The organism is Actinoplanes sp. CA-030573, from assembly GCF_050951115.1.
GTDB lineage: Bacteria > Actinomycetota > Actinomycetes > Mycobacteriales > Micromonosporaceae > Actinoplanes.
In genome coordinates this window covers 2,749,427-2,805,184 of the sequence record NZ_CP192038.1, presented here as the reverse complement: position 1 = coordinate 2,805,184, position 55,758 = coordinate 2,749,427, and the positions used below count along the sequence as shown (strand labels likewise).

General features: G+C 73.2%; 54 protein-coding genes (2 of these 54 only partly in view). 33 read left to right on the top strand and 21 right to left on the bottom strand.

What is annotated here, in order from left to right; all coding sequences use genetic code 11:
• Both ACQP2F_RS12995 and ACQP2F_RS12990 read left to right on the top strand, forming a co-directional pair.
• A protein-coding gene (locus ACQP2F_RS12995; RefSeq protein ID WP_433303779.1) for an AfsR/SARP family transcriptional regulator crosses the window boundary here: on the top strand, positions 1-877 show its end. 896 nt of this gene lie to the left of the window's left edge; 877 of the gene's 1,773 nt are visible here — the last part of the coding sequence; its start codon lies off the left edge, out of view; the stop codon is at positions 875-877.
• A 96-nt stretch (positions 878-973) separates the two neighbouring features.
• Positions 974-2,041 carry a cellulose binding domain-containing protein gene (locus tag ACQP2F_RS12990; protein ID WP_433303777.1) on the top strand — a complete coding sequence of 356 codons (1,068 nt, stop codon included), beginning with the start codon at positions 974-976 and terminating at the stop codon, positions 2,039-2,041.
• 14 nt (positions 2,042-2,055) lie between these two features.
• Here ACQP2F_RS12990 and ACQP2F_RS12985 read toward each other — a convergent pair whose 3' ends face one another.
• Positions 2,056-2,424, bottom strand: a complete 369-nt coding sequence (locus ACQP2F_RS12985) for a YciI family protein (RefSeq protein WP_433303775.1) — start codon at positions 2,422-2,424, stop codon at positions 2,056-2,058.
• Between the two features lie 111 nt (positions 2,425-2,535).
• A complete protein-coding gene (locus tag ACQP2F_RS12980; RefSeq protein ID WP_433303773.1) occupies positions 2,536-2,694 on the bottom strand; it encodes a hypothetical protein in 159 nt (52 codons plus the stop codon).
• 133 nt (positions 2,695-2,827) lie between these two features.
• Between ACQP2F_RS12980 and ACQP2F_RS12975 the strand changes: the two genes are divergently transcribed.
• A complete protein-coding gene (locus ACQP2F_RS12975) occupies positions 2,828-4,042 on the top strand; it encodes an epoxide hydrolase family protein (protein ID WP_433303771.1) in 1,215 nt (404 codons plus the stop codon).
• 1 nt (position 4,043) lies between these two features.
• On the opposite strand, the gene ACQP2F_RS12970 is transcribed toward ACQP2F_RS12975, so the two are convergent.
• Positions 4,044-5,024 carry an NADPH:quinone oxidoreductase family protein gene (locus ACQP2F_RS12970; protein ID WP_433303769.1) on the bottom strand — a complete coding sequence of 327 codons (981 nt, stop codon included), beginning with the start codon at positions 5,022-5,024 and terminating at the stop codon, positions 4,044-4,046.
• 107 nt (positions 5,025-5,131) lie between these two features.
• On the opposite strand from ACQP2F_RS12970, the gene ACQP2F_RS12965 reads away from it, so the two are divergent.
• Positions 5,132-5,764 (top strand): TetR/AcrR family transcriptional regulator, encoded by a 633-nt coding sequence (locus ACQP2F_RS12965; RefSeq protein WP_433303767.1) that lies wholly within the window; start codon positions 5,132-5,134, stop codon positions 5,762-5,764.
• Here ACQP2F_RS12965 and ACQP2F_RS12960 read toward each other — a convergent pair.
• From ACQP2F_RS12960 to ACQP2F_RS12940, 5 genes are all read right to left on the bottom strand, one after another.
• Complete coding sequence (locus tag ACQP2F_RS12960; RefSeq protein ID WP_433303765.1) at positions 5,746-6,192, bottom strand: hypothetical protein; 447 nt, start codon at positions 6,190-6,192, stop codon at positions 5,746-5,748. The two genes, ACQP2F_RS12965 and ACQP2F_RS12960, sit on opposite strands and share 19 nt — an antisense overlap.
• Before the next feature lie 58 nt (positions 6,193-6,250).
• On the bottom strand, positions 6,251-7,294 hold the full coding sequence (locus ACQP2F_RS12955) for an NAD(P)-dependent alcohol dehydrogenase (protein ID WP_433307469.1): 1,044 nt from the start codon (positions 7,292-7,294) through the stop codon (positions 6,251-6,253).
• Between the two features lie 133 nt (positions 7,295-7,427).
• On the bottom strand, positions 7,428-8,636 hold the full coding sequence (locus ACQP2F_RS12950) for a hypothetical protein (protein WP_433303763.1): 1,209 nt from the start codon (positions 8,634-8,636) through the stop codon (positions 7,428-7,430).
• Positions 8,637-8,664: 28 nt separating this feature from the next.
• Positions 8,665-9,795 (bottom strand): hypothetical protein, encoded by a 1,131-nt coding sequence (locus ACQP2F_RS12945; RefSeq protein WP_433303761.1) that lies wholly within the window; start codon positions 9,793-9,795, stop codon positions 8,665-8,667.
• A 71-nt stretch (positions 9,796-9,866) separates the two neighbouring features.
• Positions 9,867-11,261, bottom strand: a complete 1,395-nt coding sequence (locus ACQP2F_RS12940; protein WP_433303759.1) for a polysaccharide deacetylase family protein — start codon at positions 11,259-11,261, stop codon at positions 9,867-9,869.
• Positions 11,262-11,372: 111 nt separating this feature from the next.
• Between ACQP2F_RS12940 and ACQP2F_RS12935 the strand changes: the two genes are divergently transcribed.
• The gene (locus ACQP2F_RS12935; protein ID WP_433303758.1) at positions 11,373-12,257 is read left to right on the top strand and encodes an arginase family protein; all 885 of its coding nucleotides are present in this window, start codon (positions 11,373-11,375) and stop codon (positions 12,255-12,257) included.
• A 14-nt stretch (positions 12,258-12,271) separates the two neighbouring features.
• Here the strand turns inward: ACQP2F_RS12935 and ligA are convergent, their stop codons facing one another.
• Positions 12,272-14,311 carry an NAD-dependent DNA ligase LigA gene (ligA, locus tag ACQP2F_RS12930; RefSeq protein WP_433303756.1) on the bottom strand — a complete coding sequence of 680 codons (2,040 nt, stop codon included), beginning with the start codon at positions 14,309-14,311 and terminating at the stop codon, positions 12,272-12,274.
• 88 nt (positions 14,312-14,399) lie between these two features.
• On the opposite strand from ligA, the gene ACQP2F_RS12925 reads away from it, so the two are divergent.
• Complete coding sequence (locus ACQP2F_RS12925; protein ID WP_433303754.1) at positions 14,400-15,308, top strand: PIG-L family deacetylase; 909 nt, start codon at positions 14,400-14,402, stop codon at positions 15,306-15,308.
• A gap of 95 nt (positions 15,309-15,403) precedes the next feature.
• On the opposite strand, the gene ACQP2F_RS12920 is transcribed toward ACQP2F_RS12925, so the two are convergent.
• The 3 genes from ACQP2F_RS12920 to ACQP2F_RS12910 form a co-directional block, all read right to left on the bottom strand.
• The gene (locus tag ACQP2F_RS12920; RefSeq protein ID WP_433303753.1) at positions 15,404-15,967 is read right to left on the bottom strand and encodes a hypothetical protein; all 564 of its coding nucleotides are present in this window, start codon (positions 15,965-15,967) and stop codon (positions 15,404-15,406) included.
• 98 nt (positions 15,968-16,065) lie between these two features.
• Entirely contained in the window at positions 16,066-16,674 is a 609-nt protein-coding gene (locus ACQP2F_RS12915; RefSeq protein ID WP_433303751.1) for a LuxR C-terminal-related transcriptional regulator, read from the bottom strand.
• 315 nt (positions 16,675-16,989) lie between these two features.
• Complete coding sequence (locus tag ACQP2F_RS12910) at positions 16,990-17,151, bottom strand: pentapeptide repeat-containing protein (protein WP_433307468.1); 162 nt, start codon at positions 17,149-17,151, stop codon at positions 16,990-16,992.
• Between the two features lie 404 nt (positions 17,152-17,555).
• On the opposite strand from ACQP2F_RS12910, the gene ACQP2F_RS12905 reads away from it, so the two are divergent.
• The 11 genes from ACQP2F_RS12905 to ACQP2F_RS12855 all read left to right on the top strand — a co-directional run bounded on the left by ACQP2F_RS12905 (position 17,556) and on the right by ACQP2F_RS12855 (position 29,842).
• Positions 17,556-18,005 carry a hypothetical protein gene (locus tag ACQP2F_RS12905; RefSeq protein ID WP_433303749.1) on the top strand — a complete coding sequence of 150 codons (450 nt, stop codon included), beginning with the start codon at positions 17,556-17,558 and terminating at the stop codon, positions 18,003-18,005.
• 93 nt (positions 18,006-18,098) lie between these two features.
• Positions 18,099-19,592 carry a diguanylate cyclase gene (locus ACQP2F_RS12900; RefSeq protein ID WP_433303747.1) on the top strand — a complete coding sequence of 498 codons (1,494 nt, stop codon included), beginning with the start codon at positions 18,099-18,101 and terminating at the stop codon, positions 19,590-19,592.
• Between the two features lie 49 nt (positions 19,593-19,641).
• On the top strand, positions 19,642-20,319 hold the full coding sequence (locus ACQP2F_RS12895) for a SprT-like domain-containing protein (protein ID WP_433303746.1): 678 nt from the start codon (positions 19,642-19,644) through the stop codon (positions 20,317-20,319).
• Positions 20,320-20,505: 186 nt separating this feature from the next.
• Positions 20,506-24,384: a Pls/PosA family non-ribosomal peptide synthetase gene (locus tag ACQP2F_RS12890; RefSeq protein WP_433307466.1), complete on the top strand. Its 3,879-nt coding sequence runs from the start codon at positions 20,506-20,508 to the stop codon at positions 24,382-24,384.
• On the top strand, positions 24,381-25,727 hold the full coding sequence (locus tag ACQP2F_RS12885; protein WP_433303744.1) for a M1 family metallopeptidase: 1,347 nt from the start codon (positions 24,381-24,383) through the stop codon (positions 25,725-25,727). Before ACQP2F_RS12890 ends, ACQP2F_RS12885 begins: the two co-directional genes overlap by 4 nt.
• A 140-nt stretch (positions 25,728-25,867) precedes the next feature.
• Positions 25,868-26,602 carry an ATP-binding protein gene (locus ACQP2F_RS12880; protein ID WP_433303742.1) on the top strand — a complete coding sequence of 245 codons (735 nt, stop codon included), beginning with the start codon at positions 25,868-25,870 and terminating at the stop codon, positions 26,600-26,602.
• Positions 26,603-26,617: 15 nt separating this feature from the next.
• Positions 26,618-26,944 (top strand): hypothetical protein, encoded by a 327-nt coding sequence (locus tag ACQP2F_RS12875; RefSeq protein ID WP_433303740.1) that lies wholly within the window; start codon positions 26,618-26,620, stop codon positions 26,942-26,944.
• Positions 26,851-27,471 (top strand): MetQ/NlpA family ABC transporter substrate-binding protein, encoded by a 621-nt coding sequence (locus tag ACQP2F_RS12870; protein ID WP_433307464.1) that lies wholly within the window; start codon positions 26,851-26,853, stop codon positions 27,469-27,471. Before ACQP2F_RS12875 ends, ACQP2F_RS12870 begins: the two co-directional genes overlap by 94 nt.
• Positions 27,468-28,502, top strand: a complete 1,035-nt coding sequence (locus ACQP2F_RS12865; protein WP_433303738.1) for a methionine ABC transporter ATP-binding protein — start codon at positions 27,468-27,470, stop codon at positions 28,500-28,502. The genes ACQP2F_RS12870 and ACQP2F_RS12865 overlap by 4 nt, the downstream gene beginning before the upstream one ends.
• A 1-nt stretch (position 28,503) precedes the next feature.
• Entirely contained in the window at positions 28,504-29,160 is a 657-nt protein-coding gene (locus ACQP2F_RS12860; RefSeq protein WP_433303736.1) for an ABC transporter permease subunit, read from the top strand.
• A 79-nt stretch (positions 29,161-29,239) separates the two neighbouring features.
• Positions 29,240-29,842, top strand: coding sequence for a dihydrofolate reductase family protein (locus tag ACQP2F_RS12855; protein WP_433303734.1), 603 nt, complete (start codon positions 29,240-29,242; stop codon positions 29,840-29,842).
• On the opposite strand, the gene ACQP2F_RS12850 is transcribed toward ACQP2F_RS12855, so the two are convergent.
• A complete protein-coding gene (locus ACQP2F_RS12850; protein ID WP_433303732.1) occupies positions 29,821-30,243 on the bottom strand; it encodes a VOC family protein in 423 nt (140 codons plus the stop codon). The two genes, ACQP2F_RS12855 and ACQP2F_RS12850, sit on opposite strands and share 22 nt — an antisense overlap.
• A 104-nt stretch (positions 30,244-30,347) precedes the next feature.
• On the opposite strand from ACQP2F_RS12850, the gene ACQP2F_RS12845 reads away from it, so the two are divergent.
• The gene (locus tag ACQP2F_RS12845) at positions 30,348-30,725 is read left to right on the top strand and encodes a hypothetical protein (RefSeq protein ID WP_433303730.1); all 378 of its coding nucleotides are present in this window, start codon (positions 30,348-30,350) and stop codon (positions 30,723-30,725) included.
• 171 nt (positions 30,726-30,896) lie between these two features.
• On the opposite strand, the gene ACQP2F_RS12840 is transcribed toward ACQP2F_RS12845, so the two are convergent.
• Positions 30,897-32,177, bottom strand: coding sequence for a PKD domain containing protein (locus ACQP2F_RS12840; RefSeq protein ID WP_433303728.1), 1,281 nt, complete (start codon positions 32,175-32,177; stop codon positions 30,897-30,899).
• Between the two features lie 147 nt (positions 32,178-32,324).
• Here ACQP2F_RS12840 and ACQP2F_RS12835 point away from each other — a divergent pair, with 147 nt between their 5' ends.
• The gene (locus ACQP2F_RS12835; protein WP_433303727.1) at positions 32,325-32,570 is read left to right on the top strand and encodes a hypothetical protein; all 246 of its coding nucleotides are present in this window, start codon (positions 32,325-32,327) and stop codon (positions 32,568-32,570) included.
• Positions 32,571-32,587: 17 nt separating this feature from the next.
• On the opposite strand, the gene ACQP2F_RS12830 is transcribed toward ACQP2F_RS12835, so the two are convergent.
• Entirely contained in the window at positions 32,588-33,781 is a 1,194-nt protein-coding gene (locus ACQP2F_RS12830) for an NAD(P)-binding domain-containing protein (RefSeq protein ID WP_433307462.1), read from the bottom strand.
• A gap of 58 nt (positions 33,782-33,839) precedes the next feature.
• Positions 33,840-34,388: an OsmC family protein gene (locus ACQP2F_RS12825; protein WP_433303725.1), complete on the bottom strand. Its 549-nt coding sequence runs from the start codon at positions 34,386-34,388 to the stop codon at positions 33,840-33,842.
• Positions 34,389-34,487: 99 nt separating this feature from the next.
• Here ACQP2F_RS12825 and metX point away from each other — a divergent pair, with 99 nt between their 5' ends.
• The 4 genes from metX to ACQP2F_RS12805 are packed head-to-tail and all read left to right on the top strand — an operon-like array spanning position 34,488 to position 37,928.
• Positions 34,488-35,702: a homoserine O-acetyltransferase MetX gene (gene metX / locus ACQP2F_RS12820; protein WP_433303723.1), complete on the top strand. Its 1,215-nt coding sequence runs from the start codon at positions 34,488-34,490 to the stop codon at positions 35,700-35,702.
• Positions 35,699-36,994: an O-acetylhomoserine aminocarboxypropyltransferase/cysteine synthase family protein gene (locus tag ACQP2F_RS12815; RefSeq protein WP_433303722.1), complete on the top strand. Its 1,296-nt coding sequence runs from the start codon at positions 35,699-35,701 to the stop codon at positions 36,992-36,994. The genes metX and ACQP2F_RS12815 overlap by 4 nt, the downstream gene beginning before the upstream one ends.
• Positions 36,991-37,473 (top strand): CoA-binding protein, encoded by a 483-nt coding sequence (locus ACQP2F_RS12810; RefSeq protein WP_433303721.1) that lies wholly within the window; start codon positions 36,991-36,993, stop codon positions 37,471-37,473. Before ACQP2F_RS12815 ends, ACQP2F_RS12810 begins: the two co-directional genes overlap by 4 nt.
• A gap of 8 nt (positions 37,474-37,481) precedes the next feature.
• Entirely contained in the window at positions 37,482-37,928 is a 447-nt protein-coding gene (locus tag ACQP2F_RS12805; protein WP_433303719.1) for a cupin domain-containing protein, read from the top strand.
• Here the strand turns inward: ACQP2F_RS12805 and ACQP2F_RS12800 are convergent.
• Both ACQP2F_RS12800 and ACQP2F_RS12795 read right to left on the bottom strand, forming a co-directional pair.
• Complete coding sequence (locus ACQP2F_RS12800) at positions 37,915-39,018, bottom strand: RuBisCO large subunit C-terminal-like domain-containing protein (RefSeq protein ID WP_433303717.1); 1,104 nt, start codon at positions 39,016-39,018, stop codon at positions 37,915-37,917. The genes ACQP2F_RS12805 and ACQP2F_RS12800 overlap by 14 nt on opposite strands.
• Positions 39,019-39,051: 33 nt before the next feature.
• The gene (locus tag ACQP2F_RS12795; RefSeq protein WP_433303715.1) at positions 39,052-39,606 is read right to left on the bottom strand and encodes a TetR/AcrR family transcriptional regulator; all 555 of its coding nucleotides are present in this window, start codon (positions 39,604-39,606) and stop codon (positions 39,052-39,054) included.
• A gap of 106 nt (positions 39,607-39,712) precedes the next feature.
• Here ACQP2F_RS12795 and ACQP2F_RS12790 point away from each other — a divergent pair, with 106 nt between their 5' ends.
• The 3 genes from ACQP2F_RS12790 to ACQP2F_RS12780 all read left to right on the top strand — a co-directional run bounded on the left by ACQP2F_RS12790 (position 39,713) and on the right by ACQP2F_RS12780 (position 41,539).
• Positions 39,713-40,252 carry a hypothetical protein gene (locus ACQP2F_RS12790; protein WP_433303713.1) on the top strand — a complete coding sequence of 180 codons (540 nt, stop codon included), beginning with the start codon at positions 39,713-39,715 and terminating at the stop codon, positions 40,250-40,252.
• Between the two features lie 68 nt (positions 40,253-40,320).
• Entirely contained in the window at positions 40,321-41,079 is a 759-nt protein-coding gene (locus tag ACQP2F_RS12785) for a hypothetical protein (RefSeq protein WP_433303711.1), read from the top strand.
• Between the two features lie 67 nt (positions 41,080-41,146).
• Positions 41,147-41,539 (top strand): hypothetical protein, encoded by a 393-nt coding sequence (locus tag ACQP2F_RS12780; protein ID WP_433303710.1) that lies wholly within the window; start codon positions 41,147-41,149, stop codon positions 41,537-41,539.
• Here ACQP2F_RS12780 and ACQP2F_RS12775 read toward each other — a convergent pair whose 3' ends face one another.
• A complete protein-coding gene (locus tag ACQP2F_RS12775) occupies positions 41,540-41,992 on the bottom strand; it encodes a hypothetical protein (protein WP_433303708.1) in 453 nt (150 codons plus the stop codon).
• Between ACQP2F_RS12775 and ACQP2F_RS12770 the strand changes: the two genes are divergently transcribed.
• From ACQP2F_RS12770 to ACQP2F_RS12755, 4 genes are all read left to right on the top strand, one after another.
• Entirely contained in the window at positions 41,991-42,896 is a 906-nt protein-coding gene (locus ACQP2F_RS12770; RefSeq protein WP_433303706.1) for a CPBP family intramembrane glutamic endopeptidase, read from the top strand. The genes ACQP2F_RS12775 and ACQP2F_RS12770 overlap by 2 nt on opposite strands.
• Before the next feature lie 45 nt (positions 42,897-42,941).
• Complete coding sequence (locus ACQP2F_RS12765; protein WP_433307461.1) at positions 42,942-46,436, top strand: BTAD domain-containing putative transcriptional regulator; 3,495 nt, start codon at positions 42,942-42,944, stop codon at positions 46,434-46,436.
• Between the two features lie 172 nt (positions 46,437-46,608).
• Positions 46,609-48,492, top strand: a complete 1,884-nt coding sequence (locus ACQP2F_RS12760) for a sialidase family protein (protein ID WP_433303704.1) — start codon at positions 46,609-46,611, stop codon at positions 48,490-48,492.
• Positions 48,493-48,503: 11 nt separating this feature from the next.
• Entirely contained in the window at positions 48,504-49,940 is a 1,437-nt protein-coding gene (locus tag ACQP2F_RS12755) for a sialidase family protein (RefSeq protein ID WP_433303702.1), read from the top strand.
• A 57-nt stretch (positions 49,941-49,997) separates the two neighbouring features.
• On the opposite strand, the gene ACQP2F_RS12750 is transcribed toward ACQP2F_RS12755, so the two are convergent.
• Positions 49,998-51,962 (bottom strand): cellulase family glycosylhydrolase, encoded by a 1,965-nt coding sequence (locus tag ACQP2F_RS12750; RefSeq protein WP_433303701.1) that lies wholly within the window; start codon positions 51,960-51,962, stop codon positions 49,998-50,000.
• A 79-nt stretch (positions 51,963-52,041) separates the two neighbouring features.
• Between ACQP2F_RS12750 and ACQP2F_RS12745 the strand changes: the two genes are divergently transcribed.
• Positions 52,042-54,492: a GH36-type glycosyl hydrolase domain-containing protein gene (locus ACQP2F_RS12745; protein WP_433303699.1), complete on the top strand. Its 2,451-nt coding sequence runs from the start codon at positions 52,042-52,044 to the stop codon at positions 54,490-54,492.
• Here ACQP2F_RS12745 and ACQP2F_RS12740 read toward each other — a convergent pair.
• Positions 54,479-54,910 (bottom strand): ATP-binding protein, encoded by a 432-nt coding sequence (locus tag ACQP2F_RS12740; RefSeq protein ID WP_433303697.1) that lies wholly within the window; start codon positions 54,908-54,910, stop codon positions 54,479-54,481. The genes ACQP2F_RS12745 and ACQP2F_RS12740 overlap by 14 nt on opposite strands.
• 115 nt (positions 54,911-55,025) lie before the next feature.
• On the opposite strand from ACQP2F_RS12740, the gene ACQP2F_RS12735 reads away from it, so the two are divergent.
• Together ACQP2F_RS12735 and ACQP2F_RS12730 are read left to right on the top strand one after the other, a co-directional pair.
• Positions 55,026-55,352, top strand: a complete 327-nt coding sequence (locus ACQP2F_RS12735) for an STAS domain-containing protein (RefSeq protein ID WP_433303696.1) — start codon at positions 55,026-55,028, stop codon at positions 55,350-55,352.
• A 91-nt stretch (positions 55,353-55,443) separates the two neighbouring features.
• Positions 55,444-55,758: the 5' portion of a DUF2243 domain-containing protein gene (locus tag ACQP2F_RS12730; protein ID WP_433303694.1), read on the top strand. Its footprint extends 150 nt past the window's final position; the window shows 315 of its 465 coding nt (coding positions 1-315); its start codon is at positions 55,444-55,446; its stop codon lies beyond the right edge, outside the window.

Genomic DNA, 55,758 nt, shown 5'->3' with positions numbered 1-55,758 from the left:
CTGGGTGCGGCGCCTGCCCTGGGGCCAGCGCCTGCGTCACCGGCGGCGCCTGCCCCGGCCGGTTCCGTCGTCGCCGCCCGCCTGTCGTCCGCCGCCGCCGGCCGCGCCGCCGGACGACCGGGGCCTGGTGGTGAATCTGCTGGGCGCCTTCGAGGTACGCATCGCCGGTCGTCCGGTCGACCACTGGCGCGGCCGCAAGGGCACGCTGCTGTTCGCCTACCTGATGCTGCACCGGCACGACCCGCCGATCTCCCGCGACGAGCTCGCCGTGGCGCTGTGGCCGGAGGCGCCGGCGCCCGCGGCGCGCAACCGGCTGCACGTGACCGTTCACGCCCTGCGCGGCGACCTGCAGGCCGTGTCGCCGATCCCGGTGGTCGAGTTCGACGGCGGCTACCGGGTCGTGCCCGGCCTGGAAGTCCGGCTCGACACCGAGCAGTTCCAGCTGGCGGCGGCGCGGGCGGCGGCCGCCGGCGTGCTCGGCGACGCCGAGGCGGCGCTGCGGGCCTGCCGCGACGCCGCCGCCCTCTACCGGGGCGACCTGATGGAACAGCACTCCGGGGAGGACTGGCTGCTGCTGCCGCGCGAGCAGTTACGCGTACGCCATCTGGAATTGCTCTCGCTCTCGGCGCAGGCCGCGTTCGACACCGGCCGTTACGCCGAGGCTCTCGACACCGGCCGGCGGTTGCTGGCCCTGGATTTCTGCCGGGAGGATGTGCACCGGCTGCTGATGCGCGGCCACACCCGGCTCGGCCGGCCGCAGCAGGCGATCCGCCAGTACGAGGCGTGCGCCGCGGAGTTGCGCCGCGAGCTGGGCATGACGCCGGCCGCCGAGACCGTGGAGCTGTACGAGCGCATTCGCGCGCGGTCCCCGGTGTAGCGGCGACGCGGGATGGCATTGACGTCCATCCATACGCGTGAGATGTTCGCTGCACGGAGAAGGGCCTGCACCGGGGGAAGGCGCATCGTCATGGCGTTGTCCAGGCAATCGATCGTGTCCTTGAGCGCGATGCTCGGCGGGACGGCCGTGCTCGCCGCTCTCGTGATGTCGCCGCCCGCCGCCGGCAGCGTGCCGGTGGTGACGCCGGCGGCAACCGGGTGCACCGCCACCGCGCGGATCGAGTCGCAGTGGGGCAGCGGGACCAGCGGCGGCCAGATCGTCAGCGTCCAGGTCGTCAACATCTCGCGGGCGACCACGACCAAGTGGACCGCGGTCACGACCCTCGGCGACGGCCGGCGGGTCGCCTCGGCCTGGAACGCCGTCGTGCGCACCTCGGGCGGCACGACGACCGCGACGAACACCTCGTACAACGGGACCCTGGCGCCGGGCGCGTCGGCCAGCTTCGGCATGCAGCTGGCCGGCGTCGGCCCGGTCCCCGTATTCACCTGCGACAACGGCGCTTCGGCACCGACCAGCTCGCCGCCGCCCGGCGGTGCGGACGTCACCGTCACCGAGGCCGACAGCCAGAAGACCGTCACCCTGATCGCCGGGCAGACGCTCGGCGTGTCCCTGGGCGCCGAGTACCTGCCGCCGACGACCAGCGGCGCCGCCCTCACGGCGCTGTCGGCGAGCGGCGGCTACCCGACCGGGCAACCGCTCGCCGCCCTCTACCGCGCGACCACGCCCGGCACGGCCGACGTCACCACGCGTTCCGACTACGCCTGCTTGCACACCACGCCCCCGTGCACCGTGCCGGTCAGGCTGTGGACCGTGCACGTCACCGTCGTCGCCGCCGACGGGCAGACCGTCACCGTGACGGCCGCCGACAACCAGCGCACGGTGAGCCTGCACGTGGGCGACGTGCTCGTGGTCAGCCTGGCCAGCAACTACGTGCCGCCGAAGCTATCCGCGACGGGCGTGCTGGTGCCCCGCGACAGCACCGGCGGATACCCCACCGACCAGCCGCTGGTGGCCCGTTACGCGGCCGCGGCGGCCGGCTCGGTCACGGTCTCGACGGTGACCGACGCCGCGTGCAACCACGCGCCCACGCCGTGCCCCTCACCGCAGGTTCCCTGGTCGGTGACGGTCTCCGTCACCGCCTGAGTCCCGGATCGGGATCACCGGCCGGCGCGGCGCAGCATCGCGTCGGTCTCCGGGTCGGGCATGAGCTCGCGCACCTCCTGCGCGCAGCGGCAGGCGACGGCGGTCTTGGCCGCCCACTCCAGCGCCTCCTCGCGGGTGGCCACGTCGACGATCGTGAACCCGCCGATGACCTCCTTGGTCTCCGGGAACCGGCCATCGGTGACCATCCCGTCGGTGGCGACGACGCTCGCCCGCTGGCGCTGGAGGCCGGCGCCGAGCACGAACACGCCGGCGTCGACGGCCTCCTGCACGACCGCGTGCGCGGCCTTGCCCACCTCGGCGAAGTCCTCGTCGGGGATGTGGTCCATCGCGCCGTCGTCGAACGAGATCAAGTATCGCGTCATCCCGGACTCCCTGTGTCCCGGCGGCCCGCGCGGCCGCCTCTCACCCGTTCTACGAGCGGGATACCCCGGATCGGACACCTCCGGGACGGATTTCCGCCGGCGGCAGCGGCGTCATCGCCCGCCGATGCCCCGGGCGGCGGCGATGCGGTCCACCGCCTGCTTGGCGAGCTGCAGGGCCGTGCCGCGCCGCTCCTGCACCCAGGCGCCGGCCGCGGCCGCGACCGACCCGATCGTGGCGATGACGAGCAGGATTGCTTCCCACGAATCCATCACCCCATCCAAGCAGCCGCGGGCAAGGCCCCGGGGTGACGACCAGGGGGTCTCACGGGCGCGAGCCGCGGCCGGCCCCGGCCAGGCTGGGGGTGTCCTGGAAGCCCGGTTCGCCAGAGAGGCAGAGCCCGACATGACCACGCTCGATCAGCAGGCCGGCAGCGGCATCCGGCCGTTCACGGTGGAGATCCCCAAGGACGCGCTCGACGATCTGCGGCGCCGGCTGGCGGCCACCCGCTGGCCGACCCGGGAGATCGTCGGCGACCGTTCGCAAGGGGTGCAGCTGGCCACGTTACGGGCGCTGCACCAATACTGGGCGACCGAGTACGACGGGCAGCGGGTCGCCACCCGGCTCAACGCGCTGCCGCAGTTCACCACCGAGATCGACGGCGTGGACATCCACTTCGTGCACGTGCGGTCGGCGCACGAGGACGCGCTGCCGCTGATCATGACGCACGGCTGGCCGGGCTCGGTCATCGAGATGCTCGACGCGGTCGGCCCGCTCACCGACCCCACCGCGCACGGCGGCTCGGCCGGGGACGCGTTCCACCTGGTGCTGCCCTCGCTGCCCGGCTACGGCTTCTCGGGCGAGCCGGCCGAGACCGGGTGGGATCTGGTGCGTACCGCCAAGGCGTGGGCCGAGCTGATGCGCCGCCTGGGATATGACCGCTATGTCGCCCAGGGCGGCGACGTCGGCGCCGGCGTCACCGACGCGATCGGGCGGCTGGGCCCGGACGGGCTCGCCGGCATCCACACCAACCTGCTGGTGCCGGCGCTCAACGACCCGGCGGCGCTGCCGGCCGGCGGTGACGGCGAACGGGCCGCGCTGGCCGCGATCAAGACCTTCCAGACCAGCGGGAACGGCTACTTCGTCGAGATGGCGACGCGGCCGCAGACCATCGGGTACGCGTTGCTGGACTCCCCGGTCGCGCTGGCCGCCTGGATGATCGATCACGACACCGACGCGTACTACAAGATCGCCCGTGCGTTCGTCGACGGCGAGCCCTCGGGCAACCTCACCCGGGACCACATCCTCGACAACATCACCGCCTACTGGCTGACCGGCACCGGCACGTCGGCGGCCCGCTCGTACTGGGAGGCGTACGGGCCGGACGCGCCCACCGCCGGCGGCAAGCCGCTCCCCGATCCGCGGGTGCCGGTCGGGTTCAGCGCGTTCCCTGGCGAGATCTGGCGGACGCCGCGCAGCTGGGCCGAGCGGGCCTATCCCACGCTGACCTACTTCGGCGAGGCGGAGCGGGGCGGTCACTTCGCGGCGTGGGAGGAGCCGGAGCTGTTCGCCGCCGAGCTGCGGGCCGCCTTCCGTCCCCTGCAGCAGTCACCGGCCTGAATCACGGCAGCAGCGCCAGCCGGCCCACCGTGGTCCGCGACTCCAGCGCGGCGAGCGCCTTCGGCCCGTCGGCGAGCTCGTGCCGGACGGGCTCGCCGGGGCCGATCACGCCCGCCCCGATCAGGCCGAGAAGCTCGCCCGTAACCGCGCCGAAGAGCTGCGGCGCGGCCTGGATCAGGATGCCGATGTTCAGGCCGATGACGTGCACCTGGTGCCGGTAGACCAGATCCGCGTTGGTGATCGCCGCCTCGCCGCCGGACAGACCGAAGACGACCACCCGGCCGGTGACCCGCTTGGCCGCCGCCAGGCTCGCGCCGAGGGTGCCGCCGCCGGCCGACTCGAGGACGAGGTCGACGCCGGCGCCACCGGTCAGCCGCCGGACGCCCTCGGCCAGATCGGCCCGGCGCGAGTCGAGGACGTGGTCGGCGCCCAGCGCGCGTACCACCTCGTGCTTCTCCGACGAGGCGGCGGCGATCACGGTCGCGCCGTAGTGCTTGGCCATCCGCACCGCGACCTGCCCGGTTCCGCCGGCCGCGGCGTGGATGAGCACCGTCTGCCCGGCGGCGAGACCGCCCAGCGTCCGCAGCGCGGCGAGCGCCGTCGGCCAGCTCACGACGAGGCCGAGCGCCTGTTCGTCGGCCCAGCCCGCCGGAACCGGGACGGCGGCGGCCGCCGGGAGCACCATGCGCTCGGCGAACGCGCCGCCGCCGATCGCGGCCCCGATGACGTGGGCGCCGGGCCGGATGCCCGTCACTCCCTCGCCCACGGCGACGACCTCGCCCGCGCCCTCGATGCCGGCGAGGTACGGCGGTTGCGGCCCGCCTGTGAACGTGCCCCGCGACTGCGAGATGTCGACGAAGTTGACGCCGGCCGCGGTGACCCGGATCAGGACCTCGCCCGGTCCGGCGGCCGGTTCCGGCGCGTCGGTGATCAGGCGCAGGCCGGCCGGGCCGTCGAACGAGGTCTGCCGCAGGGCGCGCATGGGGTCTCCTCTGTTTGTTTGTCGATCGACCAACAAACCGTGGCACGGCAGGTACGGCCGGTCAAGGTAAACTTGAACGATCGACCAACAAATACGGAGACCACCCGATGGCTACTCGCGGCCGGCCGCGCACGTTCGACCCCGGCGTGGCACTGCGCACCGCACTCGACCTGTTCTGGGAGCGCGGCTACGAGGGGACGTCGCTCAACGACCTGGCCCAGGCCACGGGCATCGCCTCGGCCAGCATCTACGCCTGCTTCGGCAGCAAGGAGAACCTCTTCCGGCAGGTCATGGCCCTCTACGGGACGACCTCGGGCGAGCCGCCCCGCCGCGCCCTGCGCGAGCAGCCGACGGCCCGGGCCGCGATCCACGCCATGCTGCGCGCCACCGCCGACGAGATCACCCGACCGGACACGCCGCACTACTGCATGCTGATCCTGGCTGCGCCGACCGGGGCGGTGGAGAACCACGCGGTCCGGGAGTTCCTCGCCGATCGCCGCCGCGACCAGTACGCGAGCATCCGGGAGCGCATCGCGCGGGGCGTGGCCGACGGTGACCTGACCCTGCCGCCGGCCGGCGTGGAGCCGGTCGCCCGCTACTACACGACCGTGATGCAGGGGCTCTCGATCCAGGCCCGCGACGGCGCCTCCCGCGACGACCTCGAGGCGGTCATCTCGTGCGCGATGGCGGCCTGGGAGGCGCTGACGGCGACCACCGCCGCCTACCGCGGGGCGGAGTGACCGCGCAGCTCGGCCGCGAGCGCCTCGGCGCTGCTCCGGTCGATGCGCGGGAACGTCAGCGAGACGCCGCCGCCGGGCCCGAAGGCCAGCCGCAGCACGCTGACCGCGCCGAACTTCGCCTCGGCCAGCGACACCAGCTCGCGCCGGACGCTGCCGAGCAGCCGGTCGCCGGCGCCACCCCAGAAGGTCTGCGACAGGAACAGCACGCGCCGGTCGGTGACCACGACGACCTGCTTGCCGGTGGTGGCGAGGACCACGTCGGCGACGGCCCCGGAGACGCCGGGCACGACGCCGCGGGTCACGGCGGTGCCGAGCCGGCCGGCGTCGAGCGCCCCGGCCATCGCGCGGGCCGCCACCCGCGGTGCCTCACCGGGCGACAGATGCGCGGCCGCCACCGCGAACGCCTTCTCCTGGAACTTCCGGCTCACCGGTTCATCATCGTCGATGCCGCGCGAGGCCCGGGTGCGGGCCCCGCGCGGCCGGACGTCAGCGCAGGCTGTCGATGTCGATCACGAACCGGTACCGCACGTCGGAGCTGAGCACGCGCTCGTACGCGTCGTTCACCGCGGCGGCGTCGATGACCTCCACCTCGGGCGCGATGCCGCGCTCGGCGCAGAAGTCGAGCATCTCCTGGGTCTCGGCGATGCCGCCGATGCTGGACCCGGCGAACGAGCGGCGGTTGCCGAACAGGGCGAACACCGGCACCGGCAGGGGCTGCGGCGGCGCGCCGACGCTGACCAGGGTGCCGTCCAGGCGCAGCAGGCGCAGGTAGGCGGCCATGTCGATGGGGGCGCTGACCGTGTTGATGATCAGGTCGAAGGCGTTCGCCAGGGTCTCGAACGTCGCCGGGTCGCTGGTGGCGTAGTAGTGCTCGGCGCCGAAGGCGAGACCGTCGTCCTTCTTGCCGAGGGTCTGCGAGAGCACGGTGACCTCAGCGCCCATCGCGGCGGCGATCTTGACGGCCATGTGGCCGAGACCGCCCAGGCCGACGACGGCGACCTTCTTGCCCGGTCCGGCATTCCAATGCGAGAGCGGCGAGTACGTGGTGATGCCCGCGCACAGCAGAGGCGCGGCCGACGCGTACGGGATCGTCTCCGGAACCCGCAGCACGAAGTCCTCGTCGACGACGACGTGGGTCGAGTAGCCACCCTGCGTGATGGTGCCGTCGCGGTCGACCGAGGCGTAGGTGCCGGTGTTGCCCCCGAGGCAGTACTGCTCCTGCCCGGACCGGCAGTTCTCGCACTCGCGGCACGAGTTGACCATGCAGCCGACGCCGACCCGGTCGCCGACCGCGTGCTTGCCGACCTCGGCGCCCACCTCGGCGACCCGGCCGACGATCTCGTGCCCGACGGTCAGCGGGTAGGGCACCGTGCCCCACTCGCCGCGCACGGTGTGGATGTCGGAGTGACAGATGCCGGCGTAGCGGATCTCGATGAGAACATCGCGCGGGCCCAGGTCGCGCCGCTCGATCGTGGTGCGTACGAGCGGGTCGGTGGCCGAGGTCGCGGCGATGGCGTTGACGGTAAGGATGATGCCCTCCGGAAGCTGGGGATGACGTGCTCCTCCAGGACATCACATGCGTCCGGCCCCGGGGCCGGGAGTCGGCCGGGTGCGGTCCGGCTCACCCCGGGGGAGGTGGGCCGGACCGCGGTGACGGTGCCGGTCAGGAGCGATGCATCGCGAACGCTCGGTTGTTCCCGTCGGCGCCGACGCTGTTGCCGACCGCCCAGACCTCGGTGGCCGACCCGGGCACGGCCGCGATGCCGCGCAGCGTGGTCGAGCCGGCCGGGCCGGTCGGCACGGTGGTGTCCTGCGCCCACGCCGTGCCGTTCCAGTGCAGCACGGTCCCGGGGTCACCGGGGCCGCCGGCCGCCCAGACGCTCGTCGACGAGTTGGCGGTGACCGACGCGATCCCGCCGTTGCCGATGTCCGGCAGCGTCGTCACCGACCAGCGGGTGCCGTTCCAGTGCATCGCGATCGGCCGGGCCGGCTGAAAGCCGGCGATGTCGCTGGTGCCGCCGACCGCCCACGCGTCGCCGGCGGAGATCGACACCACGCTGCTGAGCACCTGCGTGGTCCCGGCCGGGGTCGGAACCGCCGGGTTCGGGCTGGGCACGACCGACCACGCCGAGCCGTTGTAGTGCATGGTCAGCGTGAACTTGTTGGAGTTCGTGCCCTGCGCGCCCTGGGTGTAGCCGACCGCCCAGATGTCGTTCGCGGACCGCGCCGAGATCCCGTTCAGCGTGGTGCCGACGAACGTGTTGCCGGACGGCACGGCCGGCACCGGCGCCGGGACGATCGTCCAGGCCGACCCGTTCCAGTGCTCGATCAGGGCCCGGTTGGCCTCGCTGCGGCCGACCGCCCAGACGTTGCCGCCGCCGAGGTTGGCGACGCCGAAGAGGATCGACTTCGACCCGCCGGTGGTGGCCGGCACCGGCACCAGGCTCCACGCCTGGCCGTCGTAGTGGGCCGAGATCGGGTCGGTGTGCGCGAAGCCCGGCATGTTGCCGGAACCGACCGCCCAGACATCGTTGGCGGCCGACGCGGACACGGCCCGGAGCACTTCGTTGAACCGGAAGATGTTGGGCGTGGGCAGCGCTGTCCACGCCTTGCCGTCCCAGTGCTCGGCCAGGATGGCCGAGCCGTCGTCGTCGTTGGCCCGCTCGAAGGCGCCGACCGCCCAGGCGTCGGTGCTGGTCCGGGCGGTGACGGCGTTGAACACGTTGTTGAACGGGACACCGTCCGGCACCTGGTCCGGCGTCGGTGTCGAGACCCAGGCCGGCGCGGCGAGAGCGCTGCCGGCCGACAGGACGAGGGCGGCGCCGATCGCCGGAAGCACCACGCCGAGGCGCCGCCCGATGGATGTTTTCATGATCTTGTTCTCCCTCATGCCTCGGACCTCAGCCCACGACGCGGAAGGCGATCGCGGACGACTGCCCGGTGGTGCCGTCCCACTGGCTGCCCACCGCCCATTCGGTGGTGGCGTCGGCGGTCGTGATCGCGCCGAGCGTGGGAATGCCGACGCCGCCGGTCACGGCCACCGGGGTGACGGTCCATGCGGACCCGTTCCAGTGGGCGAGCGCGGGCTTGTTCGCGTCGTCGGCGGCGGCCCCGGTCACCCAGACGTCGGTGGCCGACCGGGCGGTCACGCCACCGAGGTTCACCAGCGGCGGGGCCGCGACGGTGTGCCACGAGGTGCCGTTCCACCGTACGACGAGGGCTGACCCGCCGGTGCCGACGCCGACCGCCCACGCGTCCGTCGCCGAGAGCGCCGCCACGTCGTACAGGAAGGTGCTGCCGTTGTTGGGGCTGGCGACCTGGGTCCACGCCGTGCCGTCCCAGTGCAGGATCTGCGACTGCCGGATCTTGTTGCCGTACGGCAGGTTCAGCGAGTACCCGACGGCCCAGACGTCCCGGGTCGAGACGCCGTCGACCGCGGTCAGGAAGTTGGTGCGGGTGCCCGCGCTCGGGGTCGGGACGGCGCTCCAGGACGTGCCGTTGTAGTGCATCGCCAGCGTCTTGCGGAAGGTCGACCCGGTGGCGGCCGTCTGTCCGACCGCCCAGGCGTCGGCCGGCGAGAACGCCTTGACCGCGGAGAGCTCGGTGTCGGTTCCGGCCGGCGTCGGCACCGGCTGTCGGCTCCAGGCCGTGCCGTTCCAGCGCAGGGCGACGGCCGCCTTGCCCCCACCACCGGCCGCCGTCGTGTTGCCGACGGCCACCGCCGACCCGGCCGACGTCGCGTCGACGCCGCTCAGGTCGGCCCAGCTGTTCGCGCCGCCGCCGAGCAGGTCGGGGCTCGCGAACACGTTCCATCTCGTACCGTTGAAGCGCTGGATCATCCCGTTGCCGTCGCCGCCGACGGCCCACCCGTCGGACGGCGAGACGGCGTCCACGCCGAGGAACCCGCCGAAGAAGCCGGTCGACGTCACCGGTAGCTGGGTCGCGGTGGCCGCCCATGCCGGACCGCCGGTCGCGAACACCACGCCGAGGGCCACCGCCGAGCCGGCGGTGGCCATGAGTGCCTTTCTCACGCTTCCCCCTCAGTTCGATGGCCGGACGATGCCATCGAGCTCTGAAAGGGGTCTGATGCGGCGCTGAAACGCTATGTGCCGGACCGCAGCGCGTCAGCCAGGGTCATGACCCGGACGCCCGCTTTGCCGGCCACGTAGTCGACGAGTGCGCCGTGGCTGGCGATCGAGAACTGGGTGGAGGTGGCCGGGCTCGTGACGATGTCGTGGCAGCAGAAGACGAGCAGGCCACCGTGGTTGGCGACGCCGTCGACCCGGGCCTGCAGGGTGGACAGGGCGCTGGTGTTGTCCAAGGTGTAACAGCGGATCGCGTACGGGTCGGCCGGCGGCATCGTCTCGGCGCTGGTGGCCGTGCTGGTCATCGCGCGGGCGTAGGCCAGCCCGGCGCGCGCCATCTGCCGCTGCACCGCCGTGTTGTAGCGCCCCTGCGGATAGCAGTGCCCCAGGAAGCCGTCGGCCAGGTCGTTGCCGATCAGCCACCGCACGGTGTCGGCGATGTCGGTGTCCAGCTCGGCCGGCGAAAGGGGATTGCTGCCGTACGCGACGCCGGTCGCGGCGTTGGTGGCGGCCGCGAACCCCCGGTTGTGCGCGGTGGCCGTCATCGCGTGCGGGCCGATCTCCCAGCCCGACCACCGCCGCATCTGCTGCAGCTGGGCCGTGGTCAGGTAGGTGGCGTTGCCGCCGTCGCCGGCCTGCACGTTGGAGACGATCGTGTACGCGGTGGCCGGCCAGCCGTACCGGTCGAGGTCCCGCTTGGCGATCGTGTACTGGGAGGCGTACGAGTCGTCATAGGTGAAGCACACGATCCCGCCCGCGGCGGCCGGTTTGCGCTCGATCACCTGCACGGCCTGCAGCCGCACCTGGCAGGTGGCGCCGCTGGCGGAGGTGGCCCGGATCCGCAACGAGTCGACGGCGGCGAGGTTCGGGCTGCCGGTGACGATCGCCGACTGCCAGGGCAGGGTCACCCACTTCCACTCGCCGTCCTTCAGCCACCGTACGGAGGGATCGGGCGTTTCCGACTGGATGTAGATGATCCCGAAGTTGGCCGCCATCGCATCCGACGACACGTACACATTCAGCCCTTGCAGATAGTCGACGCCGTCCACCCGGATCAGCACGCGCAGCTGCTTGGTGCCGGCGATGTTGAGCGACAGACCCGTCCTGGTCAGCGTCGAGGCGACGCCGTCGACCCGGGTGGTGATCGAGGCGGACTGACTGCCCAGGGCGTACGTCGTGGTGTCGTTGAGATTCGCGGCGCTGGTGTTCGCCGCCACCCAGCCATGTCCCGCCTGCATCGAGGTGACGTGGGTGACCACCCGCGGGTTGATGGGATCCGCGCTCGCGAAGGCGCCGGTGGGGTCGCCGGCCAGAAGCGCCTCGGCCCGCCCGGGAATCGCGGTGGCCAGGGAGAGGCCGGCCACCGCGCCGGCGCCGGCGGTGAGGGCGGTACGTCGACTGATCGGAGCCATGCTGCCTCCAGCGTCTTGATGTTCCGCTATGCCTTCAGTGAAGGCGGCCCACCGCGGAGCTGTCACATGACGGAAGGTGAGGGAATGCCCGCGCGGCCGTATTCTCGGCTGGTGGCCGCCTCCGAGTGGTTCCTTCTCGGCGCTCCCTGGGACTGCTCCGGCTCGGACCGGGGCGAGGCCGGAGCGCCGGCCGCGCTGCGAGCGGCGGACCTGCGCGATCGCGTCGGCGCCGACCTCGGTGACGCGGCGACCCGGATCGCCGATCGCCGGCGGGACGAGGAGACCGGGGTCCTGGCGCTGGCCGACACCATCGCCGCGGCGCAGGCGCTGGCGGGCTCGCTCGATGCGGGCATGCGCGAGCACACCGGACTGCGCCCGCTGGTCGTCGGCGGCGACTGCAGCCTGCTTCTCGGCGTCTTCGCCCACCTCCGCCGCGCCTTCGGCACCGTGGGACTGTGGATGGCCGACGGCCACCCCGACTGCCTCGACCCGCACGCCTCGGAGACCGGCGAGACCGCCGACCTCGATCTGGCCCTGCTCACCGGCAGCGGCCCGGCCGCCCTGACCGGCCTGGCCGGCGCGGCGCCGATGGTCGACCCGCGCCACGTCGCGCTGATCGGCCATCGCACGGCCGGCCTCGACGACGCGGCGGCGGCCGAGCTGGCCCGGGTGCCGGCCGCGGTGCTGACCATCGACGCCCCCGCGGTGATCGCCGACCCGCACGACGCCGGCGACACGGCGGCGGCCTGGGCGTCCCGCGCCGGGGTGCCGATGTGGCTGCACCTCGACGTCGACGTCCTCGACCCGTCGAGCATGCCGGCGGTGACCTACCCGCAGCCCGGCGGCCCCGACTTCGACCAGCTCGCGGCCGTGCTGACCCCGCTCGCGGCGGCCCCGAGCCTGCTCGGCATCAGCGTCGCCGACTTCCGCCCCGACCTCGACCCCGGCGGCCACCTGGCGGCGAGACTGGTCGCCCTGCTCGACCAGCTGCTCTGAACCCGCCGCGGTTCCTACGACTCCCCCACCCCGCGCTGATCGGATTCGTCCGTTAAGTCGGACGGCTCGGCCCGGGCCGACGCGAGCAGGTCCGCGAACTCGGCCGGGTCGATGATGGGGACGCCGAGCTGCGCCGCCTTCTTGGCCTTCGCCGTGGTCGTCTCGGAGGTGACCAGCGCCGTGGTGGTCGCCGAGACGCTGCCGCTGGCCCGGCCGCCCAGCTCCTCGATGCGCTCGCTCACGGTCGTGCGCGTGTAGCCCGGCACGCTTCCGCTCACCACGTAGGTCCTGCCGTCGAGCGGCTTGCCGCCCGCGGTCTCGGGCACGCTCATCGTGACGCCGGCGGCGACCAGCCGGTCGATCACGCCGGACATGGCGGCGAGGCCGTCCACCACGTGCTGCGCCTTGATCAGGCCCATCTTGTCGATCTCGGCGATCTCCTCGACGGTGGCGGCCCGCAGCGCGTCCATGGTCTTGAAGCGGGCGGCCAGCCAGCGGCCCACGCTGCGGCCGGTCATCCGGATGCCGAGCCCGGTGATGACCCGGTTGAACGGCTGGCTCTTGCTCTTCTCGAGCGAGGCGATGACCTTGGCCGCGTTGAGCTTGCCGAGCAGCACGACGCCGCCGGCCTTCGTGTTGCCGACCGGCAGCTCGGCCAGCTGCTCCTCGGTCAGCGTGTAGAGGTCGGCGACGTCGTTCGCGAGGCCGGCGTTGATCAGGGCGACGCAGAGCGCCTCACCCGCGCCCTCGACGTCCATGGCCTCGCGGCTGCACCAGTACTCGAGCGCGTTGGTCGCGCTGCACGAGGCGGTGTGGCAGCGCCAGAGCAGGCTCGACTTGTCCCACGGCTCGCCGCACTGCGGGCAGGTCTCCGGCGGCGTCCACGGGGTGAGGCCGTGCGGCTGCTCGCCGATCGGCGCGGTGACCCGCGGGATGACGTCGCCGGCCCGCCAGACCGCGACGGTCTGCCCGATGGCCAGACCCTGCTCCTGGACGAACTTGGGGTTGTGCAGCGTCGCGTAGGTGATCGTGGTGCCGTCGACGAAGACCGGATCGAGCACGGCCCGCAGCGAGATGCGCCCGGTGCGCCCGACCCGCACCTCGATGTCGCGCAGCACCGTGGACCCGGTGTCGGCCGGATATTTGAACGCGGCCGCCCAGTGCGGGGTGCGGCTGCCGGAGCCGAGCCGCCGGCGCGTCGACTCCAGGTCGGCGGTGAGCACCGCGCCGTCGATCGGGAACTCGAGGCCGCGGCGCAACTCGCCGATCGCGGCGATGGCGGCGAGCGCGGCCTCGGCGTCGGCGGCGACCTGTACCTCGCCGGTGGCGAGCCGGCCGGCGACCGGGAAACCGAGCTCGGCGGCGCGGGCCATCCGCTCCCGGTGGGACGAGAAATCGCCGGAGATGTCGTACGCCGAGAAGGTCATCGGCGTCTCGTAGGTGCGGTCCACACTGCGGATCGACCCGGCCACCGCGCCCCGGGAGTTGATGAAGGGCTTGCCGCCGGCCGCCACCCGGTTGGCGGAGGCCGTCTCGAAGTCGCCGACGGTCATGTAGACCTCGCCGCGCACCTCGCCGGTCCACCCGGTGGCGAGCCGGGCGGGCAGGCCCGCGATGCCGCGCAGCACCTGAGCCGTGACGTTCTCCCCCGTACTCCCGTCGCCACGCAGCGCGGCGAGGGTGAGACGACCCGCCTCGTACTCCACCCGGATCGCCAGCCCGTCGAGCTTGACCTCGACCAGACAGGGATCGCCGCCGAGGCCGGCCACGAAGGCGCGCACCTCGTCCTCCCCGGTGACCTTGCCGAGCGACATCATCGGCACCGGGTGCCGCACGTCGCCGCCGCCGGACACCCCGGCCGCGACCCGGGTGGTGAGGCCGCGGTCGTCCCACTCGGGATGGGCCGTCCTCGCCGCGGCGATGCGATCGAGCAGCGCGTCGTAGTCGGCGTCGGTCATCAGCACCTCGCCGGTGTCGTAGTACGACTTGGCGGCGGCCTGCGCCCGGTCGACGGCGGCGGCGAAGTCGGCTTCGGTGCGGACGGTCTCGCTCATGCCGACAACCTACGGCCCGGGTACGACATTTGCGCCCGGTCGCTAGCCTCTCCCCGACAAGATCCGGTGCTTCGGGGGAAGGACCACATTGGACGGCTTCCGCAATCGGCTTCTCACGGCGGCCGCCCTCGTTCCCGCCGCCGTCGTGATGGGTCTCGCCGGCGCCGGTCCGACGAGCAAGGCCGCGGGGTCGGCGGTGTGCACCACCGCCGGCACGACGATGAGCGTGGTCGCCCACCAGGACGACGACCTGCTGTTCATCAATCCCGTCACGTACGCCGACATCACCGCCGGCCGCTGCGTGACGGTCGTCTTCGTGACCGCCGGCGACGCGGGCCGATCGGCGCGGTACTGGCGCGGCCGCGAGGCCGGGGCGATGGCGGCGTACGCGGCGATGGCCGGCGCCGCGGACTCCTGGCGCTCGTCGGTCATGGTCGTCGGCGGTCACCGGATCCGCGCCCGCACGCTGGCCGGCCACAACCTGCGACTGCTGTTCATGCGGTTGCCGGCCGGCAGCCCGCACGGCTACCCGGTGCACCACTACGAGTGCCTCGGCCGGCTGCGCTCGGGCGCCGCCACCACGATCCACGCGATCGACGGCTCCGCCACCTACACCGGCGCCTCGCTGCGGGCGGCCCTGCTCGACCTGATGACGCTGATCCGCCCGTCGGTGATCCGCACGCTCGACTACTCCGGCCGGTACGGCGACGGCGACCACGCCGACCACCTGAACACGGCGTTCTACACGTACGAGGCGCAGGAGCAGTACACGGTCCCGCACGCGGTGGCCGGCTTCCGCGGGTATCCGGTGAGCAAACGGCCGGCCAACCAGGCGGAGCCGGCCGCGGTGGCCAAGTTGCGCTTCTTCCTGACGTACGCCGCGCGCGACCCGAGCGTGTGCCGGACGAGCGCCGCGTGCCGGGCCAACCGGCTGTACGCGCCCTGGTTCGCCCGCACGTACCAGATCACCGCCCCGCCGAACCTCGACGGGCTCTGACCGCCCCTCGACCACGCACGAGGGCGCGGCCGCACCCTGGCGGGGATGCGGCCGCGCGCAGACGGGCGCCGGAAGAGCAGCGCCGGAGCAACCGGTCAGAGCTGTCCGAGCAGGGCCAGCAGGGCGTTCAGCAGTGCCGCCAGCGCACCGGCCGCGGGGGTGCCGTCGAGCAGGCCGGCGATCGCGCACAGCAAGTTGCCGAGCAGGTTGCCGGCGCCGGGCACCGCGGTGATCGTCAGGTGCACCTGGTTCAGGTCCACCACGAGGCCGAGCAGATCCAGGTGCAGCGGGCCGAGCGTGAGGTCCAGGATCCTGCACGTCGCCTGCGCGACGGCCGCGGGCGCGCTGACGGTCTTGGTGACCGTGCCGACGGCGTTGCCGGCCGAGTCGGTGAGCGTGCCGGTCAGCGTGCCGGTGGCCACCAGCTTCCCGTTCTGTGCGGAGAACCTCGAGGGAGTGAAGTTGCCCGCGAACGAGCCGGTGCCGCCGGTGGCGTCCGTGAACGTCCCGGTGACCGGGGCGCTGGGGATCGCCGCGGCGGCCGGCGCGGCCGCCGGGGTGCTGGGGGCGGCGCCGGCCGGGTTGGCGCCGACGGTGGCCAGTCCCAACGCCGCGACCACGGTCAGGACGATCATCGAGAGCCGTTGCCGGTGAGTCATCGTTCCTCCTGCGGATGGGGTTCGGTGTTCACTGACAAGCCTCGATGCCGGCCAGGGCTCACCACAGTGAGCGCCGTCATCGGTGCGGCTGACAAAAGTCACGCGAGCCAGCCCGCGTGCTCGGCGACCCGGACCGCCTCGAGCCGGTTCCGGGTGCCGGTCTTGCGCAGGATCACCGACATGTAGTTGCGCACCGTGCCGGCGGTCAGGTGCAGCTTGGCGGCGACCTCGGCGGACGGCACCCCCGACGCGGCGACGCTCAGCACGTCCAGCTCCCGCTCCGACAGCGGGCTGCGCGGCGCGCTGACCATGGCGACGGCCAGGCCGGCGTCGATGACGCGCTCGCCCCGGGCCAGCCGCCGGATCGCGCGCACCAGCTCGCACGGCGCGGCCTGGGTGCCGAGCACGCCGCGCACATGCACGTCGAGGGCGCGGTTGAGCTGCCCGCAGGCGTCCGGCCCGGCCAGCAGCAGCGTGGCGCAGCCACGCTGTTCCGCGCCGAGCCGGTCGACCACGCTCAGCCCGTCCCCGGCCAGCAGCCCGACGTTGATCACGGCAACGTCCGGCGGCACGGCCCGGGCCATGGCCAGGGCCTGGTCGAGGCTCCCCAGCTCGGCGACGACGGAGAAGTCCTCTTCCAGTGACAAGGTCGCGGCGAGGGCGCCGCGGAGCAGGTTCATGGGTTCGGCGAGCAGAATGCGGATCACGATGGCCTCCCAGCCAGATCAAAGCTTCGCGGTGGGATGCCGGCGTCGGCGTGGCTTCGGCCGCGGAGGGGCCGGACGCGGAGGCCGGCACGGCGCGGCACCGGGTGGATTCACCGGCGCCGGCCCGGGTTACCGGGACCGCGTGATCAGCTGGGAGGACCGGAATACCGGACGCTTCGCCCGGTTATTTCCGCATTTATGGTGAATAGGAGCCCGACGGGCGAGATTTCCGGTCGCCAGGACGACGGGACATCTCCCGTCGGGGACGACGCACCGCCGCCGGAGTCACGAAGATGAGCGGCGTCGAACGAATGATCACCGGGGCGTGGCGGGGCGGGCCCAGGGGAGATCGGCTCGGTGGAGATCGGCTCGGTGGAGGTCGGCTCGGTGGAGGTCGGCTCGGTGGAGATCGGCTCGGTGGACAGCCGCTTGAGTGAAGCCGGCTCGGACGTGGCCGGCCCGGCACTGCCCGCCCAGCCCGGAACGGTGCCCGCCCCGGCCGTGGTGAAGACGTTCCGAGTGAGACCCGTTCCCGCGCTTATCGGAGCGCTCCGAGGGACGGATGTGACACGGCTCGGCAGGGCGCTCGATGCGATCCCGCGGAGAGCGCCGGGTTGAGCCGGAAGGTAATCGGAGACGGCGGGCGCCGGACCAGGGACGCTGGGCAGTGAAGCCGACACCGAGCCGGCAACGCCAGGAAGGGTGACCGACCCGAGACCGGGTAGACCCGGCAGCCTGACCGTCATCGGGTGCCGAACCGGCAGGTGGGGCGCCTTCGGGTGGCGGAACGGCAGCTGGGGCGCCTTCGCGCGCGCGGTCGCGAGCTGACGGTCGACCGCCTTCCGCACGGTGACGGAAGTGGAGACCTTCACCGGCGAGACGTGGACAGCGTGCGCAACGCGGGCAGGGACGACCTTCGGGTGCGCGACGCGACCAGCGACAACTTTCGCGTGGGCGAGACGAGCAGCGACAACCTTCCGGGGGGCGACGCGGGCGGGAGCAACCTTCGGGTGGGTGAGGCGGGCGGGAGCGACCTTCGGGTGGGTGAGGCGGGCGGGAGCGACCTTCGGGTGCGTGACGTGGGTCGCGGCAACCTTCGGGACCGCGCGGCCCGGCGCGGCGCCGGCGGCGGCTACCTTCTCGACCGTCGCCTGCGGATCGGTGACCGCCGGCCCGAGGCCGGAGTCGGCCCGGGCGGCGTGGTCCCACGCGCACAGCGCGAGATACGCGGCCAGCGCCAGGCCGATCAGGAGCAGGAGGCGGCCCACATGCCGCGCTGCCGCTGCCGCCACCGTTCACCTCCCGCCGGCCGAATCGTCACCCATCGATAGATGACTACCCATTCGTCCGAGGCTGACACCGGTGCAACCGGTCCGCAACTCGATCTGCATCGGCGTGCACCCGGCGGGCGCGAGGGTGGTCGGATGCTTCTCGCAGGATCGGCGACCCGGGTCCGACGTCTGCCCGCCTGGCAGGCGTGCCTCGTCGCGGCCCCGGTGATCATCGCGCTCTACTACTTCCTGCTGCACCTCGGCGACTCCTGGTCGGCGGTGCAGGTCGGCCTGTACGTCAGCGCCAACGCCACGCTCGCGATCACCTGCCTGGTGTGCGCCCGCCGCTACCCGCACCTGCGCCTCATGCTGCTGCTCCTCGGCGCGTCGGCGCTGGCCGGTGCCGCCGCCGACGTGGTCTTCTACGTTCTCGCCCTGGTCCAGGACACCGTCGCCTACCCGAGCGTCGCCGACGTGGGCTACCTGGCCGCGTACCCGCTGATGGCCGGCGGCATCCTCGCCCTGATCCGCAAGCGCACGCCGGAGTGGGACGCCGCCAGCGCGATCGACGCCGCCATCGTGGCCGTAAGCGCCGGTTACCTCACCCTCGAGTTCATCATCCTGCCGACGATCGACGTCACCGCCGGCAACCTCACCAACCTGGTCTCGGTCGCGTACCCGGTCGGCGACCTGATGCTGATCACGGTCGGCGCCCGGCTGCTGCTCGGCACCGGGCCCCGGCCCGCTCCGCTGCGCTTCCTCGCCGCGTACCTCCTGATGACCCTCTTCGCCGACACCGTGTACAGCGTCCAGTCGCTCGACGGCACCTACCGGCCCGGCAACTTCCTCGACGCGTTGTGGATGGGCGCCGGCTTCCTGCTCGCGGCCGGCATCCTGCACCCGGCCGTGCCCAAGATGGCCGAGCGTTCGGCGACCGTGACCCCGGACGCGACGGTCGGCCGGCTCGCGCTGCTGGCGACCGCCGCGATCGTGGCGCCGACCAGCACCATCCTGCAGGTCCTGCGGCACGCGGACCCGCACGTCCTGCTCGCCTCGTGCATCTGCAACCTGCTGTTCCTGCTGGTGCTGGCCCGCATGGCCGGCCTCGTGCACGCCCAGCGCAAGGCCGCGATCACCGACGGGCTGACCGGACTGCGCAGCCGCCGCTTCTTCGAGCAGGCTTTGCACAACGAGACCAACCGGGCGACCCGCTCCGGGCACCCGGTCGGGATGCTGCTGCTCGACATCGACTTCTTCAAGAAGGTCAACGACACGTACGGCCACGACGGGGGTGACCGCGTTCTCGTCGAGGTCGCCCACCGCGTGGCGCGGCTCGTGCGCCCGGGTGATCTGGTCGCCCGCTACGGCGGGGAGGAGTTCGCGATCCTGCTGCCCGGCGCGGACGCCGGGCAGGCGTGCGAGATCGCCGAGCGGGTACGCCGGGGGATCGCCGCCGCGCCGATCGCGGTGACCGGGTCCCGGTTGCACCAGGTCACGGTGTCGATCGGCGTCGCCTTCCTGCCCGCGGCCGGCGTCGACGCGAGCTCGCTGGTGCTCACCGCCGACCGCGCCCTCTACGCCGCCAAGAACGCCGGCCGCAACCAGGTCGTCTCCGCCGCCACGGTCGCGCTCGAGCCCGCGGCCTGAGAGAAGTGGCAGGATTGCCCGTCGGTGCGATTCACGGGGAGCGGCGGGGTTGGATCTGACGGAAGCGCGGCGTCTCGCCGCCGGGCTGATGGACCGGCACGGGCTGACCGGGTGGCGGCTGGTCTTCGACAACGCCAAGACCCGGGCCGGCGTCTGCCGCTTCGACCGCAAGGAGATCGGGCTGTCCCGGCCGCTGGTCGAGCTCTACGAGGCCGCCCAGGTCACCGAGACGGTGCTGCACGAGATCGCCCACGCGCTGGCCGGGCCCCGGCACGGCCACGACCGGGTCTGGCGGACGATCGCGCGGCGCATCGGCTGCTCCGGCTCGCGCTGCATGCCGGCCGACGCGCCCAGCGTGGAGGGGCCGTGGGTGGGCGTGTGCCCGGCCGGTCACCGCACCACCGCGCACCGGCGGCCGGTCCGGGTCAAGTCCTGCCGCGTCTGCGCCGGCGGCTTCGACCCGTCGGCCATCTACACCTGGTCGCATCACGGCGAGCCGGCGGCCATGGACCCCCGCTACGAAGCGGAGCTGGCACGAATCCGAAGCGGCCGGTCCGTGACGGTTCCGCTGCAGGTGGGCGAGCGGGTCCGGCTGACCGGCGCCGGCCGCTACGCGGGACTGGCCGGCACCGTCGTCAAGCGGGGACGCAGCCGCTACCAGGTGCAGACCTCGGCCGGTCTGCTGAGCGTGGCCTTCACCGCCGCCCAGCGCGTTCCACCCCCGTAGGCTCCGCAAGTTGCGCCGGTCACGGTGGCTGTGACGCACGACCGGGTGTGTCTGTGGACACGAATCCGACATCGAACCGTCATCCTCCGTAACTCTCCCGTATCTTTGAACGCTGCCCCGGGCGGCCGCGTGTCGCGCGCCGGCCGACGTTGACCCCGAGGTAGGGATGGTGCACGCCCGGTGACCGTGACGACGGATCCGCGACTGATCGAGATCTCCACGATTGCCGAGGCGCCGGCGGCGCCGGCGCTGTACCTCTCCCCCTCCGCCCCGCTGCGCCGCACCCTGCTCGACGTCCTGGACGCGACCGTGCGGGCCCATCCGGCGAGCCGCGCCCTCGACACCGGCGGCACCAAGCTGACCTATCGCGAGCTGGCCGACGGCATCGAGGCGCTGCGCTCCCGGCTGGCCGGGCTGGGCGTCGGCGTCGGCGACCGGGTCGGCGTCCGGGTCTCCTCCGGTACGGCCGACCTCTACCTGGCGATCCTCGGTGTCCTGGCGGCCGGCGCGGCGTACGTGCCGGTGGACGCCGACGACCCCGAGGAGCGCGCCGAGCTGGTCTTCGGCGAAGCCGGCGTGGCCGCGGTGATCGGCGACGGGCTGGCCGTGACCCTGCGCGGCACCCCCGGCGGGCGACCGGGCCGGCCCGAGCCGGGCGACGACGCGTGGATCATCTTCACCTCGGGCTCGACCGGCACCCCGAAGGGCGTGGCCGTCACCCACGGCGCCGCGGCCGCGTTCGTCGACGCCGAGGCCCAGCTGTTCCTGGCCGACGACGGGCTCGGCCGCCTCGGCCCGCACGACCGCGTCCTGGCCGGGCTGTCGGTGGCCTTCGACGCGTCCTGCGAGGAGATGTGGCTGGCCTGGCGGCACGGCGCCTGCCTGGTGCCGGCCGCCCGCTCGCTGGTGCGCAGCGGCGTCGACCTCGGCCCGTGGCTGGTCGAGCAGCGGATCACCGTCGTGTCCACGGTGCCGACTTTGGCCGCGCTGTGGCCGGTCGAGGCCCTCGACGACGTCCGCCTGCTGATCTTCGGCGGCGAGGCGTGCCCGCCCGAGCTGGCCGAACGGCTGGCCGTCGAGGGGCGCGAGGTCTGGAACACGTACGGGCCGACCGAGGCGACCGTGGTCGCCTGCGCCGCCCGGATGACCGGCGAGGGCCCGGTGCGCATCGGGCTGCCGCTGGCCGGCTGGGAGCTGGCGGTGGTCGACCCGGCCGGCGTCCCGGTCACGATGGGCGAGGCCGGCGAGCTGGTCATCGGCGGCGTCGGCCTGGCCCGGTACCTGGACGCCGGGAAGGACGCGCAGAAGTTCGCGCCGCTGACCGCGCTGGGCTGGGAGCGGGCGTACCGCAGCGGCGACATCGTCCGCGCCGAGCCCGAGGGACTGCTGTTCCTCGGCCGCGGCGACGAGCAGGTGAAGCTGGGCGGCCGCCGGATCGAGCTGGGCGAGGTCGACGCCGCGCTGCAGGCGCTGCCCGATGTCGCCGGCGCGGCCGCCGCGGTGAAGCGGACCGCGGCCGGGAACCAGCTGCTGGTCGGCTACGTGGTGCCGCGCGAGGGCTTCGACGCCGCCGCCGCGGCCCGGCGCATCCGCGACCAGCTGCCGGCCGCGCTGGTCCCGCTGCTGGCCGAGGTGGCGTCGCTGCCGACGCGTACCTCCGGAAAGGTCGACCGCGCGGCGTTGCCGTGGCCGCTTGCCTCCGGCGGCGACGGGAACACCGAGCTGACGGCGACGCAGGAGTGGCTCGCCGGCGGCTGGGAGCGGATTCTGGGCGTACGCCCGAAGGACGCCGACGCCGATTTCTTCTCCAGCGGTGGCAGCAGTCTCAACGCGGCCCAGCTGGTCGCCTGGATCCGGCAGCGGCACCCGCAGGTGTCGGTGGCCGGCGTCTACCAGAACCCGCGGCTGTCGCAGATGGCGGCGGCGCTGGAGGCCCTGGACGCGACCGAGACGGTCCGCCGCGAGGTCCGGCCCACTCCCCGCCGGGCCGGGCTGCTGCAGGGCCTGCTGATGCTGCCGATGCTCGCGCTGGTCGGGCTGCGCTGGCTCACCGTCCTGGCCACGTTGGGCAACCTGGTCGTGCCGTGGGCGCCGCAGGTGTCCTGGTGGTGGATCGCGGCCGGATGGCTGGTGCTGTTCAGCCCGCCGGGCCGGATCGCGGTGGCGGCGGCCGGGGCGCGACTGCTGCTGCGCGGCGTACGCCCGGGCGACTACCCCCGCGGCGGCGGCGTGCACCTGCGGTTGTGGGCGGCCGAGCGGCTGGCCGACCTGACCGGCGCGACCGGTGTCGCCGGGGCGGGCTGGATGATCACGTACGCGAAGGCGCTCGGCGCGACCATCGGCCCCGACGTCGACCTGCACTCGGCGCCCCCGGTCACCGGCCTGCTCAAGCTCGGCCGGGGCGCGGCGATCGAGCCCGAGGTCGACCTCTCCGGCCACTGGGTCGACGGCGATATCGTGCGGATCGGCAAGGTGCGCGTCGGCGCGGGCAGCCGGGTCGGCGCCCGCAGCACGCTCATGCCCGGCGCCCGGATCGGCAAGGGCGCGAGCATCGCCGCCGGCTCGACCGTGACCGGGGCGGTGCCGGCCAACCGGCGCTGGGCCGGCTCGCCGGCGGCGCCCGCGGCCAAGGGTGCGGCCGCCTGGCCGGCGCAGCGCCCCGAGCGCCGGGCCCGGATCTGGGTGGCCGGCTACAGCGTGACCGCCCAGCTGCTGACCCTGCTGCCGGTCGCCGCGGTGCTGCCGGCCCTGGTGCTGCTGGCCCGGCCGGCCGTCGCCGACTCGCTGCTCATGGTGCCCGCGGCGGCGGTGGCGTACTTCCTGACGTACGCGCTGATCGTCCTGGTTCTGGTCCGTCTGCTCGGGCTCGGGGTGCGCGAGGGCTTCCATCCCGTCCGCGGACGGGTCGCGTGGCAGGTCTGGACCACCGAGCGGCTGATGGGGATGGCCCGGTTCGCGCTGTTCCCGATGTACGCCAGCCTGTTCACGCCGGTGTGGCTGCGACTGCTCGGCGCCAAGGTCGGCCGCGACGTCGAGGCCTCCACCGTGCTCGCGCTGCCGGCCATGACCACCGTCGACGACGGCGCGTTCCTGGCCGACGACACCATGGTCGCGACCTACGAGCTGAGCCACGGCTGGCTGCGGGTGGCCCCGGCCCGGATCGGCAAGCAGGCGTTCCTCGGCAACTCGGGGATGGCCGCGCCCGGCCGCTCGGTGCCCAAGCGGGGCCTGGTCGGGGTGCTCTCGTCGGCGCCGCGCAAGGCGAAGAAGGGCTCCTCCTGGCTGGGCGCGCCGCCGATGCCGCTGCGCCGCACGGTCGAGGCCGCCGACACCAGCCGCACCTACCACCCGCCGCTGCGGCTCAAGCTGGCCCGGGCCGCGATCGAGCTGTGCCGGATCGTCCCGGTGATGCTCGGCGCGGCGCTGGCCGTCCTCGTCCTCGCCACGCTCGCGCGGATCTGGGAGGTCGCCGGCGGCGGGGTGGCCGCGCTCGCCGCCGGCCCGGTGACGCTGGCCGCCGCGCTCGCCGCCGCCCTCACCGCGGCCGCCGCGAAATGGCTGCTGGTCGGCCGGTTCCGGGTCACCGACCACGCGCTGTGGACGTCGTTCGTGTGGCGCAACGAGCTCGCCGACACGTTCGTCGAGGTGCTCGCCGCGCCGTGGCTGTTCCGCTTCGCGACCGGCACTCCCCTGCTGAGCATGTGGCTGCGGACGCTGGGCGCGAAGATCGGCCGGGGCGCGTGGCTGGAGACCTTCTGGCTGCCGGAGTACGACCTCGTGCGCCTCGGGCCGGGCGCCACCGTCAACCGGGGTTGCGTGGTGCAGACCCACCTGTTCCATGATCGGATCATGAGCATGGACGAGGTGACCCTGGGCGCGGGCGCGACGCTCGGCCCGCACGGCATCGTGCTGCCCGGCGCGAGCATCGGCGCGCGGACGACGGTGGGCCCCGGCTCGCTGATCACGCGGGGCGACGCGGTGCCCGCGGACAGCAGGTGGCTGGGCAACCCGATCGCGAACTGGGCTCCGCCGTCCGAAGGACCAGGCTTGGGTCGCGGCAGATGACCCCTAGCGGGGGACCGCTCGGCGCCACGCCCGGGGCGGACCACTCGACCGACCCTTACCTGCCGGCCGGCGGCAACGGCGGGTACCGCGTCCTGCACTACGACCTGAACCTCGACTACCGGGTGATCACCAACCGGCTGGCCGGCAAGGCGGTCATCACCGCGCGGGCCGTCCAGTCGCTCTCCCGGTTCAGCCTCGATCTGGGCCGCTTCCGGGTCCACGACGTGCGGGTGGACGGCCGGCGCGCCACCTTCACCCACCGGGGCGGCAAGCTTCGGATCAAGCCGGAGCGGCCGATCGCCTACGGCGCCACCTTCAAGATCGAGATCCGGTACGCCGGGACGCCGTCGCCGATCTCGGGACGGTGGGGCGACATCGGGTGGGACGAGCTGACCGACGGCGCCCTGGTGGCGAGCCAGCCGAACGGGGCGCCGTCCTGGTTCCCGTGCAACGACCGGCCCGCCGACAAGGCGACCTTCCTGGTCACGTTGACCGCCCCGATGCCGTACACGGTGGTGGTCACCGGCGACCTGGTCTCCCGCCGCCGGGGCGCGGGCGCGCGGACCTGGGTCTACGAGCGCAACGAGCCCACCTCGCCGTACCTGATGAGCGTCCAGGTCGGCCGCTACGAGCTGGTGGACCTGGCCGCGGGCGAGGTGACCCAGCGCGCCGCGGTGCCGCCCCGGCTGCTGCCGGTGTTCGCCCACGACTTCGGGCGCCAGGGCGAGATCATGACGACCATGGCGGACCTCTTCGGGCCCTATCCGTTCCGGGAGTACGTCGTGGTGGTGGCCGACGACGACCTGGACGACCCGATCGAGGCGCAGGGGATGGCCATCTTCGGGCGCAACCATCTCGACGGGCGGCGTACGCATGAACGGCTGTTCGCCCACGAGCTGGCCCATCAGTGGTTCGGCAACAGCCTCACGGTCGCCGACTGGCGGCACATCTGGCTCAACGAGGGATTCGCGACGTACGCGGAATGGTTGTGGTCCGCCGCCTCCGGTGGTCCGCCGGCCGGTGCCCACGCCGCCGAGTGGCACGCCCGGCTGGCGACGCAGCCGGCGACCGTGGTCATCGCCGACCCCGGCGTGGACCGGATGTTCGACCCGATCGTCTACAAGCGGGGCGCGCTGACCCTGCATGCGCTGCGCACCACGATCGGCGACGCGGCCTTCTTCGCGTTGCTGCGCTCGTGGGTGGCCGAGCACCGGCACGGGACGGTGACCACCGCCGAGTTCCGGGAGCACGCCCGGCGCTTCGCCCGCGGGCCGGTCGACGACCTGCTCACCGCGTGGCTCGACCGGCCGGCGCTGCCCGCCCTCCCGGCCGTGGGCGCCTGACCGAGCCGGCGGCGATTTGTCGGAGTTGCCCGCCGCGCGCGGGGGACGGCCGCCGCCCCGGGTTGCCGGTTCGGTGCGCCCGGAGTTTGCTGGAGTGGTCGGGGACGCCGAGCATCGCCGCCGATCCAGGTGACCGGGAAATGATCGAGATCGCGACGCACCGCAACATCTCCAGCGGCATCACGACGCTGGAGTTCGAGGGCGCGCTCACCATCGACGCGATACCCCCGGTCCGGAAGGCGACCGGCAAGGCGGCCGCGGAGTGCCCGGCGGCGGTGCTGGCCGACCTGTCCGGGCTGCGCGAGGCGGTGCCGTCGCTGCTGAGCGTCTTCGCCACGGCGACCGTCGACGCGCGGCGGAGCTGGGGTGTCCCGCTCCTGGTGTGCGCCCCGAACCCGCAGGTGCGCGGCGGTCTGGCCGCCTTCCGGCAGCACCTGGCCGTCTACGAGACCCGCGCCCAGGCGTCGCTGGCCGCCCAGGCCCACGTGCCGCTCTGGGCCTGGAAGCGCCTCCCGCCCGCGCCCACCACCGCGCGGACCGCCCGCGACGTGGTCGGCGACGCCTGCGACGCCTGGGGCCTGTCCCACCTGCGCGAGGCGGCCCGGCTGGTGGCCTCGGAGCTGGCGGCGAACGCGATCCGCCACGCCCGCACCGACTACGACATCACCGTGAGCTTCACCGGCACCTACCTGCGCGTGGCGGTGCGCGACGGCAGCCACGCCCCGCCCCGCCCGCCCGCCACCGCGCCGAAGACCTCGGTCATGCCCCCGGGCGGCCGCGGCCTGCACCTGATCGGGCGCCTTTCCACCCACTTCGGCCACGTCGACCTGCCCGACGGCAAAATCGTCTGGGCCCTGCTCCGGGCCGCGTCCTGACCCACCCGCCCCGACGTGGCGCCGCTGCCTCCTCGCCGCAGCCGTCGCGGGCTGTGGATCGCCGCCGCCGCGGCCGTTGCCGTCGTCGCGGCCGGCGTGATCGTCGCGGTCGTCGCGGGCGGTGACGACGGCAAGGACGGCGGCGATCAGGCCCGGACCGTCCGGATCGGCGTCGCCGACGCCTCCGAGCCGTACTGGAAGACGTACGCGGACCTGGCCAAGCAGCAGCTGAATGTCACCGTTAGCACATCCAGTACCTGGCGAACTACAACGTCACCTCGAACGACGACCTGCAGCCGATCGGGGCCACCGCGGTCTACCCGCTGCCGCTGTACTCCCTGAAGTACAAGTCGCCCTCGGCGCTGCCGGCCTCGGCCAAGGTGGCGATCCCGAACGACGCCATCAACCAGGCCCGCGGGCTGCTGGTGCTGCAGTCGGCCGGCCTGGTGACCTTGAAGAACGGCGGGTCGGCGTTCTCCGGCACGTCCGACATCGAGACCAAGAAGGTCGACGTGGTGACGCTCGACGCGTCGCAGACCGCGGGCGCGCTGCAGGCCGGCTCGGTGGCGGTGGCGATCGTGAACAACAACTACGCGACCAGCGCGAAGCTGGACAAGGCGGCGGCGATCTTCAAGGACGATCCGGCGAGCTCCAGCGCCGCGCCGTACGTCAACGTCTTCGTCGCCCGTGCCGGGGACAAGGACAACCCCACGTACCTCAAGCTGGCCGCGCTCTACCACGACGCCTCGGTCGAGCAGGGTGTCCAGCAGTCCAACGGAGGCACCGCGGTCTTCCGCCAGGTGTCCGCCTCGGACCTGCAGGGCCTGCTCAAGACGGTGCAGGACCAGGCCGTCGCCGCCGGCAAGTGAAGGCCAGCCACGTACGCCTCGAGCATGTCACCAAGACCTTCACGCGCGGCCGCAACGGCGCGCAGGTCGTCGCCCTGGACGACGTCAGCCTCGACGTCGCCCGGGGCGAGGTGTTCGGCGTCATCGGCCACTCCGGCGCCGGCAAGAGCACGCTGATCCGGCTGATCAACGGGCTGGAGTCCCCGACGTCGGGGCGGGTGCACGTCGGCGACCAGGAGATCACCGCGCTGCCCGAGCGCGACCGGCGTGCCGTACGGCGGGACATCGGCATGATCTTCCAGCAGTTCAACCTGTTCCGGTCCCGTACGGTCGCGGGCAACGTCGCGTACCCGCTGAAGGTGGCCGGCGTCGGCCGCGCCGAGCGGGACCGGCGGGTCGCCCGGCTGCTCGACTTCGTCGGGCTCCTCGACCGCGCCCACGACCATCCGGAGCAGCTCTCGGGCGGCCAGAAGCAGCGGGTCGGCATCGCCCGCGCGCTGGCCACCGAGCCCTCGCTGCTGCTGGCGGACGAGGCCACCAGCGCGCTCGACCCGCGGACCACGGGAGAGGTGCTGGCGCTGCTCGGCCGGGTCAACCGCGAGCTCGGCGTCACCGTCGTGCTCATCACGCACGAGCTGGACGTGATCCGGGCCGTCGCCGACCGGGTCGCGGTCATGGACGGCGGCCGCGTCGTCGAGGAGGGCGCGATCTACGACGTCTTCGCCAACCCGGGCACGCCGGCCGCGGCCGACTTCGTCCGCGGCGCGCTGCGCGACCGGCCGTCGCCGGAGACGCTGGCCCGGCTGCGCCACCGGCACCCCGGACGGATCGTCACCGTGACCCTGCGCGACCGCACCGGCTTCCAGACCGCCCTGGCCAAGACGTTCCTGGCCCACGACGTCGCCGCCGACATCATCTACGGCGGCATCGACGAGCTGCAGGAACGGCCGATCGGCAGCCTGACCTTCGAGCTGACCGGCCCGGACGGCGGGATCCGGGCGGCCCTGGACGCCCTGCGCGCGGACGGCATCATCCTGACCGAGGAGGCCTGACGTGGACGAGTTCCTCGACAACCTGCCCGTCTTCCGGGAGGCGATCGGGCAGACCTTCTACATCGTGCTGATTTCGGTAGTGGTCGGTGGCCTGCTCGGCCTCGGCATCGGCCTGGTCCTCTACGCCACCCGCCCGGGAAGCCTGCTCGCCAACCGGCCCGTCTTCATCGCGGTCAACATCCTGGTCAACATCGTGCGGCCGATCCCGTTCGTGATCTTCCTGACCGCCATCCAGCCGTTCATGCTGGTCACGATCGGCACCACCATCGGCACCGACGCGGTCACCTTCGCGCTGTCGCTGGCGGCGGCGTTCGCGGTCAGCCGCATCATCGAGCAGAACCTGCTCGCGGTCGACCCCGGCGTCATCGAGGCGGCCCGGGCGGCCGGCGCGCGGCCGCTGAGCATCCTGCTCACCGTGGTCGTCCCCGAGGCCCTCGGCCCGGTGATCCTCGGCTACACCTTCATCTTCGTCGGCGTGGTCGACATGTCCGCCCAGGCCGGTCTGTTCGGCGGCGGCCTCGGCGACTTCGCCGTCACCTACGGCTCGCAGCGCTACAACTGGACGGTCGTCTACATCACGGTGGCCACGATCATCATCATCGTCCAGGCCGGCCAGTTCCTCGGCAACAGCCTCGCCCGCCGGGCCCTGCGCCGCTGACCGGGCCGCACCGCCCGCCGGCGATGAGTTTCAGCACCGGGCCCGGTCTGTCCTGACGACAACCGGCTGAGGAGGAACCATGGGCAAGGTCATCGCATCCATCACGACGTCGGTCGACGGCTACGTCACCGGCCCCGACGACGGGCCCGAGCTCGGCCTCGGCCGCGGGGGCGAGCGCCTGCACTACTGGGTGATGGGCGGGCCGTGGACGTACGAGGGCGGCCACGACTTCGCGATGCACGGTCCGGACAAGGAGTTCTACGACGAGCTCGTCGCGACGATGGGCGCCGGCGTGGTCGGGCGCGGGATGTACGACGCGGCCGGCGCCTGGGGCGGGACCAACCCGTTCCCGGGGACGCTCTTCGTGCTGACCCACCGCACCGCGGACCAGCCGGCGAAGGAGTCGGGCTTCCGGTTCGTCGGCGACCTCGACACGGCCCTCGCGGGAGCGACCGAGGCGGCCGGGGACGGCGACGTCGCGATCGGTGGCGGCGCCGCCGTCATCCGGCAGGCGCTGGCGGCCGGAAAGGTCGACGAGCTGGTCATCTCGACCGCGCCGGTGATCCTCGGGCGGGGCAAGCGGCTGTTCGAGGGGTTCGACCGCGACGTCGACCTCCGGGTGGTCAAGGCCTACAGCTCGCCGCTGGCCACCCACGTCCGCTACGCCGTCGTCAGGTCGTGACCACCCGGGGGCGCGCCGCGGCTCGCCGCCGGCTCGAACAACTCGACCGGATTACCGGCCGGGTCGTCGAGCACGATCTGCCGCCCGCCGGGACCACTCACGACATCGCTGCGGACCGCCACCCCGGCCGCCCGCAGCCGGGCCACCTCGGCGTCGATGTCCTCGACGAGCAGATGGATGCGGTTCCAGCCGCCGGGGCCGGGCTTGCGGCCGTCGGGCATCGGGCGGCCGGCCGAGCTCTCCGGGCCCGACAGCAGCAGGCGCAGATGGCCACGGCGCACATCGGCGAAGGCCGGCGGGAAGGTGGTCTCGCCCGGGACGAACCCGAGATGCGTCGTGTAGAAGTCGATCGCGACCTGGACGTCGTCGACCAGGTAGCGGACGTGCACGGTGGAATCCATGGCGCCTCCCTCGGCCGGGTGTCGCTGACCACCGCAGGTTACATCAAAACGATTTGATGCAATAGCGTCGCCGGAGGATGCGGGTCCGCGCCTAAAATCGAGCGGTGGGCGACGGCTTCTCCGACCATGACGACCTGCTACGCCGGCGGGGCCTGGCGGACGCGCGGGAACAGCGCCTTGCCGTCCGGGAGGAGGCCTCGGACCGGCGCGACGCCGAGATCGACGCCTGGTCCGGGGACGTGGAGCGCCGGGAGCATATCGTGAGCTTGCGGGAGCGGGCCGCGGACGGGCGCGACCGCCGGGCCGAGCGCCGCGAGGAGGCGGCTGACGAGCGCACCGCCGCCGCCGACCGCCGCGATCGGACGGCCGATCGGCGGGATGCCCTGGCCGACGAGCGGGAGCGGCTGGCGGACGTACGGGAAGAGCTCGCCGACCAGCGTGAGATCGACGCCGAGCTCTACCGCGGCGATGTGGACCACTGACCGCGTCGCGCGAGATCGCGGTTGCCGGCGGCGCCGCCGAAGTTGACTGTGGAAAACGCCGCGAAAATGTCGTAGGCCCGGCCTATGGTCGCCCCCACCCAGTTCCGGGTGGGGTTTGCTCACCGCAGTTCCGAGGTCGGTCCGCTCAGCGCAGTTCCGAGAGGGGTCTGATCAACGCAGTGGGAACATGCCGACGCGACCGTGGTACTCGTGGCCGAGCTCATCGGTGTCCGAGCCGACCAGCAGCCCCTGCGGGACCGCGACGAAGGCACGCACCCCGACGCCGCGGCTTCGGGTCGGGTTCCAGGACAGCGCCCGCCCGGTGGCGGGGTCGACGGCGCCGATGCCGGGGCGCATGACGGCGCCCGGGCCCGGTGTGTAGACCGGCGGCTTGCCCGGCTCCTTGATCTTGTGGCCGTTCGGGTTGTCCAGGTAGAGCTGGTGCCCCCCGAGGTAGACGGCGGCGCCGGTGACCGCGACGGCGGACAGCGAGTTGCCGCCCGTGTGCTGCACCCACACCGGGTCGTGCTTGCCGGAGCCGGCGGTCTGGAAGCGGGCGGCCGCGTCGCACAGCTTCACCGGCGACGAGGTTCCGCCGGTCGTCACCACCACGATGTACGAGCCGTCCGGCGAGAACTTCACCTGGCGCAGGTACGCGTCGAACTTGGGAGCGCAGGTCTCCGCGAACGCGTCGGTGTACCAGTCGGTCAGGGCCGCCCGGGAGCCGGAGACGTCGAACATCGCGATGCGGCCCCGGGTGGTCGTGCCGGCGAGCTTGAGCGCCCCGACCACCACCAGCCGCCGGCCGTCGGGCGACAGATCGAAGCTCTCGACGAAGGTCTCGCGCATGCCGGGCGCCGACAGCCGGGCGTCGAAGCCGGTGTCGAGCGCGCCGGTGGTGGCGTCGACGCGGGCCAGGCCGGCCCGGCGCACGCCGTTCATCGCGGTGAAGGTGCCGCCGGCGTAGACGCGGTGGTCGCGCTGGGCCAGGGCCCGGACGTCGCCGTAGTTGACCGTGGCGCGGAAGGCGCTCACCCGGTCGCCGCTCAGCGACAGCCGGGCCAGGCCGCGCTGCCGTACGCCGTTGACGGTGGTGAAGTTGCCGCCGGCGTAGACGGTGTCGCCGGGGCCGGCGGCCAGCGCGTGCACGCCGCCGTCGACCGCCGGTGCGAACGAGCGGACCGAGCCGTCGTACAGGTCGAAGGCGAAGATGTTGCGCCGGGCGTAGGTGTGCCGGCGCGTGCTGTCGGCGACCTTGGTGAACTCGCCGCCGACGATCACCGTGCGGCCGACGACGGTCATCGCCCAGACGGCGCCGTCCAGCACGTGCGGGGTGTACCTGACCGGATGCTCGGAGACTACCGCAGGCTGCGCGAGATCCGCGGCGGCGGGGGTGGTGACCCCGGTCGTGGCGGCAATGACCACGAGAAGGGCGGCAAGCACACGTTGCATCGGTCGGTCCTCGGACGTCGGAGTTGGTTGATCAATTTGATCAACGAGGCACCGGGCCGGGGGTGGCGACTCATCCGGCAGGAATGAGGACTTCCCGGGCGCGCGGGAACGATAGTGAGGCGCCAGACCCCGAGGAAGAGGTGCGTGATGTCCCGACCGATGACCTCCACCCTGCTCGTCACCGGCGCCGCTCTCACCGTGATCGGCGGCATCATCGGCATCGCCGGTGCGACCGTCACCACGATCGCGGCGGCCGTCGCCGCCCGTCGGCGCATCGAACAGATGGAGACCCCGCCGTCCGAGCTGGCGCGCCGGCAGTGGCGCCGGGCCCGGACCGCCGTCTCCGCGGGCGCCGGGGCGTGGCGCGACGGCGACGCGCCCCCGCTCGCCTGAGCGCCGGCCGGCGGCGCTCAGTAACGGCCGGCGAGGGCGCCGGTCAGGTGGCCGATCACCGCTCGGGCGTCGTCCTCGATGCCGCTGATGAACGACGAGCGGCGCCGGCGCAGCATCGGCAGGCCCAGAGCGTAGAGGCCGGGCGCGTCGACCACGCCGCCCTCGTGCCGCAGCCGGCCCTTCTCGTCGAGCACCGGTACGTCGAGCCAGCCGTAGTCGGGGCGGAAGCCGGTCGCCCAGAGGACCGAGCCGATCTCGCCGCCGCGCAGGTCCAGCCGCAGGCGGGTGGTGGCCGGGGCGACGGTCGGCGCGAACCGCTCGGACGGGCCCACCTCGGCGTCGCGGCCGGTGGCGCGGGCCCACTCGTCGAACGTGGCCAGCAGCCGGTTCATCTTGAGGTCGGCGAGCGAGCACACGTTGCGCAGGCCGCCGGAGAACAGGGCGACCCCGTCCCGTACGGCCGCGAACCGCCCCACCAGCTCGACGCCGAGCGCGGTCAGCGCGTTGAGGTCGAGCGTCTCGCGCCCGGGCGTGCCCACCAGCTGCGGCGAGGGCAGCCGGCGAGCCCGGGTGAGGTCGTCGACCTCGTCGAACCGCTGGTCCCACACGCCCGACTCGTGCATCCACCACAGCACGTCACGGCCCCGGTAGACGCGCGGCAGCCGGACGTGCTCCCCCACCGCCAGCGTGACCTGGCGGCCGGACCGTTGCAGTTCGGCCGCGAGCTGGACCCCGGTCGCCGAGGCGCCCACGACCAGCACGCCGCCCTCGGGAAGCTGGCCGGGCCCGCGGTACGCGAGCGGGGTCAGCTGCTCGACCGGCGACGGCAGCGCCGCGGCGAAGGCCGGCACGGTCGCCACGTTGCAGGCGCCGCCGGCCAGCACGACCGAGCGGCAGAGCAGGTCACCCCCGCTGGTCGAGACCCGGTAGCCGGCGCCGGCCGGGCGCACCGAGGTGACGTTCGTGCCGGTGCGCACCGGCGCCTGGACGGCCCGGGCGAAGCGCTCGATGAACTCGACCACCTCGCCCATCCCCATGTAGCCGTCGGGGTCCGGGCCGTCGTAGGCATGGCCCGGCAGCCGGCTCAGCCAGTTCGGCGTGAGCAGCCGCAGCGAGTCCCAGCGCTCGCGCCGCCACGAGTTGGCCACCTCGCCGCGCTCGAGGACGACGTGATCGACCGATCGGTCGGTGAGGAAACGGCTGGCGGCCAGGCCGGAGTGCCCGGCGCCGACGACGACCGTGGTGATGCTTTCTATGACTCTGCCCCGATCAAGCGACTTCGACGGTGATGTCGGTCGGGTTGGTCAGGGCGTCGTAGACCGCCGACCGCTTCTGCGACTGGGCCACCAGCGCCTCGATCTCCTCCTTGGAGGCGTCGGCGTCGATGTGGAAGGTGACCTTGACGTCGTTGAAGCCGTTGCGGACGTCGCTGTCGGCGCCCAGGATGCCCCGGATGTCGTGGTTGCCCTCGACCGTGGCCTCGACCGAGCGCAGCTGGATGCCGCGGTTCTGCGCCACCGAGGCGACGCCCGCGGTCAGGCAGCCGGCCAGGCCGACCAGCAGGTACTCGATCGGGGTGATGCCCTGGTCCTCGGCCGCGAAGACCTCGGGGTGGTCGGCCGAGAACACCGTCTCGTTCTTGTGCTGCTGCTCCTGACCGAGGCCGAAGAACTTCTGCACGCTGGTGGTGCTGTGCACGCCGTTCTCCCACTTCGAGGCTGCCCGCCAGGTGAACTGGGCCGCCTCGGGCGCGCCCTTGAGGGCCTCCCGCGCTTCCAGCAGCGCCTGCACGTTGACCCCGTTATCCACCGTCGTCATGTGCCGATTCTCCCTTTCGACCGGTATCCTACTAACCCCATCGGGATTCGCGACAACAATACTGGCCTGCCCAGACGCCGTATAGCTATAGTCGCCCGCATGGTGACACGCTCGACCCTTCCGGCCGGCTCGGTCGGCACCGTCGAGACGCGGTACCTCGACCTGCCGGCCCCGCTGCCGCTCGACTGCGGCCGTGAGCTGCCCGCGGTCCGGGTGGCCTACGAGACGTACGGCACGCTCTCCCCCGCTCGCGACAACGTCATCCTGGTCTGTCACGCCCTCAGCGGCGACGCCCACGCGGCCGGCTTCTCGGCGACCGCGCCCGCCGCGAGCACCCGCGACGGCTTCGCGGCGGAGAGCCGGGACGGCGCCGCCGGCAAGGCCCTGGGCTGGTGGGACGGCATGATCGGGCCGGGCAAGGCGTTCGACACCGACCGCTACTACGTGGTCTCGACGAACCTGCTCGGCGGCTGCCGGGGCACGACCGGGCCGTCGTCGGCCGACCCCGCGACCGGCAGGCCGTACGGCTCGAGCTTCCCGGTCCTCACCGTCGCCGACATGGTGCGCTGCGAGCGGGCGTTCCTCGACGAGCTCGGCATCGAGCGCCTGGCCGCGGTGGCCGGGGGCTCGCTCGGCGGCATGCAGGCGCTGCAGTGGGCGGTCATGTATCCGGAGCAGGTCGACGCGATCGTGGTCATCGCCTCCACCCACGCGCTGCACCCGCAGGGGGTGGCCTGGAACGCGATCGCGCGCGAGTCGATCATGCGGGACCCGGACTGGCAGGGCGGCGACTACTACGGGACCGGCCGGCGGCCGGACGCGGGGATGGGCGTGGCCCGGATGGTCGGGCACATCACCTACCTGTCGGCGCCGGCGCTCGACGAGCGGTTCGGCCGGCGGCTCCAGTTCGCCGACGACATCCGCTACACGATCGGCGAGCCCGAGTTCGAGATCGAGAGCTACCTCGACCACCAGGCCGGCTCGTTCGTGCGGCGCTTCGACGCCAACACCTACGTGCGGCTGTCCCGGGCGCTGACCTACTTCGACCTGGCCCGCGAGCACGGGGACGGCTCGCTCACCCGGGCGCTCGCCGGCGTCTCCGCCCGTACGTTGTTGATCGCTTTCAGCTCTGACTGGCTCTACCCCCCGATCGCGTCGCAGCAGATCGAGCAGGCGTTGACCGAGCTGGGCAAGCCGGTCGAGCTGCACGTCATCGACGCGCCGTACGGCCATGACTGTTTCCTGCTGGAAGAAGGCCGGCAGACGCCGCTGGTGAGGCGGTTCCTGCACCGAGAAGGAGAGACTCCCGAGTGATCGAGCAGGCGCACGAGTTCGGGTTCGAGACCCGCCAGCTGCACGCCGGGCAACGGCCGGAGCCGAACACCGGCGCCCGTGCCGTGCCGATCTTCCAGACCACCAGCTACGTGTTCGAGGACCCGGAGTCGGCGGCCGCCTACTTCAACCTCCAGGAGTACGGCAACACGTACTCCCGGATCATGAACCCGACCGTGGCGGTCTTCGAGGAGCGGGTGGCCAACCTCGAGGGCGGGTCCGGCGGGGTCGCCTTCGCCAGTGGCATCGCGGCCCAGGCGGCGGCCCTGTTCACGCTGCTCGAGCCCGGTGACCACGTGGTCGCCTCGTCGGCGCTCTACGGCGGCACCGTCAACCAGCTCAAGCACCTGCTGCGCAAGATGAACGTCGAGCTCACCTGGGTCGATCCGGACGATCCGGACGCGTGGCGCAAGGCGGTCGGCCCGGCCACGAAGGCGTTCTTCGGCGAGACGATCGGCAACCCCGGCGGCAACGTCCTCGACATCGAGACGGTGGCGGCGATCGCCCACGAGCACCAGCTGCCGCTGATCGTGGACAACACGTTCGCGACGCCCTATCTGTGCCGCCCGATCGAGTGGGGCGCCGACATCGTCGTCCACTCGGCGACCAAGTTCATCGGCGGGCACGGCACCAGCATCGGCGGGGTGGTGGTCGAGGCCGGCACCTTCGACTGGTCCAACGGCCGCTTCCCGGTGGTGGCCGACCCCTCCCCCGCCTATCACGGCCTGCAGTTCCACGAGACGTTCGGGACGTACGGCTATCTCATGAAGCTGCGCGCGGAGACGCTGCGCGACCTCGGCGGGGCGCTGTCGCCGTTCAACGCCTTCCTCTTCCTGCAGGGCCTCGAGACGCTGTCGCTGCGGATGGAGCGGCACGTGGCGAACGCACTGAAGGTGGCGGAGTTCCTGGAGTCGCACCCGCTGGCGTCCCGGGTCGGGCACCCGGGCCTGGCCGCCAGCCGCTACCGGCCGCTGGTCGACAAGTACCTGCCGCGCGGCGCGGGCGCGGTGTTCTCGTTCGACTGCGCCGGCGGGCGGACCGGCGGCCAGGACCTGATCCGCAACGTCACGCTCTGGTCGCACCTGGCCAACGTGGGCGACGCCAAGAGCCTGATCATCCATCCGGCGAGCACGACCCACCGCCAGCTGAGCGACGAGGAGCTGCAGGCGGCGGGGGTCGGCCCGGGGACGGTACGGCTGTCGGTCGGCACCGAATCGGTGGAGGATCTGATCTGGGACCTGGAGCAGGCGCTGGGGAAGGTGGCGGCGGCATGAGCGGGCTCGAGCGGTACCAGGACGTGACGAACATCCAGCGGGTGCTGCACACGGCCCGGACCATCGCCATCGTCGGCCTCTCCGGCAACCAGCTGCGGGCCAGCAACTTCGTCGGCTACTACGCCAAGCGGCACGGCTACCGGGTCATCCCGGTCAACCCGCGTGAGACCGAGATCCTGGGCGAGACCAGCTATCCGAGCCTGCGCGACGTGCCCGATCCGGTCGACGTGGTGAACGTCTTCCGGGCGCCCGGCGCGCTGCCGGAGATCGCGCGCGACGCCGTGGCGATCGGGGCGGGCACCCTCTGGTGCCAGTTCGGCGTGATCAACCTGGAGGGTGCGCGGATCGCCGAGGAGGGCGGGCTCACGGTGATCATGGATCGGTGCCTCAAGGTCGAGCACGCCCGGTACGTGGGCCGGATGCACTGGCTCGGCTTCAACACCCAGCGCATCACCGCCGTACGCACCGGGTTGCAGTAGGCGCGATCATGCCGTCCACCCATCGTGGCCAGCGCGAGCCCTTCGTCTGGGAGGGTGGCGAGGTGCTCGCGTACAAGGAGGACGACGACACCTACCGATCGGTGACCCGCCAGGTCCTCACCGGCGCGGAGCACGGCCAGGGCACGTCGCTGCGCTACTTCGAGGTCGGTCCCGGCGGCCACACGACGCTGGAGCGGCACGAGCACACCCACGTCGTGGTGCCCATCCGGGGCCGGGGCCACGCGCTGATCGTGGACCGGGTGGTGCCGCTCGCGACCCACGACGTCGCCTTCGTCCCGAGCTGGGGATGGCACCAGTTCCGGGCGTCCGGCGACGAGCCGTTCGGCTTCCTCTGCGCGGTGGTGGTGGATCGCGACCGGCCGGTGCTGCCCACCGGCGAGGACCTTCGCGAGCTGCGGCGCGATCCGGAGATCGCGGCTTTCATCCGGGTCTGACGGTCGCGGCCACGAGCCGTTCGGCCGCTCTTCGCGGATCTCCACCGCGCCGCAGGTCACCGCCGACCAGAAAGAGCGTCTCCGGCCCGTACGCGTCGAGCAGCTCGGGCGCCCGATCGATCGACATGCCCCCGCCCGGCGTGGGCAGCGTGGGCGCCAGGCCGTGCAGCGGTCGCCGGGCCGCCGCCGCGATGGCCAGGCACTCGTCCCGCCCGAGGCTGAACCGCCCGCCCCAGCTCGGGAAGATCGTCGCGTCGGCGCCGGCCAGCCGCAGCAGCGTGCCGAAGAGCACGTCGGGGGCGATGCCGTGGCTCGCGGAGGCGGTGAACCCGCCCAGGAACGAGGGGTGGGCGAGCACGATGCCGCCGTCGAAGAGCTCGGCCGCGTGCGCGAGCGCCCCGAAGCCGGCGACCCCGGGCATGACCAGGACTCCGTGTGCACCCGCCGTCCGCGCGAACCGGACCTGCTCGCCGAAGCCGGCGGCGGCGCCGTTGACGACCGGGAGGTAGACGCTGTGGCCGCCGGTGTCGTCGTTGGCGCGGCGCACCGCCTCGGCCACCCGCGGCACCCGCTCGGCGAACGGCGCCCACGGCTGGTTGGCCAGGCTCTGGTCCTCCTTGACCACGTGCAAGCCGCCGGCGGCGACGTCGTAGGCGAGAGTGGCCAGCTGCTCGGGGGTCGTCCCCACCGGCTTGAGCGCGGTCGCGAGCAGCGGCCGGACCGGCTCGGCCACCCGGGCCCGGATGCCGGCGATGCCCAGGCGCGGCCCGGGGAGCGCGGCCGCCAGCGAGGCGGGCAGGGTGAGGTCGACCAGGCGTACGCCGTCCTGGAGCGAGACGTTGCCGAGCAGCAGGACCAGCAGCTGACCGAGCTCGCCGCCGGCGAGCCCGGCCGGATAGTCGACGGTGACCAGCGCCGGGCGCCCGGCCCGCTCGACCACCGACCGCACGTGCGCGAGCGAGTCGCGCACCGCGTTCGCCGGCGCCAGCTCGGTCGGCAGCTCGTGGCTCTGCTCGACCGCGACCAGCTCCGCCCGCCCGGCCGGGTCGTCCGCGGTGATCTCGTAGACGGCGGTGATGACCTCGCGCATACCCCCGACCCTAGACCTGGTAGACGAGTGGGTCTACTTACGGATCACCGCTCGGCACCCGCGGAGGAAGGCGCCGCCGGCGGCGGCCGGGTCACCCAGGTAGCCGGCGACCATCGCGCCGTCGCGCAGCAGCATCAGCTCGTCGGCGACGGCCGCCTGGTCGTGCAGGCCGAGCGGGGCGATGAGCTGCTCGAACATCGCGCGGTACCAGGCCCGGTGCCGGTCGACGACGCGACGCACCGGACCGTCGGGGTCGGGGTACTCGGCGGCGGCGTTGATGAACGGGCAGCCGCGGAAGCCGGGACTGCAGGCGACCGCGCCCAGGCCCTCGGAGATCAGGCGCAGCGCGGTCTCGGGGTCGCCGCCGGCCCGGGCCACGGCGCCGCCGACGCCCTCGCGCTCGATCGCCGCCCGCCCCTCCAGATAGGCCACGACCAGGTCGTCCTTGGTGCGGAAGTGGCGGTAGAAGGTGACCTTCGTGGTGCCGACCCGCTCGATGATCCGATCGGCGCTCACCGCCCGCAGGCCCTGCGCGTAGAAGAGCTCGGTCGCGGCCTCGATGAGGCGTTCCCGTACCGGCGTCGTCACGGCTCCCATGGTACGGACCTCACATCCTCTTGCGCTTCGCGGTGCCGGCCGGGCATCCTGATGTCCGTTCGTAGAGTTACTAGTTAGTCTACCTAAAGAGGCCGTCATGACCGCTGTCGCTTCCACCACCGCCGGCATCGCCGCGCCGCTCCGCCGGCTGTACTTCGCCCGCTTCGGGTTCGCACTGGTCTGGGCGGCGCTGCTGTTCGCCTCCGGCCGGCACCTCGGGCCGCTGAGCGTGACGCTGCTGGTGCTCTATCCGCTGTTCGACGTGGCCGCCGCCGTGGTCGACGCGCGCTCGACGCGGAACGCCGCCCTCTACGTCAACATCGCGATCAGCGCGGCGGCCGCCGGCGGCCTGGCGATCGCCGCGGCCGCCGGGATCCCGGCGGTGCTGCGGGTCTGGGGCGCATGGGCGATCGTCTCCGGGCTGGTGCAGCTCTTCGTCGGCGTCGGCCGGCGCCGCCTGGGCGGGCAGTGGCCGATGATCCTCAGCGGGGCCATCTCGACGCTGGCCGGCACGTCCTTCATCGTGCAGGCGGCCGCGGACGGCGCCTCGCTGCGCGGCCTGGCCGGCTACGCCCTCCTCGGCGGCATCTTCTTCCTGGTGTCGGCCCTGCGCCTGGGCCGCGCCGGCGACCGCTGAGGCCGGCGTCTGGTCAGCCGCGGCGATTGGTGGCAGCGTGGATCCACCCGCGACGACGGGAGGCTCCGGTGACGCACCCGCCCACCACCGACATCCTCACGCACGGCTCCGACCGGCCGCGCCGGCTCTCGCGGCGCGGCCTGGCCGCCCTCATCGCGCTGGCGCTGGCGGTGGCCGGCGGCCTGACCGCATGGCGGCTGCGGCCGGCGCCGGCGCCGCCGTTCACCGGGTCCGATCTGCAAGGGGTGTACGCGGGCATGGTCCGCTCCGACGGCACCAACGACGCCTCGGTCATCGACCCCCGCCGCGTGGCCGCCGAGCCCGGCACCGTCACGCCGGCCGCCTGCGAGCCGCTGTTCGAGGCGAGCGTGCTCAACCGGCCGCCGCCCGGCGCGCTCGACGGCGTCGGCACGTTCTGGGCGCTGCGCCCGTCGGCCGTCTCGCTGTTCAGTTACCGGTTCGCCGGTGCCGCGGGCGCCGGCCGGGAGCTCGCCCGGCTGGCCGGCGCCCTGAGCGCCTGCGGCGGCACCCGGGTCTCGGTGACGGGCCGGCTCACGGCTGACGGGGAGCTGGCGGCGGTGCGGCGGGATCGCGTACAGCTGGCCTATGTCCTGACCGCGAGGGATGGCACCAAGCTCGCCGTGCACGTGCTCGCCTTCAGCAACACGGTGTCGTGGCAGTACCGGTACGAGCCGGTGCCCGGGCCCTACGACCCGCTGGTCGCGCAGAACGTGATGGACTCGCTCGCCGACCAGATGCGCGCCGTCCAGCAGCTGCACCGGCGGGTCCATCGTGGAGCGGCGGCAACGGGGCTGCGCCGGAGGTGATCGACTGTTATCTTTGCCTGCGCCGGGCCGCCAACCGGCGGCTCGCTGTTCCAAACGGGGGAATGCGATGCGACGCAAGCATGCTCTGACTCTGGCCGCGGTCGCGGCCATCACCGCCGGTGTCTTCGCGGGCGCCTGGCCCGCGTACGCCGACGGGCCGCCGCCGCCCGCGCCGACCGTCTCGGCCGATCCGAGCTTCCCGGAGCCGCCGCACAAGCCGATCCCGACCGGCTCGGCCGATCCGACCACGCCGCCGACCGCCGAGCCGACGCTGAGCCCGCCGCCGTTCCCGCCGGGCGGCGACGAGCCGTGCGACCCGGTCGACCCCGAGTGCTTCCCGCTGCCGCCGGGCCACCCGGTCTCGCAGCCGCCGACCACCGAGCCGCCGGCGACGGCCGATCCGTCGGTCACGCCGCCGCCGTTCCCGACGTTGCCGCCGGACGACCCCGAGGACGGGTAGTCAGGCTTCCAGCGGAGGCAGCAGGAGCTCCACTCCCCCGTCGACGGCCAGGGCCAGCAGCGTGGCGTCGTCCAGGGCCGGCGACCGGGCGAGCGCCCGCAGCACCGCCTCCGGACCGGCCGGTACGGCCAGCGCCAGCAGCCTGACCTCGCCGCCGCGCGAGCGGATCTGCCAGGGCCGGCCGCGCGCGCAGACCGCCGCCTCGCCGGGGGCCACCGTGCGGCCGGTCGCGCCGGAGAAGACCTCCGCGTGGCCGGCCACCACGTACAGGACCAGGTCGGAGCGCCGCGCGAGGCAGCGCCGCAACGCCGTACCGGCCGCGATCGTCACCTCGGTGAGGCCGGCTTCCGTCATGCCGCCCACCGTCCCCGGCGCCGCTGGTCGTGCGCTGGTCGGCGGCGACCAGCGCGGCACCAGCGCGCCGCCAGCGGCGTCCCCGACCGTCATCGGCATGACAGACACCACCATCACCGCCACCACCACCCCGGCGGCGACCCTCGTCAACCGCAAGAGCGCGATCAAGGAGATCGCGGTCTTCCTCGGCACCACCGCGGCCCTGCTCGCCGCCAGCACCACCGTGGCCCTCGGCCAGGACGTCGACGTGCGGCACATCGACGACGCCACCGCGCTCGGCCAGGCCGCGATGTACGGCCAGGCCGCCTTCCCGCTGATCGGGGCGCTGGTGGCGCGGCTGGCCACGCACGGCACGCTGCGCCGGCCCGGGTTCGGCTTCCGCCGTACGTCGTGGCGCAGCATCGGCATCGCCTGGCTCTACGCGCTGGCCGCCACCCTCGCCGGCGGCGTGCTGGTGTGGGTGACCGGCGCGGCCGGCTTCGATTCCGGCGGCCTGAGCCCGTCGGTGCTCCTCGGGCTCACCGTGCTGACCCTGCCGTACATCCCGCTGGCCATCGGCGAGGACATCGGCTGGCGCGGCGTGCTGGTCAACCGGCTGGCCGAGATCAGCGGCCCGCGCACGGTCGTGCTGGTCGGCGGGCTCGCCTGGTCGGCCTTCCACTGGCCGCTCATCCTGCTGCTCGGCGGCACCCCGCAGGGCGTACCCCCGATCATGGGTGTCGTGCTGTTCACGGTGTTCAACACCGCGCTCGGTGCCGTCCTGGCCAACATGCAGCTGCGCTGGGGCATCTGGCCGGGCGTGATCGCCCACGCGGTCGGCAACGCCGTGATGTACCACGTGCTCACGCCGCTCACGGTGGAGAACGCGCACAGCGGGTGGTTCGCCACCGAGACCGGCCTGATGTCCGTGATCACCGGTATCGCCGGGGCGCTGCTCTGGTGGCGGTTTGCTCCCCTGGTGCGTACGCCGGACGGCGGCACCGCGCCGGGCACCCGCCGCTGATCATGAGGCCACCGGCCGGACAGCGCCTAGGCTGCTCCGGTGCACATGGAAATCCGGGTGCTGGGCCCGACCCGCGCGATCTCCGACGGAGCCGAGCTGGACCTCGGCGGGCGACGGCCCGCCGATGTCCTCGCGTTGCTGGCCGCCGCCGAGGGCGAGGCGGTGCCGGCCGAGGTGCTGGCCGAGCGGCTCTGGCGGGGCCGGCCGCCGGCCACGGCGCTGACCACCCTGCAGGGGTACGTCGCCCGGCTGCGCCGCCTGCTGGAGCCCGGCCGCCCGGCCCGCGACGCCGCGATCCTGGTGACCCGCGGCAACGGGTACGCGCTGGAGCTGCCCCGCGACGCGGTCGACGCGCACCGGTTCGCCGACCTGGTCGGCCGGGCCCGGGACGCCGCCTCCGCCGCCGAGCGGGCCGAGCTGCTCGCCGGGGCCCTGGAGGCGTTCCGCGGGCGGCCGTACGACGATGTCGCCGACGTGGTGGACGTGCAGCCGGCCCGGGTCCGGCTCGAGGAGCTGCGGCTGGCCGCCGTCGAGGAGCTGGCCGAGGCGCGCCTGACCCAGGGCCGCGGGCCGGAGCTGGTGGCCGACCTGGTCGCGGTCGCGGCGCAGAACCCGCTGCGGGAACGGGCGCAGGCCCTGCTCGCCCGGGCGATGTACCAGGCCGGACGGCAGGCCGAGGCGCTGGAGGTGCTGCGCCGGGCCCGGGAGCTGCTCGCCGGGGAGCTCGGGCTGGACCCGGCGCCCGAGCTGCGCCGCCTGGAGGCCGCGATGCTGCGCCAGGACGCCGGCCTCGCGGCTCCTCCCGCGCCGGCCGTTTCCGCCGCGTCTTCCGCGCCGACCGCCTCCGCCGCCGCGTCTTCCGCGCCGACCGCCTCCGCCGCCGCTCCTTCCTCGCCGGTCTTCGCGGCCGCTCCTCCCCCGCCGATCGCCTCTCCGCCCTCTTTGCGGCCGACCGCCGGGTTGGGCGCACCCGCGGTCGAGGCGGACGGCTTTGTCGGGCGCCGGGTGGAGCTGGCGGCGCTCGAGGAGGCCTGGGCGTCCGCCGGCGCCGGGCGCACCACCGCCGTCGTGGTCACCGGCGAGCCCGGGATCGGCAAGACCCGGTTGGTCGAGGCGTTCGCCGGTCGGGCCGGCGCGACCGCCCGCTGGGGCCGGTGCTCGCCGATCGGCGGGGCGCCGCCGTACTGGCCGTGGCAGCAGATCCTCGGCGGCCTGCCCGACGCGGCGGCAGGTGGCGATGCCGGGGCCCGGTTCGCGCTCGGTCTCGAGGTGACCCGCTGGCTGCGCGCGCTGGCCGCCGACCGGCCGGTGCTGATCGTCCTCGACGACGTGCAGTGGGCCGACCCCGACTCGGTGCACGTCCTGGAGATCGTGCTGTCCGAGCTCCGCGACGCCCGCGCGGCCATCGCCGTGACGTGCCGGGAGGAGGCGGCCGCCGAGCCCGGGCCGGCCCGGATCCTCGCCCTCGCCGCCCGGCTGCCGGGCGCCCGCCGCCTGGCGCTGACCGGGCTCACCCGGGACGAGGTCGGCGCCCTCGCGACCGGCCTGCGCGGCCACGACCCCGGGCCGGACGCGGCGCGGTCGCTCGCCGAACGCTCCGGGGGCAACCCGTTCTTCGTGACCGAGCTGGCCGTGCTGACCGCGCCGGCCGCCGGCGACGCGGTGCCCGCGGGCGTCCGCGACGTGCTGCGCCTCCGGCTGGCCGCGCTGCCGGAGGAAGCCGCCGACCTGGTCGGCGCCGTGGCGGTGGCCGGCCGCGACGTCGCCGTGGCCATCGTCGCCGCCGCGCTCGACCGCCCCGGCGCGGCCGCGTCCTCGGCCGTCCGCTCCGACGTCGACGCCGCGGGGCGCTCCGGCCTGGACGCGGCGGGCTTGCCGGCTTCGCGCTCCGGCCCGGACGCGGCCATCTCTCCCGCCCTGCGCTCCGGGCTGCTCGCGGAGCCGGCGCCGGGGCGGTTGCGGGTGCGGCACGACCTCGTCCGGGAGGTGGTGCTCGCCGAGCTCGGGCCGGCGCGCCGGGCGGCCTTGCACGGACGGCTGGCCGACGCGCTCGAGGCGGCGGCGGCCGCGGCCACGTCGGCGGCCGCGATCGCCGTGCACCGCAGCGAGGCCGCCGCCGGCGCGCCCGATCCGGCCGCCGCCCGGGCCTGCCTGCGGGCGTCCCGGGAGGCGTTGGACCGGGCCGGCGACGGCGAGGCGGCCGAGCTGGCCGCGCGGGGGCTGGCGCATGTCCCGGCCGGCGAGGAGGACCTGCTCGCCGACCTGCAACACGTCCGCGGGGCGGCGCTGCGCCGGCTCGGCCTGCTGGAGGAGAGCGCCGCCGCGCTGCGGGCCGAGGCCGAGGTCGCCCGCCGGCGCGGCGACGACGACCGGCTGGCCCGCGCGGCGCTGGCGTCGGCCGGCGGAGGCGTGGGCGGCTACTGGGCCTCGGTCGGCGCGCCCGCCGCCACCGACGTGCGGTTGCTGGAGGACGCCGCCGCCCGCGCCGAGCGGCTGGAGCCGACGCTGCGCTCGCAGGTGCTCGCCGCCCGGGCCGTGCAGCGGGCGTCAACCGGCCACGACGACGGCCCGGCCCTGGCCGAGGCGGCCTCGGCGACGGTCGACGAGGCGGCCTCGGCGGTGGCCGACGAAGCGGCCGATTCGCCGACCGCGGCGCAAGCGCCGGCCGACGCCGCGGGAGCGCTCGTTGCCGCCCGGGCTCGCGCCGCCGTGGCGGGATTCGTGGCCCGGTGGACGCCCGACCGGGCGGCCGGCCGGGTGGATCTCGCCCGGGCCATGTTGCGCGCGGCCGCCGACCATCCCGCGTACGAGGCGACCGCCCTCCATCTCCTGCGCTGCGCGCTGATGGGGACCGTGCAGGCCGAGGAGTGCGACGCCGTCTCACGGCGGTACACGCGGCTGGCCTCCCGCCGCGGGGACGGTGATCTGCTGCTGCTCGACTCGTGGTGGCACGCGGGGCTGGCGCTGGCCCGCGGCGACTACGCCGAGGCCCGGCGGATCGCCGACGAGGCGGTCACGGCCGCGCCCACCGTCTCGCCGGCCGCGGCCGAGGTGACGCGGATGTCGCGGCAGACCGTGGAGGGCATCATCGCCTGGCACGAGCACCGCCTGCCCGAGGTCGTCTCGGAGGTCGTCGACCTCGCGGCGACCGTCGACCCGGACTGGCTGGGCGTGCTCGCCCAGGCGCACGCCCAGGCCGGCCGGCGCGAGGTCGCCTACGCCGCGATCGATCGGCTCCGCGCCTATCCGGGCGCCGGCGTCCGCGAGCCGGTGCGGACGATCCTGCTCGCCGACGTCTACCTCGAGCTGGGCGACGCCGAGCGGGCGGCAGCATTGCTGCCGGCCCTGCGGGCGTACGGCGACACGGTGATCGTGCTCTGGGCCGGCACCACGATGCTCGGCCCGGCCTCGCTCTACCGCGGCGGCGTGCTGGCGCTGCTCGGCGACCCGGCGGCCGGGGCCGAGCTGGACCGGGCGGCGGAGATCTGCGATCTGTTCGGCTTCGCCCCGTTCGCGAAGCGGGTGGAGAAGCTTCGCTGAGCGACCCTTTTCGGTCACTCTCGCGAGCTACGGGTTCCCCCGCACCGGATCGGGAAACGATCGACGGTCATCGCCTGCCCAAATGGTCGATGTCGATCGATCTCCGCGCGTGCCTAGCGTCGGCTGGTCCACAAGGGAGGACCGAATCGCGATCCGGGCAAAGGAGCTCACCATGCCGCGATTACGACGCACCATCTCTTTCCTGGCAGTCGGCGCTCTCGCCGCCCTCTCGCTGAACGTGGTGAGCGGGTCCACCGCCGCCGCGGCGCCGTTCGGCTACCAGCAGCTCAACAGCATCCAGAAACGGCTGGCCTCCGGGCTGCTCACGTCCGAGCTGGGCGCGCCGGCCGCCCTGCGCGGGGCGGCGCCGGGCACCGGGGGCTTCCGCCCGGCGAGGGCGGCCTGCACCGGCCGCTTCGGCCCCGACGTCAAGGTCAACCAGAACTGCCTGAACCTCACCGACCCCGACCTGCAGGGGCGCGCGCAGGCGCAGAACGAGACGTGGGTGGCGGTCGATCCGGCCAACGCCAACCACGTGATCAGCAGTTACAACGACTACCGCCGCGGTGACGGTACGTGCGGTGTGTCGTACTCGGTGGACGCCGGACGGACGTGGGCCGACGCGACCACCCCCAACGGCTTCACCCGGGGCACCGCGTTCGGCGCACCCCGGCAGTACTGGCAGGCCAGTGGCGACACCTCGGTCGCCTGGGACACCCGCGGCAACGCCTACCTGTCCTGCCAGACGTTCCTGCGCGGGCCGGTCGCCTCGCCCAACCCCGACCAGTCCAGCGCGTTCTACGTCTACCGGTCCACCGGCACCAACGGGGCGTCCTGGAACTTCCCGGGCCGGCCGGTGACCGAGCACAACGACGTGGCCGGGGCCGGCGACTTCCTGCTCGACAAGCAGCTGATGACCGTCGACAACAGCCGTACCAGCCGGTTCCGTGACCGGGTCTACGTCACCTGGACGACGTTCGCCGCCGACGGCACGGGCTACATCTACGAGGCGTACTCGGCCGACTATGGCGAGACGTTCAGCACCCCGGTCGTGGTGAGCACGAACAGCCCGCTGTGCGACAACACCTTCGGGCTGCCGACGCCGCAGGGCACCTGCAACGAGAACCAGTTCTCCCAGCCGTTCACGGCGCCCGACGGCACCCTCTACGTGGTCTACGCGAACTTCAACAACGCGGTCGTCGCGCCGGAGAACCGCAACCAGATGCTGCTGTCGAAGTCCACCGACGGCGGGGCCACCTTCGCGCCGCCGGTCCGCGTCGGCTACTACAACGAGCTGCCGGACTGCGCGACCTACCAGAACGGCGCCGACCCCGGCCGGGCCTGCATCCCGGAGAAGGGCCCCTCGGCGAACTCGATCTTCCGGGCCACCAACTACGCGATCGGCGCCGTCGATCCCGCCCGGCCGAGCCGGGTCGCGGTGACCTACGGCTCCTACATCAACCGGCACTCCAACGAGTCCACCGGCTGCACGCCGGCCGGCGTCGCGGCCAGTGGGAACAACCTCTACACCGGGGTCAAGACCGGGACCTGCAACAACGACATCCTTTTGTCGGTCTCGACCGACGGCGGGGCCAGCTTCGCCGCCACCGAGCCACGCACCGCGCCGGTGGTGACCACCGCGCCGGGCCAGGCCCGCAGTGACCAATTCTGGCAGGGCGCCGCCTACACGCCGAACGGCACGTTCGTGGCCGGCTACTACGACCGCCAGTACGGCTCGGACGAGAACACCGGCTTCTCCGACTTCACCGTGTCGCAGTCCCGGAACACGTCCACGTTCCGGCACGACCGGGCCACCTCGTCCAGCATGCCGCCGCCGACCCAGTTCAACGGCACGTTCTACGGCGACTACGCCGGCGTGGCGGTCACCAACCGCACCGCGCACCCGGTCTGGTCGGACACCCGGCCGGTCGACCTGTTCCTGTGCCCCGGCACCGGGACGCCGACCACGCCGCCCGAGGTGTGCCAGGGCGGCGCCGCCAACGCCTCGGTCGCCAACGACCAGGACGTCTACACCGTCGGCGTACCGATCAGATAGGGGGTTCCGTCATGCGAGTCTCTCTGCTGCGCGCCAGCGTCCTGGCCGTGCCGGCCGCCGTGGCCCTGCTGCTGACGACCACCACGCCGGCGGCCGCCAACGTCCCCGTCACCCAGGTCAGCACCGATCCCTACACCGACGCGCAGGCACAACATCAGAGCGAGGTCGAGCCGGACACGTACGCGTTCGGCAGCACCATCGTCAGCGCGTTCCAGGTCGGCCGGGTCTCCGGCGGCGGCGCCTCGAACATCGGCTGGACCCGCTCCGGCGACGGCGGCGCGACCTGGACGAACGGCTTCCTGCCGGGCATAACCACCAACGGCGGGGGCCCGTACGGTCAGGCCAGTGACGCCTCGGTCGCCTTCGACGCGAAGCACAACGTCTGGCTGATCTCCAGCCTCGGTATCAGCGGCTCCTCCGTGAACGTGCTGACCAGCCGCTCCACCAACGGCGGGGTGACCTGGTCGAACCCGGTCACGACGGCCACCGGCTCGCTGGACAAGAACTGGATCGTCTGCGACAACACGTCGAGCAGCCCGTTCTTCGGCAACTGCTACACCGAGTACGACATCACCAGCGCCGGCGACTCGATCCGGATGCGGACGTCCACCAACGGCGGCGCGAGCTGGGGCGCGGCGCTGGCGCCCGGCGGCACGCACACCGGTCTCGGCGGCCAGCCGGTCGTCCTGCCCAACGGCCACGTCATCGTGCCGTACCTGTCGCTGTCGGACACGATCCGCTCGTTCCGCAGCACCAACGGCGGCGCCTCGTGGAACTCGACCGTCCAGGTCAGCACGATCAGCCACCACGACCCGGCCGGCGGACTCCGCGAGGAGCCGCTGCCCAGCGCCGAGGCCGACGCCGCCGGCACCGTCTACGTCAGCTGGTCGGACTGCCGATTCCGCAGCGGCTGCCCGCGCAATGACATCGTGATCTCCAAGTCGACGAGCGAGACCACCTGGGCGGCGCCGACCCGGGTGCCGATCGACGCCACCACCAGCACGGTCGACCACTTCGTGCCCGGCATCGGCGTCGACCCGGCCAGCTCCGGCGGGTCGGCCCGGATCGGGCTGACCTATTACTACTACCCGACCTCGTCGTGCACCGCGTCCACGTGCGTGCTCGACGCCGGCTTCATCAGCTCCACCAACGGCGGCGCCTCGTGGAGCGGCGCGAAGCAACTGGCCGGGCCGATGAACCTGTCCTGGATCCCGAACACCTCGCAGGGCCGGATGTTCGGCGACTACATCTCGACCTCGGTGCGCGCAGGCCTCAACGCGTACCCGATCCTTCCGGTCGCCACCGCGCCCACCGGATCCAGCCTGCATCTCGGCATGTTCGTGCCGACCGGCGGCCTGGCCGTCACCGGCGGCACGAACACCGCCGCCGGCCTCGCCCCGGCCACCACCACCGTCCAGAAGCGACCCGTCGCCACAACCGCCCGATGACAAGACGCGGCGCCCACGGTCGCGCTGACCGTGGGCGCCGCCACCATCGGCCGAGGTCTACTCCAGGCGCACGTTGTCGAGGTCGACCGTGCCCGGGTTGATGTAGACCCACAGGACGCGTACGTCGCGGAGGGCCGCGCTGTCGCAGGACATCTCGGTCTGCAGGTCGATCGATGCCGTGGTGGTGGTGTCCTGGTTGACCCAGGTGAACCCGGACTGGCACCACGCGTACCCGTCGCCGGTCTGCACCGCGACGGCCGCGTTCGTGCCCGCCGTCGCGCTCGTGCGCAGGTCGTATCTCAGCGCCGAGCGGCCGGACATGTCGATCGGCTCGGGGAACGTGACGCCGAACCAGCCGCCGTCGGCCGCGGCGACGCGCAGGCCGTGGGCGCCCAGGGTGGCGAAGTCGGTGGTCTGCTCGACCGTGCCGGCGTTGGTCTGCCAGGACGCGGGCGCCCAGCCCTCGACGCCGTCCTCGAACGAGAAGAGCGTCTGCGTCGCGGACGGGTCGGGCTTGACCGTGACCGTCACCGTGGCCACGTTCGACCACCGGCCGGCCTGGTCCTGGATCACGTACGACACCGCCGCCCGGCCCGCGAACCCGGCGGACGGGGTGAAGGCGAGCGTGCCGGCGCTGTCGACGGTGAAGACGCCGCCGGTGACGGTGGCGGTGGTCTGGCGGCCCTTGACCGCCGGGTCGAGGTCGATCGAAGCCGGGCGGAGCTTGGTGCGGTACGCGATGTCGTTGGCCGCCGGATGCACGGTCACCGGCGTGTTCGCGGCCGTGGTCGCGATGTCGTGGTCGGCGACCGGCGGCAGGGACCGCTGCCCGGACGAGATCTCCGTGGTGGCGTTGGAGATCGTGGTGCACACCGGGCTCGGGCAGTACACGGTGAACCCGTCGTAGTCCGGGTAGAGCGAACCGTCGTCCTGTGACCCGGAGAGGATCCAGTAGAGGAAGCCGTTCCCACCCGTACGGGCAAAGGTGTTGGTCCAGTCCTGGTAGACCGGGTTGCGGGTGGCCTTGTCCGTCCAGCCGAACTCGCCGAGCATCACCGCCTTGCCGAGCCTTTTCGCGGCGACGTTGTGCCGGGTGATGTAGTCGTCGGCCCATTGCGCGGTGCGGTTGCCCCAGCCGTCCGGGTAGAGGTGGTAGGACATCACGTCGACCGACGGCAGCGAGGCGAGCGCGATGCTGTCCACGCCCTCGCCGCAGTTGTCGATCCAGTCGGGAGCGTCCGGGCCGTCGCAGAAGAAGCCCTCGTCGCCCACGCTGACCAGGTGGTTGCGGTCGAGCGACTTGAGGTACGAGGTCATCTCGCCGGCCCAGCCGGTCAGGGTGGCCGTGGTGCAGTGGCCGCTCGGCGGGTAGACCCCGGAGCCCTTGCACCGCGGCTCGTTGCCGAGCTCCCACGTCATGATCGTCGGGTCGTCCTTGTACCGGACGCCGGTGATCGTGTTGACCCGGTTCAGCACATGACTCAGGTAGTCCCGGTACCAGCCCTTGATCACCGGATCGGTGTAGAAGTCGTCGTGGTACGCGGCGCCGCGCCACCGCACGTACTGGTCGATGCCGCCGAAGTCGGACCAGTTGTTGGTCAGCGGCAGCACCAGCCGCTGCCCGTGGCGCCGGGCCGCGTCGATCACGTAGTCGAGCCGTTCGAGGCCGTCCGGGCCGTCGTTGAAGGCCGGCTTCTCCCCGTCCCAGTACTGGAAGTAGACGCCGTCCGGCGCCGGGGCCACCGAGTTGCTGCCGTCGGCGTTGCCGATCAGGCCGAACGCCCAGGTCCGCAGCACGTCGAAGCCGGCCGTCCGTGCGTCGGCGAAGACGTCGTCGACCATCGCCCGGCTTTTGTAGAACAGGTAGTAGTTGTTCGTCCCGCCGAAGCGGAACGGCTTGCCGTCCAGCTTCAGCGTGCTGCCGACGCGGGTGACGAACGCGGGCTGCGCCGCGGCGGCCGGTCCGGCCAGGACGACCGCGCCGGTCAGGGCCGCGATGACGGCGACGAGAGCTCTCCGCATGCCACGGTCTCCTTGATCGATCGACCAGAGCCGATGTTCAAGCTAGCATTTCGGGAGCGCTCCCAAAATGGAGGACCTCGTGAAGTACGGACACTTCGACGACGAGCGGCGCGAGTACGTCATCGACCGGCCCGACACCCCGCTGCCCTGGATCAACTACCTGGGCACCGACGAGTACTTCGGCATCGTCTCGAACACCGCCGGCGGGTACTCGTTCTACCGCGACGCCAAGCTGCGCCGCCTGACCCGGTACCGGTACAACAACGCGCCGTTCGACGTGGGCGGGCGCTACCTCTACGTGCGGGACGACGCCACCGGTGACTTCTGGTCGCCGTCGTGGCAGCCGACGCGCGGCTCGCTGGACGAGTACGAGTGCCGGCACGGCCTGTCGTACACCCGGATCGCCGCCGCCCGCAACGGGATCCGCGCCGAGACGCTCTACTTCGTGCCGCTCGGCGAGACCCTCGAGGTGTGGCGGGTCCGGGTCACCAACGACCGCGGGACGGCGGCCGAGCTCTCGCTCTTCTCGTCGGTCGAGTTCTGCCTGTGGGACGCGCAGGACGACGCCACCAACTTCCAGCGCAACTTCTCCACCGGCCAGGTCGAGGTGGCCGACGGGGTGATCTACCACAAGACCGAGTACCGCGAGCGGCGCGACCATTTCGCCTACTTCGCCTGCTCCGAGCCGCTGGCCGGCTTCGACACCCAGCGCGACACCTTCCTCGGCGCCTATCGCGGCTGGGACGCACCGGTCGCGGTCGAGCGCGGGGAGGCCTTCGATTCGGTGGCGTACGGCTGGGCGCCGATGGGCAGCCACCACGTGCGGCTCGGGCTCGCGCCCGGGGAGAGCCGCGAGGTGATCTTCGTGCTCGGGTACGCCGAGAACCCGCGCGACGACAAGTTCGACCCGCCCGGCTCGCAGATCCTCACCAAGCGGCACGTACGCCCGGTCATCGAGCGCTGGCTGCGACCGGCGACCGTGGCCGAGGGGTTCGCGGCGCTCGGCGACTACTGGGAGAGCCTGCTCGGCGGCCTGCGGGTGACGACGCCGGACGCGGACACCGACCGGATGGTGAACATCTGGAACGCGTACCAGTGCATGGTGACCTTCAACCTCAGCCGGTCGGCGTCCTTCTACGAGTCCGGTATCGGCCGGGGCATGGGTTTCCGCGACTCCAACCAGGACCTGCTCGGCTTCGTCCACATGATCCCGGGCCGGGCGCGGGAGCGGATCCTCGACATCGCGGCGACCCAGATGGCGACCGGCGGGGCGTACCACCAGTACCAGCCGCTGACCAAGCGCGGGAACAACGACATCGGCGACGGCTTCAACGACGACCCGCTGTGGCTGGTGCTCGGCGTCTCGGCGTACGTCAAGGAGACCGGCGACACCACGATCCTGAACGAGCCGGTGCCCTTCGACAACGCGCCCGGCAGCGAGGCGCCGCTGTACGAGCACCTGCGCCGCTCGCTGCGCTACACCCAGCAGCGGCTCGGCCCGCACGGGTTGCCGCTGATCGGGCGGGCCGACTGGAACGACTGCCTGAACCTGAACTGCTTCTCCGACACCCCGGGCGAGCCGTTCCAGACCACCGAGAACGTCAGCGGCGGATCGGCCGAGTCGGTCTTCATCGCCGGGCAGTTCGTGCTGGCGGCCAAGGAGCTGGCCGCGATCGCCGACCTGCGCGGGCTGGGCGGCGAGGCGGCCGAGTACCGCGCGGCGGCGGAGAAGATGACCGCGGTGATCATCGAGCACGGGTGGGACGGCGCCTGGTTCCGGCGGGCGTACGACTTCGACGGCCGCCCGATCGGCTCGAGCGAGGACGACGAGGGTCAGATCTTCATCGAACCGCAGGGCATGTGCGTGCTCGCCGGGGTGGGCGTCGACGACGGGCTGGCCGGGCGGGCACTGGAGAGCGTGGCCGAGCGCCTGGCCACCCCGCACGGCATCATCCTGCAGCAGCCGGCGTACTCGTCGTACCGGATCGAGCTCGGCGAGATCTCCTCCTACCCGCCCGGCTACAAGGAGAACGCCGGCATCTTCTGCCACACCAACCCCTGGATCATGATCGCCGAGGCGATGGCCGGCAACGGCGACCGCGCGCTCGACTACTACCGGCGGATCAACCCGTCGGTCCGGGAGGCGATCAGCGACGTGCACCGCTGCGAGCCGTACGTGTACGCGCAGATGATCGCCGGCCGGGACGCCCCGACCCACGGCGAGGCCAAGAACTCGTGGCTGACCGGCACCGCGGCGTGGAACTTCGTCGCGATCACGCAGTGGATCCTCGGCATCCGGCCGGAGCTGACCGGCCTGCGTATCGACCCGGTGCTGCCGTCGGACTGGCCCGGCTTCCGCGCCACCCGGTCGTTCCGGGGCGCCACCTACGACATCTCCGTCCGCAGGACGCCCGGCGCGACCGGCCGCGTCGCCTACCTGATCGTGGACGGCGACCGCATCGACGGCGCGGTGGTGCCACCGGCCGAACGCGGCGCGACCGTCCGGGTGGAGGCCGTCATCGCAGACTGAGCGGGAACATGGCCCATACGTGCTTGGCGGTGTCGGTGCGGTACCAGCCGACGGCCTGCGCCAGCCGCTCGGTCAGCAGCAGGCCCAGCCCGCCGGCGCCGGCCGGGCGGTGCTCGACCACCGGCGCCGCCTGCGGGTCGTCGTCGACCACGTCGAGCACCAGGTGCCCGTCGGCGCGCAGCAGGGCGACGACGGCGCGCGACCGGCCGTGCCGCAGGGCGTTGCCGGCCAGCTCGGTGGCCACGATCCCGAGCAGATCGGCCAGCTCGTCGGCATCGTCCGCGCCGAGCTCGGCCCGGTTCGCCACCGCCCGGCGCAATGCGTCCCGCAACGTCTGCAATCCGGGCGGCTCCTCGATTGTCCAGGTCGCGATCTGCTCGTCCACCGGCGGCGGGCGCCACACCTTCCACCCCGTCATGTCAGGCTAATTTCCCACCTCATGTCAGATCATTCATCCCACCGGACCGTTTGATCCGCGACGGCGCGGGGTACGGCCCGACGATCGATCGTCCCCCCGAGCACCGGAGTGAGCGATGTCCTTGGAGTATCGGATCGAGCGCAAGGCCGACCGGGTCACCGTCGTGCCCGAGGGCGACATCAGCCTCGAGACGGTCGACGTGCTGCGCACGGTGCTCCGCAACGTGCTCGACAGCCAGCAGCACGTCGCCCGGATCGACATCGACATGAGCGCGGTGACGTTCCTCGACTCGAGCGGCATCGGCGTCCTGGTCGCCGCCCACCGGGCGGCCGCCGCCCGGGGCGCCCGGCTGGCGTTGCGCGAGCCGGCCGCGATGGTCCGGATGGTCCTCGAGATCGCCCACCTCGACGGCATCCTGATGGACGACACCCCGGTCCGCTGACCGGGGTTCATCGCCCCGGCGTTTGCCGATCCCGGCGTTTATCGCCCGGGCGCCAGGGAACCCGGCGGTTCCTGGACCCCGGGAGGCCGTCATGTCCGTCGATGCACCGCGCGCCCGGGAGGCCGCCGGAGGCCGTAGCGTGCTCTCCGGCGTGCTGCTCGGTCTGGGCGTCGCCGCCTTCGTCGACGAGACGGTCTTCCACCAGCTGCTGCACTGGCACCACTTCTACGACAAGTCCACGCCGGCGGCCGGGCTGGTCTCGGACGGCCTGTTCCACGCCGTCAGCTGGTTCGCCACCATCGCGGCCCTGTTCCTGCTGGCCGACCTGCGCCGCCGGGCCGCCTTCCGGGCCCCGCTCTGGTGGGGCGGCCTCCTGCTCGGCGCCGGCGGCTTCCAGCTCTACGAC

What these genes read in the sequence shown, in the direction of transcription:
- ACQP2F_RS12965 (WP_433303767.1), top strand. Translation starts at nt 5,132, where the DNA reads ATGGCTACTCGCGGCCGGCCGCGCACGTTCGACCCCGGCGTGGCACTG.
- ACQP2F_RS12850 (WP_433303732.1), bottom strand. Translation starts at nt 30,243, where the DNA reads ATGGATTCCACCGTGCACGTCCGCTACCTGGTCGACGACGTCCAGGTC.
- ACQP2F_RS12985 (WP_433303775.1), bottom strand. Translation starts at nt 2,424, where the DNA reads ATGACGCGATACTTGATCTCGTTCGACGACGGCGCGATGGACCACATC.
- ACQP2F_RS12735 (WP_433303696.1), top strand. Translation starts at nt 55,026, where the DNA reads ATGTCCTTGGAGTATCGGATCGAGCGCAAGGCCGACCGGGTCACCGTC.
- ACQP2F_RS12810 (WP_433303721.1), top strand. Translation starts at nt 36,991, where the DNA reads ATGAGCGGGCTCGAGCGGTACCAGGACGTGACGAACATCCAGCGGGTG.
- ACQP2F_RS12770 (WP_433303706.1), top strand. Translation starts at nt 41,991, where the DNA reads ATGACAGACACCACCATCACCGCCACCACCACCCCGGCGGCGACCCTC.
- metX (WP_433303723.1), top strand. Translation starts at nt 34,488, where the DNA reads ATGGTGACACGCTCGACCCTTCCGGCCGGCTCGGTCGGCACCGTCGAG.
- ACQP2F_RS12880 (WP_433303742.1), top strand. Translation starts at nt 25,868, where the DNA reads ATGATCGAGATCGCGACGCACCGCAACATCTCCAGCGGCATCACGACG.
- ACQP2F_RS12970 (WP_433303769.1), bottom strand. Translation starts at nt 5,024, where the DNA reads ATGCGCGCCCTGCGGCAGACCTCGTTCGACGGCCCGGCCGGCCTGCGC.
- ACQP2F_RS12740 (WP_433303697.1), bottom strand. Translation starts at nt 54,910, where the DNA reads ATGACGGGGTGGAAGGTGTGGCGCCCGCCGCCGGTGGACGAGCAGATC.
- ACQP2F_RS12790 (WP_433303713.1), top strand. Translation starts at nt 39,713, where the DNA reads ATGACCGCTGTCGCTTCCACCACCGCCGGCATCGCCGCGCCGCTCCGC.
- ligA (WP_433303756.1), bottom strand. Translation starts at nt 14,311, where the DNA reads ATGAGCGAGACCGTCCGCACCGAAGCCGACTTCGCCGCCGCCGTCGAC.
- ACQP2F_RS12755 (WP_433303702.1), top strand. Translation starts at nt 48,504, where the DNA reads ATGCGAGTCTCTCTGCTGCGCGCCAGCGTCCTGGCCGTGCCGGCCGCC.
- ACQP2F_RS12900 (WP_433303747.1), top strand. Translation starts at nt 18,099, where the DNA reads ATGCTTCTCGCAGGATCGGCGACCCGGGTCCGACGTCTGCCCGCCTGG.
- ACQP2F_RS12780 (WP_433303710.1), top strand. Translation starts at nt 41,147, where the DNA reads ATGCGACGCAAGCATGCTCTGACTCTGGCCGCGGTCGCGGCCATCACC.
- ACQP2F_RS12775 (WP_433303708.1), bottom strand. Translation starts at nt 41,992, where the DNA reads ATGCCGATGACGGTCGGGGACGCCGCTGGCGGCGCGCTGGTGCCGCGC.
- ACQP2F_RS12885 (WP_433303744.1), top strand. Translation starts at nt 24,381, where the DNA reads ATGACCCCTAGCGGGGGACCGCTCGGCGCCACGCCCGGGGCGGACCAC.
- ACQP2F_RS12835 (WP_433303727.1), top strand. Translation starts at nt 32,325, where the DNA reads ATGTCCCGACCGATGACCTCCACCCTGCTCGTCACCGGCGCCGCTCTC.
- ACQP2F_RS12750 (WP_433303701.1), bottom strand. Translation starts at nt 51,962, where the DNA reads ATGCGGAGAGCTCTCGTCGCCGTCATCGCGGCCCTGACCGGCGCGGTC.
- ACQP2F_RS12800 (WP_433303717.1), bottom strand. Translation starts at nt 39,018, where the DNA reads ATGCGCGAGGTCATCACCGCCGTCTACGAGATCACCGCGGACGACCCG.
- ACQP2F_RS12765 (WP_433307461.1), top strand. Translation starts at nt 42,942, where the DNA reads ATGGAAATCCGGGTGCTGGGCCCGACCCGCGCGATCTCCGACGGAGCC.
- ACQP2F_RS12760 (WP_433303704.1), top strand. Translation starts at nt 46,609, where the DNA reads ATGCCGCGATTACGACGCACCATCTCTTTCCTGGCAGTCGGCGCTCTC.
- ACQP2F_RS12980 (WP_433303773.1), bottom strand. Translation starts at nt 2,694, where the DNA reads ATGGATTCGTGGGAAGCAATCCTGCTCGTCATCGCCACGATCGGGTCG.
- ACQP2F_RS12840 (WP_433303728.1), bottom strand. Translation starts at nt 32,177, where the DNA reads ATGCAACGTGTGCTTGCCGCCCTTCTCGTGGTCATTGCCGCCACGACC.
- ACQP2F_RS12920 (WP_433303753.1), bottom strand. Translation starts at nt 15,967, where the DNA reads ATGACTCACCGGCAACGGCTCTCGATGATCGTCCTGACCGTGGTCGCG.
- ACQP2F_RS12975 (WP_433303771.1), top strand. Translation starts at nt 2,828, where the DNA reads ATGACCACGCTCGATCAGCAGGCCGGCAGCGGCATCCGGCCGTTCACG.
- ACQP2F_RS12805 (WP_433303719.1), top strand. Translation starts at nt 37,482, where the DNA reads ATGCCGTCCACCCATCGTGGCCAGCGCGAGCCCTTCGTCTGGGAGGGT.
- ACQP2F_RS12950 (WP_433303763.1), bottom strand. Translation starts at nt 8,636, where the DNA reads ATGAAAACATCCATCGGGCGGCGCCTCGGCGTGGTGCTTCCGGCGATC.
- ACQP2F_RS12855 (WP_433303734.1), top strand. Translation starts at nt 29,240, where the DNA reads ATGGGCAAGGTCATCGCATCCATCACGACGTCGGTCGACGGCTACGTC.
- ACQP2F_RS12825 (WP_433303725.1), bottom strand. Translation starts at nt 34,388, where the DNA reads ATGACGACGGTGGATAACGGGGTCAACGTGCAGGCGCTGCTGGAAGCG.
- ACQP2F_RS12940 (WP_433303759.1), bottom strand. Translation starts at nt 11,261, where the DNA reads ATGGCTCCGATCAGTCGACGTACCGCCCTCACCGCCGGCGCCGGCGCG.